55 protein-coding genes (1 of these 55 running past the window's edge) are annotated in these 57,671 nt (G+C 32.2%); 26 read left to right on the forward strand and 29 right to left on the reverse strand.

The window, feature by feature from the left end; translation table 11 throughout:
• Positions 1-1,608: hypothetical protein (locus ACWVCY_RS01065; RefSeq protein WP_455139599.1), on the forward strand; the 1,608-nt coding region annotated here is incomplete at its 5' end.
• A gap of 28 nt (positions 1,609-1,636) precedes the next feature.
• On the opposite strand, the gene ACWVCY_RS01070 is transcribed toward ACWVCY_RS01065, so the two are convergent.
• Positions 1,637-2,536 (reverse strand): M55 family metallopeptidase, encoded by a 900-nt coding sequence (locus tag ACWVCY_RS01070; RefSeq protein WP_455139601.1) that lies wholly within the window; start codon positions 2,534-2,536, stop codon positions 1,637-1,639.
• Entirely contained in the window at positions 2,529-3,497 is a 969-nt protein-coding gene (gene trxB / locus ACWVCY_RS01075; RefSeq protein WP_455139603.1) for a thioredoxin-disulfide reductase, read from the reverse strand. Before trxB ends, ACWVCY_RS01070 begins: the two co-directional genes overlap by 8 nt.
• Positions 3,498-3,627: 130 nt before the next feature.
• Here trxB and aspS point away from each other — a divergent pair, with 130 nt between their 5' ends.
• Entirely contained in the window at positions 3,628-4,953 is a 1,326-nt protein-coding gene (aspS, locus tag ACWVCY_RS01080) for an aspartate--tRNA(Asn) ligase (protein WP_455139605.1), read from the forward strand.
• Between the two features lie 2 nt (positions 4,954-4,955).
• Here aspS and ACWVCY_RS01085 read toward each other — a convergent pair whose 3' ends face one another.
• Complete coding sequence (locus ACWVCY_RS01085) at positions 4,956-5,762, reverse strand: hypothetical protein (protein WP_455139607.1); 807 nt, start codon at positions 5,760-5,762, stop codon at positions 4,956-4,958.
• Between the two features lie 358 nt (positions 5,763-6,120).
• Here ACWVCY_RS01085 and ACWVCY_RS01090 point away from each other — a divergent pair, with 358 nt between their 5' ends.
• From ACWVCY_RS01090 to ACWVCY_RS01100, 3 genes are all read left to right on the forward strand, one after another.
• Positions 6,121-7,320, forward strand: a complete 1,200-nt coding sequence (locus tag ACWVCY_RS01090) for an acyltransferase family protein (protein ID WP_455139609.1) — start codon at positions 6,121-6,123, stop codon at positions 7,318-7,320.
• Between the two features lie 341 nt (positions 7,321-7,661).
• Positions 7,662-8,318, forward strand: a complete 657-nt coding sequence (locus tag ACWVCY_RS01095) for an MBL fold metallo-hydrolase (RefSeq protein WP_455139611.1) — start codon at positions 7,662-7,664, stop codon at positions 8,316-8,318.
• A gap of 180 nt (positions 8,319-8,498) precedes the next feature.
• Positions 8,499-9,203, forward strand: a complete 705-nt coding sequence (locus tag ACWVCY_RS01100; RefSeq protein ID WP_455139613.1) for a DUF1405 domain-containing protein — start codon at positions 8,499-8,501, stop codon at positions 9,201-9,203.
• A gap of 21 nt (positions 9,204-9,224) precedes the next feature.
• Here ACWVCY_RS01100 and ACWVCY_RS01105 read toward each other — a convergent pair whose 3' ends face one another.
• From ACWVCY_RS01105 to ACWVCY_RS01125, 5 genes are all read right to left on the reverse strand, one after another.
• Complete coding sequence (locus ACWVCY_RS01105; RefSeq protein ID WP_455139615.1) at positions 9,225-10,667, reverse strand: RtcB family protein; 1,443 nt, start codon at positions 10,665-10,667, stop codon at positions 9,225-9,227.
• Positions 10,667-11,083, reverse strand: coding sequence for an archease (locus ACWVCY_RS01110; protein WP_455139617.1), 417 nt, complete (start codon positions 11,081-11,083; stop codon positions 10,667-10,669). The genes ACWVCY_RS01105 and ACWVCY_RS01110 overlap by 1 nt, the downstream gene beginning before the upstream one ends.
• Positions 11,084-11,241: 158 nt before the next feature.
• The gene (locus ACWVCY_RS01115; protein WP_455139619.1) at positions 11,242-13,101 is read right to left on the reverse strand and encodes a hypothetical protein; all 1,860 of its coding nucleotides are present in this window, start codon (positions 13,099-13,101) and stop codon (positions 11,242-11,244) included.
• A gap of 301 nt (positions 13,102-13,402) precedes the next feature.
• A complete protein-coding gene (locus tag ACWVCY_RS01120; RefSeq protein WP_455139621.1) occupies positions 13,403-14,281 on the reverse strand; it encodes a hypothetical protein in 879 nt (292 codons plus the stop codon).
• A gap of 23 nt (positions 14,282-14,304) precedes the next feature.
• On the reverse strand, positions 14,305-15,669 hold the full coding sequence (locus ACWVCY_RS01125) for a hypothetical protein (protein ID WP_455139623.1): 1,365 nt from the start codon (positions 15,667-15,669) through the stop codon (positions 14,305-14,307).
• A 136-nt stretch (positions 15,670-15,805) separates the two neighbouring features.
• On the opposite strand from ACWVCY_RS01125, the gene ACWVCY_RS01130 reads away from it, so the two are divergent.
• Positions 15,806-16,582, forward strand: coding sequence for an alpha/beta hydrolase (locus ACWVCY_RS01130; RefSeq protein ID WP_455139625.1), 777 nt, complete (start codon positions 15,806-15,808; stop codon positions 16,580-16,582).
• Positions 16,583-16,686: 104 nt separating this feature from the next.
• Here ACWVCY_RS01130 and ACWVCY_RS01135 read toward each other — a convergent pair whose 3' ends face one another.
• From ACWVCY_RS01135 to ACWVCY_RS01145, 3 genes are all read right to left on the reverse strand, one after another.
• Positions 16,687-16,917, reverse strand: a complete 231-nt coding sequence (locus ACWVCY_RS01135; RefSeq protein WP_455139627.1) for a NifU family protein — start codon at positions 16,915-16,917, stop codon at positions 16,687-16,689.
• 97 nt (positions 16,918-17,014) lie between these two features.
• On the reverse strand, positions 17,015-18,028 hold the full coding sequence (locus ACWVCY_RS01140) for a PhoU domain-containing protein (RefSeq protein WP_455139629.1): 1,014 nt from the start codon (positions 18,026-18,028) through the stop codon (positions 17,015-17,017).
• Between the two features lie 114 nt (positions 18,029-18,142).
• The gene (locus ACWVCY_RS01145; protein ID WP_455139631.1) at positions 18,143-19,228 is read right to left on the reverse strand and encodes a M24 family metallopeptidase; all 1,086 of its coding nucleotides are present in this window, start codon (positions 19,226-19,228) and stop codon (positions 18,143-18,145) included.
• Positions 19,229-19,319: 91 nt separating this feature from the next.
• Between ACWVCY_RS01145 and ACWVCY_RS01150 the strand changes: the two genes are divergently transcribed.
• On the forward strand, positions 19,320-21,215 hold the full coding sequence (locus ACWVCY_RS01150) for a tetratricopeptide repeat protein (protein ID WP_455139633.1): 1,896 nt from the start codon (positions 19,320-19,322) through the stop codon (positions 21,213-21,215).
• Between the two features lie 10 nt (positions 21,216-21,225).
• Here the strand turns inward: ACWVCY_RS01150 and ACWVCY_RS01155 are convergent, their stop codons facing one another.
• The 3 genes from ACWVCY_RS01155 to ACWVCY_RS01165 all read right to left on the reverse strand — a co-directional run bounded on the left by ACWVCY_RS01155 (position 21,226) and on the right by ACWVCY_RS01165 (position 24,718).
• Complete coding sequence (locus tag ACWVCY_RS01155) at positions 21,226-22,794, reverse strand: AAA family ATPase (RefSeq protein WP_455139635.1); 1,569 nt, start codon at positions 22,792-22,794, stop codon at positions 21,226-21,228.
• A gap of 11 nt (positions 22,795-22,805) precedes the next feature.
• On the reverse strand, positions 22,806-23,768 hold the full coding sequence (locus tag ACWVCY_RS01160) for a replication factor C small subunit (protein WP_455139731.1): 963 nt from the start codon (positions 23,766-23,768) through the stop codon (positions 22,806-22,808).
• Between the two features lie 62 nt (positions 23,769-23,830).
• A complete protein-coding gene (locus tag ACWVCY_RS01165; protein ID WP_455139637.1) occupies positions 23,831-24,718 on the reverse strand; it encodes a hypothetical protein in 888 nt (295 codons plus the stop codon).
• Positions 24,719-25,085: 367 nt separating this feature from the next.
• Between ACWVCY_RS01165 and ACWVCY_RS01170 the strand changes: the two genes are divergently transcribed.
• Complete coding sequence (locus ACWVCY_RS01170; RefSeq protein WP_455139639.1) at positions 25,086-26,156, forward strand: GHMP family kinase ATP-binding protein; 1,071 nt, start codon at positions 25,086-25,088, stop codon at positions 26,154-26,156.
• On the opposite strand, the gene ACWVCY_RS01175 is transcribed toward ACWVCY_RS01170, so the two are convergent.
• Positions 26,153-27,199, reverse strand: coding sequence for an AIR synthase-related protein (locus ACWVCY_RS01175; protein ID WP_455139641.1), 1,047 nt, complete (start codon positions 27,197-27,199; stop codon positions 26,153-26,155). The genes ACWVCY_RS01170 and ACWVCY_RS01175 overlap by 4 nt on opposite strands.
• Positions 27,200-27,333: 134 nt before the next feature.
• On the opposite strand from ACWVCY_RS01175, the gene ACWVCY_RS01180 reads away from it, so the two are divergent.
• From ACWVCY_RS01180 to ACWVCY_RS01195, 4 genes are all read left to right on the forward strand, one after another.
• Positions 27,334-27,873: a hypothetical protein gene (locus ACWVCY_RS01180; protein ID WP_455139643.1), complete on the forward strand. Its 540-nt coding sequence runs from the start codon at positions 27,334-27,336 to the stop codon at positions 27,871-27,873.
• Positions 27,874-28,100: 227 nt separating this feature from the next.
• The gene (locus ACWVCY_RS01185; RefSeq protein WP_455139645.1) at positions 28,101-28,700 is read left to right on the forward strand and encodes a CDP-2,3-bis-(O-geranylgeranyl)-sn-glycerol synthase; all 600 of its coding nucleotides are present in this window, start codon (positions 28,101-28,103) and stop codon (positions 28,698-28,700) included.
• Positions 28,701-28,890: 190 nt separating this feature from the next.
• Positions 28,891-29,172, forward strand: a complete 282-nt coding sequence (albA, locus tag ACWVCY_RS01190) for a DNA-binding protein Alba (RefSeq protein ID WP_455139647.1) — start codon at positions 28,891-28,893, stop codon at positions 29,170-29,172.
• Positions 29,173-29,338: 166 nt separating this feature from the next.
• A complete protein-coding gene (locus ACWVCY_RS01195) occupies positions 29,339-29,950 on the forward strand; it encodes a hypothetical protein (protein ID WP_455139649.1) in 612 nt (203 codons plus the stop codon).
• Positions 29,951-29,952: 2 nt separating this feature from the next.
• On the opposite strand, the gene ACWVCY_RS01200 is transcribed toward ACWVCY_RS01195, so the two are convergent.
• The 3 genes from ACWVCY_RS01200 to ACWVCY_RS01210 all read right to left on the reverse strand — a co-directional run bounded on the left by ACWVCY_RS01200 (position 29,953) and on the right by ACWVCY_RS01210 (position 33,426).
• On the reverse strand, positions 29,953-30,558 hold the full coding sequence (locus ACWVCY_RS01200; RefSeq protein ID WP_455139651.1) for an indolepyruvate oxidoreductase subunit beta: 606 nt from the start codon (positions 30,556-30,558) through the stop codon (positions 29,953-29,955).
• Positions 30,559-30,562: 4 nt separating this feature from the next.
• Positions 30,563-32,494: a thiamine pyrophosphate-dependent enzyme gene (locus ACWVCY_RS01205; RefSeq protein WP_455139653.1), complete on the reverse strand. Its 1,932-nt coding sequence runs from the start codon at positions 32,492-32,494 to the stop codon at positions 30,563-30,565.
• A gap of 143 nt (positions 32,495-32,637) precedes the next feature.
• Entirely contained in the window at positions 32,638-33,426 is a 789-nt protein-coding gene (locus tag ACWVCY_RS01210; protein ID WP_455139655.1) for an SDR family oxidoreductase, read from the reverse strand.
• A gap of 462 nt (positions 33,427-33,888) precedes the next feature.
• On the opposite strand from ACWVCY_RS01210, the gene ACWVCY_RS01215 reads away from it, so the two are divergent.
• The 3 genes from ACWVCY_RS01215 to ACWVCY_RS01225 all read left to right on the forward strand — a co-directional run bounded on the left by ACWVCY_RS01215 (position 33,889) and on the right by ACWVCY_RS01225 (position 37,418).
• Positions 33,889-35,352, forward strand: coding sequence for an acetate--CoA ligase family protein (locus tag ACWVCY_RS01215; RefSeq protein ID WP_455139657.1), 1,464 nt, complete (start codon positions 33,889-33,891; stop codon positions 35,350-35,352).
• Positions 35,353-35,936: 584 nt separating this feature from the next.
• Positions 35,937-36,713 carry an enoyl-CoA hydratase/isomerase family protein gene (locus ACWVCY_RS01220; RefSeq protein ID WP_455139659.1) on the forward strand — a complete coding sequence of 259 codons (777 nt, stop codon included), beginning with the start codon at positions 35,937-35,939 and terminating at the stop codon, positions 36,711-36,713.
• Between the two features lie 18 nt (positions 36,714-36,731).
• Entirely contained in the window at positions 36,732-37,418 is a 687-nt protein-coding gene (locus tag ACWVCY_RS01225) for a cytidylate kinase-like family protein (protein ID WP_455139661.1), read from the forward strand.
• A gap of 59 nt (positions 37,419-37,477) precedes the next feature.
• On the opposite strand, the gene ACWVCY_RS01230 is transcribed toward ACWVCY_RS01225, so the two are convergent.
• On the reverse strand, positions 37,478-37,813 hold the full coding sequence (locus ACWVCY_RS01230; protein ID WP_455139663.1) for a transcription factor S: 336 nt from the start codon (positions 37,811-37,813) through the stop codon (positions 37,478-37,480).
• A 284-nt stretch (positions 37,814-38,097) separates the two neighbouring features.
• Positions 38,098-39,141, reverse strand: coding sequence for a hypothetical protein (locus ACWVCY_RS01235; protein WP_455139665.1), 1,044 nt, complete (start codon positions 39,139-39,141; stop codon positions 38,098-38,100).
• A 189-nt stretch (positions 39,142-39,330) separates the two neighbouring features.
• Here ACWVCY_RS01235 and ACWVCY_RS01240 point away from each other — a divergent pair, with 189 nt between their 5' ends.
• Complete coding sequence (locus ACWVCY_RS01240; protein ID WP_455139667.1) at positions 39,331-39,693, forward strand: hypothetical protein; 363 nt, start codon at positions 39,331-39,333, stop codon at positions 39,691-39,693.
• A 23-nt stretch (positions 39,694-39,716) separates the two neighbouring features.
• Here ACWVCY_RS01240 and ACWVCY_RS01245 read toward each other — a convergent pair whose 3' ends face one another.
• Positions 39,717-40,289, reverse strand: coding sequence for a Rab family GTPase (locus ACWVCY_RS01245; RefSeq protein ID WP_455139669.1), 573 nt, complete (start codon positions 40,287-40,289; stop codon positions 39,717-39,719).
• Between the two features lie 414 nt (positions 40,290-40,703).
• Here ACWVCY_RS01245 and ACWVCY_RS01250 point away from each other — a divergent pair, with 414 nt between their 5' ends.
• Both ACWVCY_RS01250 and ACWVCY_RS01255 read left to right on the forward strand, forming a co-directional pair.
• Positions 40,704-40,964, forward strand: coding sequence for a hypothetical protein (locus ACWVCY_RS01250; RefSeq protein WP_455139671.1), 261 nt, complete (start codon positions 40,704-40,706; stop codon positions 40,962-40,964).
• Between the two features lie 6 nt (positions 40,965-40,970).
• Positions 40,971-42,116 (forward strand): M20 family metallopeptidase, encoded by a 1,146-nt coding sequence (locus ACWVCY_RS01255; RefSeq protein WP_455139673.1) that lies wholly within the window; start codon positions 40,971-40,973, stop codon positions 42,114-42,116.
• 12 nt (positions 42,117-42,128) lie between these two features.
• Here ACWVCY_RS01255 and ACWVCY_RS01260 read toward each other — a convergent pair whose 3' ends face one another.
• The gene (locus ACWVCY_RS01260) at positions 42,129-42,566 is read right to left on the reverse strand and encodes a phosphatase domain-containing protein (RefSeq protein WP_455139675.1); all 438 of its coding nucleotides are present in this window, start codon (positions 42,564-42,566) and stop codon (positions 42,129-42,131) included.
• Positions 42,567-42,850: 284 nt separating this feature from the next.
• Here ACWVCY_RS01260 and ACWVCY_RS01265 point away from each other — a divergent pair, with 284 nt between their 5' ends.
• From ACWVCY_RS01265 to ACWVCY_RS01285, 5 genes are all read left to right on the forward strand, one after another.
• Entirely contained in the window at positions 42,851-43,750 is a 900-nt protein-coding gene (locus ACWVCY_RS01265; RefSeq protein WP_455139677.1) for a DUF4129 domain-containing protein, read from the forward strand.
• Positions 43,747-44,244, forward strand: coding sequence for a hypothetical protein (locus ACWVCY_RS01270; protein WP_455139679.1), 498 nt, complete (start codon positions 43,747-43,749; stop codon positions 44,242-44,244). The genes ACWVCY_RS01265 and ACWVCY_RS01270 overlap by 4 nt, the downstream gene beginning before the upstream one ends.
• Before the next feature lie 6 nt (positions 44,245-44,250).
• Positions 44,251-45,210, forward strand: a complete 960-nt coding sequence (locus ACWVCY_RS01275) for an AAA family ATPase (RefSeq protein WP_455139681.1) — start codon at positions 44,251-44,253, stop codon at positions 45,208-45,210.
• Between the two features lie 239 nt (positions 45,211-45,449).
• Positions 45,450-46,496 (forward strand): DUF58 domain-containing protein, encoded by a 1,047-nt coding sequence (locus tag ACWVCY_RS01280; protein WP_455139683.1) that lies wholly within the window; start codon positions 45,450-45,452, stop codon positions 46,494-46,496.
• On the forward strand, positions 46,493-47,107 hold the full coding sequence (locus ACWVCY_RS01285) for a hypothetical protein (protein ID WP_455139685.1): 615 nt from the start codon (positions 46,493-46,495) through the stop codon (positions 47,105-47,107). The genes ACWVCY_RS01280 and ACWVCY_RS01285 overlap by 4 nt, the downstream gene beginning before the upstream one ends.
• 2 nt (positions 47,108-47,109) lie before the next feature.
• Here ACWVCY_RS01285 and pncA read toward each other — a convergent pair whose 3' ends face one another.
• On the reverse strand, positions 47,110-47,790 hold the full coding sequence (gene pncA / locus ACWVCY_RS01290) for a bifunctional nicotinamidase/pyrazinamidase (RefSeq protein ID WP_455139687.1): 681 nt from the start codon (positions 47,788-47,790) through the stop codon (positions 47,110-47,112).
• A 130-nt stretch (positions 47,791-47,920) separates the two neighbouring features.
• Here pncA and ACWVCY_RS01295 point away from each other — a divergent pair, with 130 nt between their 5' ends.
• Complete coding sequence (locus ACWVCY_RS01295) at positions 47,921-49,435, forward strand: nicotinate phosphoribosyltransferase (RefSeq protein WP_455139689.1); 1,515 nt, start codon at positions 47,921-47,923, stop codon at positions 49,433-49,435.
• Positions 49,436-49,652: 217 nt separating this feature from the next.
• Positions 49,653-50,207, forward strand: coding sequence for a Rab family GTPase (locus ACWVCY_RS01300; RefSeq protein WP_455139691.1), 555 nt, complete (start codon positions 49,653-49,655; stop codon positions 50,205-50,207).
• On the opposite strand, the gene ACWVCY_RS01305 is transcribed toward ACWVCY_RS01300, so the two are convergent.
• Both ACWVCY_RS01305 and ACWVCY_RS01310 read right to left on the reverse strand, forming a co-directional pair.
• Entirely contained in the window at positions 50,208-51,035 is an 828-nt protein-coding gene (locus ACWVCY_RS01305; protein WP_455139693.1) for a flavoprotein, read from the reverse strand. It lies immediately after the preceding gene.
• Between the two features lie 19 nt (positions 51,036-51,054).
• Complete coding sequence (locus ACWVCY_RS01310) at positions 51,055-51,900, reverse strand: hypothetical protein (protein WP_455139695.1); 846 nt, start codon at positions 51,898-51,900, stop codon at positions 51,055-51,057.
• A 242-nt stretch (positions 51,901-52,142) separates the two neighbouring features.
• On the opposite strand from ACWVCY_RS01310, the gene ACWVCY_RS01315 reads away from it, so the two are divergent.
• A complete protein-coding gene (locus ACWVCY_RS01315) occupies positions 52,143-52,652 on the forward strand; it encodes an ArsR/SmtB family transcription factor (protein WP_455139697.1) in 510 nt (169 codons plus the stop codon).
• On the opposite strand, the gene ACWVCY_RS01320 is transcribed toward ACWVCY_RS01315, so the two are convergent.
• The 4 genes from ACWVCY_RS01320 to ACWVCY_RS01335 all read right to left on the reverse strand — a co-directional run.
• Positions 52,635-53,546 (reverse strand): hypothetical protein, encoded by a 912-nt coding sequence (locus ACWVCY_RS01320; protein ID WP_455139699.1) that lies wholly within the window; start codon positions 53,544-53,546, stop codon positions 52,635-52,637. The two genes, ACWVCY_RS01315 and ACWVCY_RS01320, sit on opposite strands and share 18 nt — an antisense overlap.
• A 73-nt stretch (positions 53,547-53,619) precedes the next feature.
• A complete protein-coding gene (locus ACWVCY_RS01325; RefSeq protein WP_455139701.1) occupies positions 53,620-54,837 on the reverse strand; it encodes a hypothetical protein in 1,218 nt (405 codons plus the stop codon).
• 92 nt (positions 54,838-54,929) lie between these two features.
• Positions 54,930-56,552, reverse strand: a complete 1,623-nt coding sequence (gene ggt / locus ACWVCY_RS01330; protein ID WP_455139733.1) for a gamma-glutamyltransferase — start codon at positions 56,550-56,552, stop codon at positions 54,930-54,932.
• Between the two features lie 8 nt (positions 56,553-56,560).
• On the reverse strand, positions 56,561-57,671 hold the 3' portion of the coding sequence (locus ACWVCY_RS01335; RefSeq protein WP_455139703.1) for a S9 family peptidase. The gene runs 938 nt beyond the window's last position; the window shows 1,111 of its 2,049 coding nt (coding positions 939-2,049); the start codon falls outside the window, past its right edge — the gene reads right to left on this strand; the stop codon is at positions 56,561-56,563.

Here is a 57,671-nt window from a genome sequence, read left to right on the forward strand (position 1 = left end):
GGTTCAGGTGCTCAAACTGTAGATATAGATTTAAATGACCCAATGGTGTTAGCGAGTTTGACAGCTGCTGCTGAGAAAGCTCAAGAACTATTCAAAAGATCTGCTTTAGCTTTCGATCAAGTTCAAGGAAATTTCCTTGCTTCACTGCTTATTGATGCACTCTTCCCTGAAGGAACCACTTATGGTGGTTTAAACATGCAACAACTCCCTTTAATCCTAGATATTTCAGAAATTCTTGCTGATATTTCAAAGGAATTACCTTATCTGTTGCTAGGATTCAACGCTTTTGTTAATGGCTTTAATAAGACTTTTTCTATTTTAGGAGATTCTGATATTGGTGGGGGAACAGGTGGTTCTTTAACCTCTACTTATAATCCCGAATACCAACTAGGTTTAGGTAATCTTTCAACTGCTATCAATTATTTCAATCTCTCACAAGCTGGAGTATTAAGTGCATTAGATACTGCAAGAAGCATATTTAATCAGGTTGTTACTGAAGATGCCGGAACTCTCAGTATGATCGGAGAAATATTAGATGAATTAGGGGTTGGATATGGTGTCATTCTTGAAGTTGCAAATGGTGCTATTTATTTCTTGAATGCAACCTATAAAACTACCTTGGCCATAGGAGACCTTGGTGATAGTGATTTTAAAAGCGCTCATACATGGATGGATGGAGCAGCTGGAGATCTTGGCCTAGCAAACACAACAATGAATGCAATTGACACTTCTGGATTAAATCCTGATTCACCAATTCCTTTCTGGGGTATTGTAGAAATCATTAAAGATATGACTAAACTTCTTACTTGGTTTACATTAGCTGCTGCAAATAGTACACAAGCATATACATATATCAAAGATGTCTTAGTTGAGATTAATGAACTGAATTTCAGTTCAAGCGAAATTCTTACATATGATTTTGGTCCATTATCAACAAATGTATCGATAGCAGATTCAAGTTATCAAGCAGCTGGGGATAATATTGAACAGGCGACTTCTCTTAGTGCTACCTTATCAGAAAAGAATTATGGTGCCATGGCAGATGGTTCCCTTAGTTCTATGCTTGAAGATTTTACATCAATGTTAAGCCAGTTTAGTGGTAACATAACAGCGATAGGATACTTGATAACAGCTCTTGCTGAAACGGTATATTCAGTAGAATCTTTTACTACAGGATTTGCATTATTTAACCAATCATACACTGAAGCACGATTCAATGCAAATATAACAGCAGACAACGAAACTCACGAATATGACTTATTTTTTACTTATTTCGCTTCAGATATACGAGTTAATCAATCAGAAGAGATGATGACCTTTTCTAAAGCAAACGCGTCCAATGCTTGGTCAGCTGTAGGTTCAGCAGAATTTATTTCTAATACAGTGAAAACAAAATGGCAAAGAAACCTTTATTACCCTTCACCTCCAGCAGATCCAGAGCCAAATGCGAATCCAAAATCAATAGCTGGACTTGCACATGGTATCTATATTAGTATTGCAGCATTAAAGGCAGCTGCGAACCTTGTAGAAGCAGGTGGATATGCAAGTTTAATCCAAGATTTTTTTGAATATATGGATTCCATAGATTTAGTAGATATATTCAGTTGAGGATCTTAATTCCCTCTCTTTTTCTTTTTTATAAAGCTAAAAATCGGTATATCGGTCGTAATAAGGGAGTAAAAGGTAGTAAAAATTTCATTTTTGGTGTTAAAAACATTATTTCGATTACTTGATATATAAAAGCGTGTGTGTCTGGTACTACAAATACAAGAGTTTGATGATCATCTTTTAATGTCATCTTCCACCGTTTAGCTACCTTTTTTGCCAAATGACTATTATAATATGAAATTTCTATGTTTAAAGGATGGTCAAATTGAAAAAGCTGAAATTTTGTCCTGTTTTCAACTGTTAATCTAGCCTTTTTTGTGAGTAACTGGTTTTCAATATCTATAATTTTTGTAAAATCCTCATTTGGAATTTTTTTTTGGATCTGCACAGCAATTACCCATGGTAAGCTTTCCTTAACCTGCTTAATTGCTATATTTTCCCCAGAAACAAAACCGATCGGATAAGCGGGTGAAATTTTTTCTGTTATCAACGATGCTGTAAATTCAACCTCAGTAACAGGTTTTCCATTTATTATTACCTTGGAAAACTCAAGGCATTGTGTGTGAGGCTGAAAACCTTCTTCCCCAGAGCGTGCATGAATCCCGACCATAAATGCTAAATCAAAATTTCTTAAGTCTCCAAACCACATTATTGGTTTATGGTATGGACCCCCAATATAATGAACTGTTTTTGGAAGGTTTTTGCGATGAATATTATATCCTTGATTATGAAGATCTCTCACAACAATTTTAGCATTTTTATCAGCAGAATAAATTCCTTTGATCACTGCATTAACATTATTAGTTAAATTTATTTTAGCTTCATACCATTGCTTAGTCCCTGTGGAGCATTGTTGTTGATTATATATTCCAGATGCTCCCTCCAAATCAATCATAAGTAGATAGCGCATTTTTGTATTATTAGTCAACAGGATTTTGCAACCATTTTTCAGCATCTAAAGCTGCTTGACATCCTTGACCAGCTGCTGTAATTGCTTGACGATATCTAAAATCTACAACATCTCCGGCAGCAAAGATTCCGGGTATACTTGTCATAGTATGCTTAATATGCTTTATATAACCATTATTCAATTCGATTTTTCCTTCAAATAATTGTGTTTGAGGGATATGACCAATTGCTATTAATAAACCACCTAAGGGAATTTCATACTCCATATCATTAAAGTTATCTTTTACTAATATACCAGTTAACCGTTCTTCACCCAAAATTCTAGTTACAACTGTATTATAAATTATTTCTATTTTAGAATTTTCAAAAGCTCTTTTCTGAAGAAGTTTATTTGCACGTATTTTCTCTTTGGATCCACGGTATATTATCTTAACATTAGTCGCATATTTTGATAAAAATAAAGCTTCTTCAAATGCAGCATCTCCTGCTCCGATCACTGCAGCTTCTACATCTTTGAAAAAAGGCGCGTCGCAAGTAGCACAATAGGATAAACCTCTTCCACTTAATTTAGCCTCTGAATCTAATCCAAGTCTTTTGGGTTCAGCACCTGTAGCTATAATTACTGACTTGGAATGAAATTGTTGTGTTTCTGTCAATAGAATAAAAGGGTGTTGGTTAAAATTAACATCAAACACATTTTCCTCTATAAATATCGCCCCAAGTCTTTGTGCTTGCAACCTCATACCTGCAATTAAGTTGGGTCCTTGAATGCTATCGGGAAATCCTGGAAAGTTCTCGACTTCTGTGGTCGTCATAAGTTGACCACCTGCTTCCACTCCAGTAATAACGAGTGGATGAAGTTGCGCACGAGCAGCATAAATAGCAGCTGTTAGCCCTGCAGGTCCACTTCCAATTATAATTAACTCCTGATTGGGATTTATGTCTTCCGAAGATGACTTTTTATGTAAGAAAAGTTGCATTGGATTCTGTCTCCAGACTAGAAAATTTTTAGATTATTTTCAACTTTCAACATTTTAAATTCTTTGTCTTGAGGTTAAAGTATCTTAATAGGAGGTTACTTGTTGTGGTTCTACAGAGAGGTATCGAGATATGAGATACGCAGTTAACTCTAAATGGCGAACTCATTTATGCACTGATGTTAATAGCACAAATAATGGGCTAGAAGTTCTTATCGCAGGATGGGTTCAACAAATCCGAGATAAAGGTCGGTTACTCTTTCTTACAATAAGAGATCAATCAGGAATTTGTCAAGTAACTTTAAATCAAAGAAAAACAATGGATGAAATTTGGGATAGGGCTAAATCGCTAACAATCGAATCGGTTGTATCGATAAATGGTAGAATTAAAATAGATGAGCGGTCAATGCTTGGAGCAGAACTCATTCCTATAAATATAAAAATTCATACAATTGCTGAAAGTAAATTTCCAATTGATTTGACTAAGAAAAAAACACAAATGGAAATCGATACTGTATTTAAATTTCGTGAGCTTTCAATCCGCGATCCAGAAATTGTGGCAGTAATGGAAATTAAAAGCATCATAGCAAAAGCAATACGTGATTTCTATGTTAAAAAGGGATTTTTTGAGATATTCACCCCTTATATCCTCGCAGCCTCAACAGAGGGAGGAGCAGAACAATTTAAACTGGATTATTTTGGTCAATCAGCAGTTTTAGCCCAATCATGTCAATTCTATAAACAAGCAGCACTATGTTGTCATGAGAAAGTATTTGGTATCATTCCTTCATGGAGAGCAGAGAAATTTCATACACCAAAACACATCACTGAATTTCACCAAATCGAAACAGAAATTGCATTTGCTACAGAAATCGAATTGATGGAAGTTCAGGAAGATTTGATCATCTCTGTTCTTTCTGATGTAAAAGCACAAGCTTCTTCTCAATTGAAACTGTTAGAAAGAGAACTTCATATTCCAAAAAAACCATTTATTAAACTTTCTTTTTATAAAGCAAAAGAATTACTATCTACATTAGGTATTGAAGAGAATTTTGATGAAGATTTTGGGGCTCCAGCTGAATTTGCACTTTCTCTGCATTTTAAAGAACCATTCTTTATTACAGAGTTTCCCACCGAACTCAGAGGTATGTATTATTCTACAGATCCTGAAAAGCCTTCCATAACAAAATCATTAGATCTTAATGCTCCAGAGGGATTTGGAGAAATGTCCAGTGGTGGACAAAGAGTTGTTAACTACAATATATTGAACCAAAGAATTTTGGAAAAGGGATTTAATCCTGAGAACTTTGAATGGTATCTTCGTATGTTTCGATATGGTATGCCACCTCATGCGGGATTTGGATTAGGTTTTGAACGTCTCATTCGATGGATTACTAAATTAAATCACATCAGAGAGACTAGTATGTTCCCAAGAACTCCAGAAATTTACATTCCCTAGTTTTATCTAAATTTATGAATTCTGAGATGTATAAAAGGAATTAAAATTACCCCATATATAGCCAATGATCTTCTTTTTCTTTTTTTACTTCGATAAAGCAAAAATTCCTTTAATCCGTTTAACTCTATGGAAAATATATTTTCGGAGAAATAATTCTTCATTATCTCTTCAATAGTATTAGTCTTTAGATTTAGGAAATTTCTCCATGTAAAAAGACTCCATTTTATTGCTTCCATTGAAAATTTCAAAGCATTGCTATCAAAAATACATAATATAGCAGCTCCTATTGATAAAAACCAGTTCATGAATAGGGATCTGCTATAATCATATTGTGTTAAATTTGGTATAGAAATCCATTGTTTTATTAAGTCCTCACCAAATAAAATCTGATAATTATTTTTTAATGAGAACCATACGGAGTTTTGAGGAGCTAAAATTGAACTTATAAATCGATTGACACAAAATACTCTATGAAATCGTCTGTACAGGAAATCAGAATAATTACAAACAAATTGATTGGTAAACATACCTGTTGCTCTTTGAATTCCTGAAATTAACCCATCAGCACCATATGAAACCAATAATTGTTTTTCTATTGCTCGTATTTTTCTAATTATTTCATTCTTTATAGTTTTGGAACAAAGATCCTTTACAACGATTATTAAGTCAACATCTGTTGAGAATGATTTCATGGATTTGTTAGATGTCAATGATCCAAATAAAATAAGGGAAACCACGCTATCTTTATATTTTTCAGAAATTAAACTTTGAATTTTCTCTAAATAAGTATGTAGAAGGTCTCTTTTCATTACATTAAATCTTCACTATAGATTCCTTTATTCGTTTCGATTAAATATTATTTAAACAAAAAGACTTCTAATTATAATTTTAAGTACCTAATTTTCGTTTGGGCTTATTTATTTTACATTTACAATAAACATTTATAGGAAAGATAATTATAAATAAAAAGGATCTTTTTTGTTAACTTAGAGAGTACAAAAGGATGAAAATACTGTTCTACGGCATAATAAATAAATATGAGGAGTTCTTTACATCCTTAAATGTTAAAAAGTTTTTGAGAGAATCAAAGTGATTAAAAAAGTTAAAATTTATTCTTATCTAATATTAGTATTGATTTTATTTTATAAAACAGAAAGGTAGAGTGATTTGAAAGTTAAGGAAATTTCTCAACGTTCTGATTACCCTGTTAAAGAATCAATTAGATTGCATTATATTGATTGGTTACGTGTGTTAGCCATACTCGGTGTTTTTCTTTTTCACGCAGTCCACCCCTTTGATTTAGGCGTTTGGCATATTAAAAACAATGATTTAAGTTTGGAACTATCAATTATACTTACATTTTTTGATTTATGGGGAATGCCATTATTTTTCCTACTTTCAGGTGCAGGAAGTTTTTTCGCACTTCGCAAACGTACTGCACGACAATATGTCGAGGAACGGTTTAAACGTCTTATGATTCCCTATATTTTCGGATCCATCATGTTTATGCCAGCCATGCTTTATTTCGAGTGGTTACATAAAACTCAAAAAGGAATTCTTCAGAGTAATTTTCTGGAATTCGTTATTGATCGAAATTGTGGATTCAGTCCTATGTGGTTCGGAGCTTTGGGATATCATCTATGGTTTATAGGATTTTTATTTTCTTTCTCAGTTCTTGCTCTTCCTATTTTTTTTTGGTTGAAAGAAGAAACAGGAAAACGCATCATTTCATGGTTAGCAAAATTATCTGAAAAACATGGTGGAATTATGGTATTTTTTATCCCTCTTTTGTTTATTCAACTCGTTCTCCAACCTTTATTTCCGCTTGAGCATGACTGGGCCGATTTTTGCTTCCAATTTGCTTGTTTCATATTAGGGTATATTTTATTTGCTGATGAACGTTTTATAAAAAGCATTCAGAAGGATAGATTGCTTGTATTCACTATTGCAATTGCTTCTATGGCTACTCTTGTGATAACATCCTTCATTGGTGACCCTTTTACTTGGTCTGAAACACCGAATATTCCTGAGTTTTATTTTATTTGGACTATAGTCACAATTGATGCTTGGAGTTGGATTCTCTCTATTCTTTTCATTGGTATACGTTTCCTAAACTTCAGCAATTCATGGCTCCAATACTCTAAGAAAGCTATAATGCCTTTTTATATGATCCATCAACCAATAATAATTATTATAGCTTTTTTTGTAGTGCAATGGAATACTAATATCTTTATAAAGCTCCCAATAGTTGTATTAGGATCATTTATAACCACGATTACACTTTATGAACTGATTATTAAGCGAATTAGTTTTTTACAACCATTCTTTGGGATGAAAACTAAAAAATCTACTAAATTAAAGATCTAATGAGCTTTCAAGTCTAAAATCTATCGTATTAATAATAATCTACCAATTAAGATATCGATTTTATTAGAAGAGTTTGAGAGAAAAATAAAGAATTGATTCTAAATTTAATTACTCCTGTTCGTAAATTTAAGAAATGACATGAAAAGTAATCATAAAATTAATAATTTTAAAGTATAACCAATATCTTTGAATCAATTCCTGCAAGCAATACAAAAAATTGATAATCAAATACACTGCAGAACTTCAAAAGTAAATGAATTTAATTTATATATTCATAAAGTTTATTACCTCAATAATTAAACAATTAAAGAAAATTTTAACAAATTAAAGGTGTGAAGAGAATGATCAATTATGAAGGTATCACTTTTAAATGGTTAGGACATGATGGATTCTTAATTACAAGTAAAACTGGACAAACAATTTGTATTGACCCATATGAGGTAAAAGGAGATTTCAAACCAGTAAATATCTTAATTAGTACTCATGAACATGGAGATCATTGTTCTCCTGCTGATTTAGCACAATTTACTTCTTCCGATACTATAATATTTGGAATAGAAGCTGCAAAAGACAAACTAGCCCCTCTTAAAAAGAAATCATTAAGGATCGTTAAACCAAACATTAAAGAGAAAATTGACTCAATTGTTCTTGAATTTGTACCAGCATATAATGTAAATAAGTTTAGATCACCAGGAAAACCTTTTCATCCAAAAGAAGACAATAAAGTCGGTGTAATATTAACTATTGACGGAGTCCGTGTTTATCATGCAGGAGACACAGATAAAATTCCTGAGATGAAATATTTTAAGTCCGATGTCGCTTTACTACCAGTTAGCGGTACTTATGTAATGACAGCCAAAGAAGCCATTGAAGCCACTGCAGTTCTTCAACCAAAATTAGTAATTCCAATGCACTTTGGAGCAATTGTTGGAGATAAATCTATGGCAAAAGAATTTAAAGAAGGTGTCTCTTGTGAGGTGATTATACCTTCTCTTTAGCTTTTCTAAAAATCTAAGCCAGTAAAGCCGTTTTTATTAAATTGGAGGAGATTTAATTACATTCTATAATGATTAGAAGGTGATTAAATAAAATAGAATAATTGGTTTTGCTTCAATATGCAATAATTTATATAAATTGATATTAATTGGTTTAATCTACTCCCCTTCGATGCGATGCCAATGACCCAACCAGTGTTAACAGTAAAACATAGGTTGTTTATTAGACTTTTAACCAAAAGAGCTCTATTAATTTCTCTAATTTTCCTTAATCTTTTCTGGGGAGTCGTTGGTCTATTCCATTATCTTCCTCAAACTGAAGGTATCCTGTTTTTATTATGGTTATTTATCCCTGATTGCCCTTTGTATACCTTATTGTTCGCAGGACTCTTAATCAAACCCGAAAAGGTTAAAAATTCTATGCAACCACTAATTTGGGCTGTAGCATTTTCACTTATTAAAATTGGATTAGTAGCTCCTAGTCTCTTTATTGCTTTCCCTGAACATTATCACGCTCCTCCTATCTTAGGGATTAAATTGCCCAATATTTTTCCCCTAGATTATTTTCATCTCATATTATTTCTAGAAGGCCTCTTTCTAGTCATTTTTTTCCTTGAGAGATCTACTCTTAATTTTTCTATTGGTTTTAGCTGGTTAATCATAAATGATATTGCTGATTTTGTTTTCCTTACTTTTCCTAATTACTCTATCACATATACACACATTCAGTTTTTTTTATTAGTTTATATTATTGCAAATCTGTTTATTTTTATAATTGGAAGCATTTTTACCTTTGAGTACCCAAAACTACTGAAAAATTCCCTCAATTCCCGATTAAATTATTATAAAGTCCCCATTGTTTCATCATTTCTAGATGATGATGTATAATTAATAAAAAGAAAAAGATAATTAGCCCTTTATAACTCCAACTGGGCGAACTTGAGCTACTTTTTTTATGACACCAGAGTCATGCATGGCATTTACAACTCTATTAACATCTTTATACGCACCTGGCGCTTCTTCAGCCACCCCAGCAAAACTATGTGCTTTAATAGTTATTCCTTTTTCAGCCAAGCTTTGTACGACAGTCTTTCCCCAATATTTTTTCTTTGCTTGGGTACGTGACATGCTCCGTCCTGCTCCATGACATGAACTCCCAAAAGTTTCTTCCATACCTAATTTTGTACCTGTTAGGATATATGAAGAGGTACCCATTGTCCCACCAATCAATACTGGTTGCCCAACTGACTGATATCGCGGATGAAGTTCAGGGTGACCTGGACCAAAGGCACGTGTAGATCCTTTTCGATGAACTAATACTTTTTTCCCACCATGTTCTTCAAATTTACATGTATTATGCCCTATATCATAAAGCTGATGAATTTCAGCGTTGAACACCTTCTGAAAGGCCTCTCTTACAAGATGTGCAATAACTTGTCGATTTGCTAAAGCGGCATTAATACCAGCATTTACTGCTGATATATATTTCTGGCCTTCTTCACTTGTTATTGGTGCAGAACCTAACTCCTTATCTGGAAGAGGTAAATTATATTTCTTTGATGCTCTCACAAGAAGAGTGGAATAATCTGTTCCTATTTGATGTCCTAAACCCCGTGACCCACAATGCAGGGTCGTTAATACCTGATCTTTGGAGAGACCAAAAGATTTAGCAGCATCTTCATCAAAAATCCTATCTACAATTTGTAATTCTAGATAATGATTACCAGATCCCAAGGTACCAATTTGATCATATTGGCGTCTTTTTGCTTTATCACTAACATTTGCAGGATTTGCTCCTTTAACTACCCCTTTCTGTTCTGAAAACAAGAGATCTTCTTCATTCCCATAACCCAATTCCACCACATATGGAGCTCCACCTATTAATAATTCATCAACCTGTGCCATTGTTAATTTAACTTTTCCAGGTTTTCCCAATCCTGCAGGTACAGTCCTAAAAAGTTCATTGATTAATTCTTCCTTTTTAACATTTAGATCATTAATAGTGAGGTCTGTGACCATAGTTCTGACTCCACAGTTGATATCATATCCAACACCAGCCATACTAACAACACCCTCCTCTGCATCAAATGCAGCAACACCACCGATGGGAAATCCATATCCAGGATGGACATCACTCATTGCTAGCATACCTTTCTGAATCCCTGGTAGTGAAGCTACATTTATCATTTGTCGTGTCGCGCTCCTATCCCGTTGATAGTCTGCCCTTAATTCATCTATAATGACACTATCTCCATATATAAAAGCAGGTACTCTCATATTACCTCTTTGGGGTATTGTCCAGAGATTTTTTCTTCCTTTAACTTCTTTAATAAAATCTTCTTGTTTTTCCATTAAACATCCACCACACATTGTGCTATCCATTTATTATTTAATTCTTTAACTTCAAGCTGAGTCCATGTTGCAGCTTTTACTTCAAGTTTTAGTTTATGTTTCTTTAGATCGATTTTTTCACCTAAAATTTCAGCATTTAAATTTGTCTCTTCTATTTTAAAAATGCGAAATTTTGAATACATTTTATTCCCCACATCTTTGAGATAAAGCAACTCACTTAACCATGCCATAAGAAGTTCTTCATAATCTAATCCTTTTACAGTAACTCTTTCTATTTCTTTCTCTTCAACTTCTTGAATTTCGACCATAATTGCAAATAAAGCTATTGCAACCTGTTCAAAGGCTTCTTTAATATTTTCTCCTATCCCGCGTATTCCAATATCAGCACGATGTTCAAAATATTCATAAGACATCATTTATTGCCTCAATACATCTTAATTAACCTTTAATTAGGTTAGATATTCTAATGTTTTTTATAATCAAGGCATATATAGATAGTTAAATTTTTTTATCCATGAAATCTTAAAACTAGGGATTCCCAATCCCAATCATATAATCTAATAAAAAAAAGATATTACCGACGTTTTCGTCGGTAAATGTCAATGATAATAAATGTTGGGATCGCAAAGAAAATGGTAGTAAACTCAAATCCAGGTATGATTCCAGTACCATCACTAGTAGCACCTTCACCACCAGTTACAACATAAGCTGGATCATGTACAATTCGAAGGCCATCCCATTTAGGGTAAGAAACCGAATAAAGGAAAGTTTTTCGGTCTGTTGTTCCTCTGAATACACGAATCATATCTGCTTGACTTGAAATATGCCCATAGGTTAGCTCAATTAGGTTCATAGGAATTAATTGCCCAACTGCATTTACTTCAATTTGAGATACATCCCAAAAATAAGGGATGTCATCCAATCGAATTTCACCAAATAGTTCCTCTGAATCAACAAATCGAAAACGTGAAACTTTTGTAGCATTTGCATTTTCATCAGAGATTATACTGTCATTTTCAACTCTCCATTGAAAGAATCTCTCTTTTTTTGCATCGACAACAGTAGAGGCCATAAGCTGGTTGAGGCCTAATCCTTGCAGTTCAGAAGCTGAATCCCATTCACCTATAACATAGTCAAATTTAAGTGAAATGCTTCCTTCATCGTTATTTACACTGAAATGGAAGAGTGTGGAAACTTCATCAATTGTATGTAGCTCTGAACTCTGATTAAGAAGAGATAAATCCTGGTTTGCTGATAGTGGTTGCAAAATGCCTTTAACATCTGTATAATTTGACCCAAATTCCAAAATATTATTTGTAGTTACTGGGCGGGAATAAATTCTTTCCCCTATATCCTTCATATCAAATCTAAACTTAGCTTCGTCTCCAATCGTTGGATATGCAACATTATATGGTCCAATGGTAGCATTTTGAACTCCTATATCCATCATCCCATTGTTATTTGTATCATTATAGACTAATGTGCCTACTAAATGATGTTCGATATATTTGTAGTCGTATTCTTGGACTAAAAGATTAGATCCTACTTTCTGAAGTGTTAATTCATCAATTCGCAATTGGGAAATCTCAAAACTATTTCTTTCAATGACTCTTGGATTAACTAATGGATAATTAAACAGGGCATAATCAGGAGCGAGTAAAGATTGTAGTACATTAATTCCTCGAATATTAAATAAGAATTTTAATTCTTGGGTTAACCATTTATTACTGGTCAGGCGTTTAATAAATCCCTTAAGTAAAGAAGCATCTGATCCATCTTCGAATTGCCATTGATTAATCACTTCCAAGCTTCCAGAAACTTTATCACGAACCAAGGAAAGATAAATATTACTAAGAATTTCATCTCCTGTAAAAAGTTGTGTACTAATCGATTCATTATTCTTTATTTTTGCAATACCTTGGATTACACTTGTATCCTTATCGTAAAATATGGTTACTGCCTTTCGATCATGAACTGCTTCCACTAGGATGTTAGAGTCAATTTTGTCATAAATATTTATACTCTGATGAACCAATAATTCTGCTCTTAGAGTATTTAGGTAAGTTAATACGGTTGGATCCGTCTTAACATCGTTTTCCAATCGAGCGATTGTGGTATTTAAGCCATAAATCAAAGGTCTTAAATCTAACGTAATATTTCGTTCCCTTACTCCAATCACTGGATAAGAGTAGCTTCCTACGCTATTATAAACACCATAATATACATTATCAGGTGTAAAATTAGCACTTTGCATATTAGCAACTAGCCAGAGTAAAGCTTTATGCATCTGCATCATTTGAGTTCCTTGGGGGCGAGCTATTTGTATTGGAGTAATAGCTTCCATATCTGCGGTAGATTGAGTCCAAGTCATTCCTAGCAAGACACTTATTGTAAAAATAAATAAAAGTCCTTTTTTAATTGATTTTTTTATCATAAATTATACCTCTTTATTTTTCACTCATTTTAATTTATTAGGAATTAGATTGTGATAAATATTTACTAATTATACTTCAAAAAGGAAATCTTATATGAATGTTGAACTTCTTGAAAATGCCTTTTTTGACAGAATCACTAGTTTAAATGATTTGTTGTGTTATTTTAATTCTTTATATTACCGAGTTATATAAATAATTTTTGTTAAAGTATCCATAACCGTTTTTAATCTAAATTTAGGGCAGAAAGGAGATACAATTCAATAAAATTACTTTTCAATAATCCTTGAACCTTTTTACAATTTATAAACTAGTATAAAGGAAACTCAAAAAACTAAAGCTATAAAGGGTAATAAACACTGGTATCATTGCTTTTTCAAAATTAACTCTTTTGATGACTTGAAGGAGTTGAATTAAAAATATAGCACTTAGTAATTGTAAAAAAAACATTAGAGCGATTGATATAGAGCTATTTGAAATGAAATTTGTAAGAAATGAAATCCTTTCACTCAGAATTACTAAAGATGGATATATAAAGAGAGGAGACATTGCTAGAGGTAAACCAAGTAAAAGATCAATCGTAAAACCTTTTATAGGGGTAAATAATCTTATTAAAAATTCTAAGAATAACCAAACTATAACTAACGAAAGGGAGAACTCAATAAAACAGGCTATAATCCCAAAATGTAAATCTCCATCTAAATAAAAGGGAATAATTCCTAATTGAGCTGTATCTAGGAGAATGATTTGGATTAATACTGTTATAACCATTAATCCTACAAATTTTCGATTAAATGAAAGTCTTCTAATGAATTCTCCAAAAAAAGTCGTTTTGAATCGTATAGGGTAAGTTTCTTCTTTGGAAATGTCCACAGGTAAAGGTTTAGCATCTATTGATCCAGCAATTTGACTGGATTTTATCATTTCTAATGCAAAAGTCCCTAAAGGAGTTAAGTAAAATCTTTTTTCTTCATCTTGAGCAACTAATAGCGTTAGTTTCTTAATATGAAAATAAAAAGATCCAGGTTTTATCTGTAACCATTCAACTAGTTCTGTATAATGGATAGGACGATGAAAAGCTCCTAAATAATTTATTATATCATACCTGATCGCATGTCCAAGTGCAGCATAGATCTCAGGGAGATTCTTGCTTTCAGAATTGGTAGGTGCTTCTTCGGACATTGATCTCTCTCAATTTTTCCTGCTTATCGACGAAATACTTGACGAATTATTATCAAGATACCAAGCACAAAACCAGATGACAACATTAAAATACTGCTTGGCTGAAGCAAGGATCGATTGGGAGGGGCAAAAATTGTAATTAAAGGATTAATTTCTTCAACAGAAAGTTCAGGATCATAAAATATGTCCAAACCTTGAGGAAAAATGAATCCAGCTCTTATAAAAATTGCAGATACTGTATTATTTGACTGAGGTCTAATTCTAGCTTGAATTTCCCCAGTTTCTAATAGCTGAAATCTCATTTGTAAACTATTATTATCAACTACTGTATCTTGAACCCAAGAAAATTGTAGAAACTCCCTAAAGGTGCTTCTCAAAGAAAATTTGGATCCTGAGAATAAATAATCAGAATAGTCTACAGTTTGGTTCTTATTATGATCTAGGTTGATATCCTCAACTATTCCCGTACGAGTAGCATTAAATTGTAGCCTGCTAAGAAGATTTGTCTGTTTAAGTGCTTGCCTTGTAATTGTCATTCCAGCTAATGCTTTAAATGATGTCAGAATTTCCTCATTGGAAAAAGCTCTTAGTTCTAAAAATAATTTGGAGCGAGGAAAGAGAAAATCCCAACCATTTATATTACATGAAAACTTTAATCGAGGGGTTAATTTAATAGCATTAATAACTTTATTCTGGAAATCACAAGTTATTTGAACTTCTCTGTCCTTAGGTTGGATTTTAATGTTAGGAATCTCGTTAATTTTTACGTTTTCCAATATTACTTCCAAATTAAAAGAGAATGAAAGTTCCTCTAGTTTATCTGGATAGGGGATCTGAGAGATTCGTTCATAGTCAACATTTGATGCTTTCAATTCTAATTGATATACCAATTGGTTCTCTTCAGATACAGATTGGGAAGTTTGAACATTAAATATTACTTGGGATAGATCTATACGCCGTTGAAGAACTGTTTCATTAAATCTGTCAAAGATACCATTCTCATTTTTATCCTCAAATTCAACTAAATTTAAAATTTGAATTGCGAAAGTGTTACGTGTTTGCAAGATTGTTCGATCGTATAATGTTCCTTGTCTGGTAAAAATTTCTACACTTGCTAATTTTTGAGAAAAATCTGTCACAAGATACAATGGTGCTGGATTTTCATTGTTTCTATATAAGATACCTATCATACTAGACTCTGTGATAGCTTGAATTGAGTTCATACCACCATGCCATGGAACACTGGTTTGAACAATCCTAATAGGTTTCTCTGTTGTGTCTGTTTGACTAGAAATGTGATCAAGGGGATTTATAAGAATGGTAAAAGTGAATAGAATCAGAACTAACGCAAAAAAATCCTTTGAAAATAAAATAAGCCTTTTTTGCATTAGTTCATCTCTCGATTAAAGCTAGCATTAACTACTTTAATAGAAATTGTTACATGATTCTTGAAGTTTTCGGTAACTCATTAAAAACTGATATAAAGTTATAAAATTCTGCTAAATCCATTTAGGAGCTTTAATTATGAATCAAACAGATGATAAACTAGAAAAATTAAAATATTTGGCGAAACCATTTTTCTATGGAGGTTCAAATAATATCGGTGTTCTCTTGATTCATGGTTTAACAGCATCTCCATCAGAAATGCTTCCTCTCGGAAAATTTTTACATAAAAAAGGATTTACTACTCATGGAGTGTGTCTTGCAGGACACGGTACTAAATATACTGATTTACCTAAATATTCGTGGAGAGACTGGTTTCAGTCTGTAGAGGAGGGATTTGACACCGTTAAAGAACATTGCCCACAAGTTGTACCTATTGGGATATCCACAGGAGCTCTTCTTGCACTAGAATTAACTACCAAGAAATCTAATGAAATAATTCCTAAATTAGTTTTACTCGCTCCCGCTTTCGATCTAAAATCAAAATTAACCAAACTTACACGATTTCTAAAATATATTAGGAAATATCACTATAAAGGTAATCGTGTCTTACAATATTATAAAGATCATAATCTATATGCCTATTATTATTATCCAACGCTTAGCGTTTTCGAATTTCAAAAATTATCCCAGTATATTAAGAAAAAACCAATGAACATTTCTATTCCAACTCTAATAGCTTATGGAGCATTGGATAATACAATATCAATTCCAGCTCTTAATCAAGCAATAGAACAGAAATTTATTGAAAGAAACTTAATAATTAAAGAAATTTTCAGAAATTCAGCACACAATTTTACAACAGAGCCAGATGCACCTCAACTATTCAATAGAATTTATGAATTTCTAATTGGTTAGTTAAAGCATTACGTAAAATGACAGAAATTATAATACTCAAACCTCCCCTTATTTTATTAATAGTTATGACCAAAATTATATTAAAAGGAATTTTATAAAATTTCTTATACACTTAGTACTTCCTGCAATTGGGGAAATTGTTTTTTTAATTCATTTTTAATCCCAGATGAGAGAGTCATTTGCGAATAAGGACACCCTGCGCAACTCCCCATTAATTTCACTTTCAAAATTCCATGATCTACATCGTAATCCACAAATTCAACATCTCCTCCATCTCTCTGTAGATAGGGGCGAAGTTTTTCTAATGATTGGGCAATATCTTCTTTAATTGACATTTAATAGTAATCTCCTTAATTAAAAATACTAATTTGTTTGTTTAAAGAAAGTTAACAATGATTTATTAGCATTTCGTTATCCTTTCCGTTATGTGTTTTAATCACTATTTAATGTAAGAGAAGTGTCATTTGCTATAATAAGATCACCAATATCAATAGTAGTTGCCCGAAGAATATTAAATAAGTTCAATAATGAAGATAATTGCCATACAGCTTCTTTATTTAATTTTGCAATGTCATTTTGTATCTCCAAGTGTGTATTCTTCAATTTTGTTGATATATGCTCTTTAATTTCTTCTGCACAAACAACATTTTGTTCAAAAAAGCATTCTAATGTTCTTTCAATAACTTCGGTTATTAAATTACTTAAATTTTTAATTTTATTTGCTGTAGCATTTGGGAGTAAATCTTTCATATTTGGATTGTTTTTAAGAATTTCAGCAAACTCTGCTGCTGCATCTCCTAAATCCTCTCCATATGTGGCAACCATTCTCCAATCTAAGCATTCAGTTGATTTTAAATTCGATATTTCTCTTTTATCATCAACCATAATTTTAAGCATTCTAACTATTAAAAAATATAACCGATTAACTTCAATATCTCTTTCTATTACTTCTTCAGCTAATGCAACATCCCCATGAAGAAACGCTGTAATGACATCAGTCTGCATTTGATTTGCTATTGAAAAACATCTTCTTACATATTCAAGAGGGTTAGGTAATGAACTTGAATCTATTAAAAAATGAAGTTCTATGCTTTCCTTGGTTTCTCCTAAGATTTCTAATCCTATCAATTGTCTTGACAAGCCCCTGATCTCACTTTTTCTTGTTAATGGCAAACCTTTCTTCGAATAAACTATTATAATATCACTACCAAGCAAATAAGCAGTTAAAACATCTCTACTAGCGTGAGGAGATTCATAAATTCGTGTAACTCTCTTTTGATATTCATCAGGAGTTTTTTGTGGGTAAAGGATGAGCTCTCCAGTTGAGAGTTCACGGATAATAACTATCGCACCCCTATCTAAGTTATACCGCTCAGCCCAATCTTTAGGTAAAGAGATAATCCTAGTATCCCCTGCACCTGTAACTTGTATTTTTCTTATTTCCATTTTGGAGATTCTCCAAGAGATCTTCTTATTATATGACTAGGGGTGAAAAATACTTCAATTTTTGTTTTTAAGTACTTGTAAAAAACTTTTAGTTTGTATACTATATGAATTTACTTAAATTTCTAGGATTTCATATCGAGGGATCTCAGTTGAATTATATCCATTCTTTGTTTTTATTAGATTATCTTCAATCCTAATTCCGAATTCACCAGGTATATAGACCCCTGGTTCAATAGTGAATGCATTCCCTTCTACAAGAGCTTCAGAATTGTTCCCGAAGATGTATGGATGTTCATGAATCTCCAAGCCAATTCCATGTCCTGTGCGATGTGTAAAATATTTACCAAAATTTGCTTGTGTAATGTATCCTCGGACTTGTCTATCGATTTCAGAAGGAATGGTATTTTTAATTACCGCTTCCTTTCCTATTTTATTTGCATTATATACTATATCGTAAATACGCTTAAATTTTCGGGGAGCTGATCCAAAAAAAGTCGTAATTGTTATATCTCCCCAATAATCATTCAAAGTCCCTCCAGCATCTATTAAAACAACACTATCTTTCTCTAATCTTTTTTCTCCGCCATGATAATGAGGAAATGAAGAATTATTCCCAAATTGTACTAATGAGGAAGCTTTACCTGCCGATTCCCATATTAGCCTCTCTTTCAAAATATTTTGAACTTCCATCTCTGAAATTCCTATTTCAAGTTCTTGTAATGTTTGAATAATGACATCTCCCGACTTTTTAGACGCTTTCAATAACAATTTTTGCTCATTTTCATCTTTAATCGCACGAAGATGATTAAAAATATTTCCAGCATCAGTATAATTGCAAGACGGAAGTTCTTTAGCAATTGTATTGAAAATTGAGTACCACATTTTAGGTTCTAGTGCAATATTAACCCCATTTTGATTAGGAATCAATGTTTTAAGCATAGAATATGGATTATCCGTCTCTTCCCATCCTATACAATTCTTTATATTAGTTAATCGTTTGAATCTTGCTACTTCAAAACTAGGAGCTATTAGAACGGGTTCGGTCTCCGAATGAACATATGCTATAATTAATCTTTCACTTGGATCCTCTAAAATTCCAAATAACCATCTAAAATTGATTCCTAATGGAATAATTATTGAATCAATGTTAATTTGACACATTCGCTCTTGAACTTTAACAATTCGGGTTTGATTTACCATGAGACTACCACCATTTTATAAGTTTCAGGTTTTTCAGTCTAATTAGTCAGTCTTAAATTATTATTTCGATTATTATAATGTTGAATTAGATATGAATAAGACAAACGATTCATCGGAATTCTCATTTAATATTGTTAATAAGCGATATTTAGGTGATTTAGATCAATTAAATCCTATCTATAGCAATTTAAAGCCTAATAATATTATTTCCGAGATAAAATCCCTCAAGATTTTTAACCAAGATTATCTACTTAGTCATAAACTTTTTTCGGAGGTTATCACAGAGGAATTATCCGCTAAAAACGAAGAATATAAAGCTGCATATAAGTTTCAACAAACTTTCTTAAAGATATTCAAAGATTTTTTTTCTAAATTTTTAAAAGAGGGAAAAAATAAAGGTGAATCCGAAAAAAAAACCGCTAAAATAATCTGGAATTATATTCAAAAGCATGAACTCAAAAATATCTTTAATGTTCTGATAGAACCTGAATTCAAGCCTTTCTTAAACGAAAAATTTTATTATTTTCTTGAAAAATTTAATGTAGCTTCAAATCTTGTTGATCTAGTCAAATATTATACTCTGACTGAAGAACAACCCCTTTTTATCCAAATCATTGACATTCTCAATGAGGCTGAAAACGCTTATTCTTTAGGAAATTTTCAAGATTCTCTTCGATTATTAAAACAAATCATCACAATCCTTGAGAAAGTTGATTCATCAAATTTTCTGGCTGATTTTTTAGTTTTAATTGGAAAACTATTTCAATGCAACCAAACTACTTCAATAGAGGCTATAAAAATTTTCAAAAAGGCTCTTGATTTATACGAAACTAGTAAAAATTTTCCAGAGATCAGCAAAATCCATTCTCTGCTTGCTGAAACCTATTGGCAAAATGGAAATTATAAAAAAACCTTAGATCATCTTTCTTCTGAAATAGATCTTTATTATCAATCAAATGAACATTTTTATATAATGAATGCGGAAGAACAACTCAGCAATTTTTTCTATAATCTAAGTCGATTTTCAGAATCTCAGGAATGGTCTCTTAAATATTTAAATTCAGCCATTAGAGCCACTGAAGGGAAATTGAAGGGATTTCATTTCTTAGAAGCAAATCTTAATTATGCACGAACTTTAACTGGTCTAAATGCATGGAATAAAGCAGAGGAACATCTCTCTTTTGCTGAAAGATCATTAATTCACTTAAAAATTCCGGAGCTCCAGCAAAATTTGTTAAAGCTTGAGATTTTTCAGCTAAAAGGACATATTGCTGTTTATCGAGGAAGATTGAATGAAGCACGATATCTGTTTGACAGGAAAAATGAATTAAATCTAAATTCGCTAGAGGTTACTCCTTCATATAGTAGATTCTTAAGGGAAGAGGCTACACTCTATAGAAACTTAAATGAGTTTTCCCATGCTATCCATGTTCTACAACCATTGTTTAGAACGAAAGACTCCATAAATCCTATAAATGTAGCTTTACTTGCTGAAATTCTTGCACTTCATTCACACGAGTCTCAAGCATTAAAACTCGTTCAAAGAGCCGAGCAGGTGTTAATGGAATGGAATTCGATACATGGACTTTCACATATTTATCTAAGTAAAGGATACATTTTTCTTCTAATGCAGGACTTTGATAATGCTTCAAAAAGTTATTACAATGCTCTAGAAATAGTAAAATCCGATCTAGCTGATTTAAAAATAAAAGTAGAAGCAAATTTACATCTTTCTCAGATTGCTATTCAAAAAGGGAATTTAAAACTTGCAGATCATCATTGTAAAATTGCAGAAGAATCAGCATTAATGTCAGGATCCCTAGCATTTCAATACAACACTTTATTAATGAAAATCCAATTGACGATTGAACAAGGAAATCATTTTGAGGGATTAAACGAACTTCGGAACATACTAATAGAACTAAAAAACCATGAAATTTGGTTCTTAATAAATAAGGCCGAATTTCTTCTAAAAGAATATTCATAGTAATTAATGGTCAAAAAAAATCACTTAAGGATTTGGTTTTTATTTTCTTTTGTGAAAATTGCTTTTTTTCAAGACTTGGATCCTTTAGAGGTTTTTCTTTTGTTTTTTCTTTACCAGTACGCCTTTTTTTGTTATTTTCTGCATTTCTTTTTTCTTCACGAATTTTTTGTTTAGCTTGATTATGTTGTTCTTGTATCTCTTTTAATAACTCTCTTTCCACCTCAAGTGATGTAATTCGTTCAATCTGAGGATATAACTCACGTATTTTTTTCTTAATTTCTCTATTTATTGTTTTATCTGTAGAAAAATAATCGATTTCTCCATTCCAGATAATTTTTTCTTTCTTTTTGCCAGGTTCAGTATCAAAAAGTTTGAAATCAATAGCAAGATGTGCTGCTAAATTTGAGTCTTTATTAAAAATAATTCGAAGATATGGAAAATAAAAGCTTATTGCTTCTTGTGTTGATACATGACAAATTAAACCTACTTTTGATCCGATTTTAGCAGGTTTTTTTTGCCTCGATAAAGTAATCCAATAAGAAGGGATTTGTAATTGCCATTCCTGCAAGGTTGGGAAGTTAGAACCAGAAGGAACAAGAGTAGCAAGTTCTTTTGTCAGGAAGGTATAAAAATAACTTAATTGAGACCAGATTTGTTCACTTTGAGCTCTTGTCAAAGCCAAATCAGCTCGTGCTAGAACCTCGTATATACTAGCATTTTGTTGGTAATCGGAAGGATTAATAAATTTAGGGAGAAGATCTCTAATTAAAAATAATAGTTTTGAATAATCCATATTGCTCAACATTTTAGTTTGTTTATGAGCTAGATCTCCATCACGATCGATAAATAAAATGTTTAAGAACTCAGTGAATAGAATACTTCTGTCTCGTTTGGAAAGAACTTCTAAATCCTCTTCAGCGATATTTTTGGTTCCAGTTGCAATGGTTTGTAATGAATTTATGGATCCACGAATATCATTCTCACTCAATTCTATTAATTTATATAAAGTTAAATCGGTAACTTCAATGGACTCTTTTTCTGAAATACGTCTCATTATATCAAGAATTTCTTTTGAAGAGGGAGGGAAAAACTCTCGAAGCTCACAATATTTCTTTAATGTATTAAACTTTTGATCTGAAATATCGTTTGCTGTTAAAATAATTGGTGCACGTGTATCATGAATTATTTCGATAATTTCTCTAATCCCTCCACGATCTGCAGTTCCACTTAATCCATCAATTTCATCAATTAATAATATTTTACCTATAATTTGCTTATTTAAGCTCTCTTTTAACGAATTAAACATAGATGCTTGTTTTACACTTTGCAATGATAATTTATTCCGTTGATCACTTGCATTAACAGTAAAAACATCAAACTTTAAACTTTTGGCAATAGCTATTACTGAACTTGTCTTTCCAATTCCAGGGGGACCATATAATAATAAAGCACGTTTTTTTAACTCAAGATCAGGATTACGGAAACGATTTAAATATCCAACAATCGAATTAACTGATTCTATGTTTCCTACTATTTCAGACCGACGCTTAGGTGCATATTTTTGCGTCCATGAAACCAAGATTCTTTCCTCTATTTCTGTGCAGATGCAATAAGATTGGCAAGGAACGCATCGAATTGAATTTGAGGATTACAACCTATAGCAATCCTATAATCAAGTTCTGAAAGCATAGATAATGCTGCAAACTTCACAGGATCAGGAATATCATCTGAAGACATTGCACTCAATTCAGAGTTTAAATGCTTAACTAGATCTTGACCAGAAAGTCCATATGTCTCCATGAGTACTCTTAGATTATTTTTCGCTGTATTAAAATTTGGTTTGGGTTTTATGCATTCAACAATTATTCCCCGAATTTCAGAAGGTTTAACGTAACCCTGTATTTGGTATACTACTTCTGCAGTAACATTTGAGGCAATGGAAGATGCTGCTTGGAGGGTATTAATTGCCTGTCTCATATCACCTGATGAAGAATCAAAAAGAGCATTTAATGCATCTTTATCTACAGTTAAATTCTTTTCACTAGCGATTTTTTTAAGTCTCGAAATAACATCTTCCTTCTTTAAACTTTTAAAACGAAATATAGCACATCTGGATTGAATAGGGGTGATAATACGAGAACTATAATTACAAATCAGAATGAAACGAGTTATTTCATTGTAAGTTTCCATTGTACGTCGAAGTGCATGTTGTGCGTCGCTTGTCATCTGGTCTGCTTCGTCCAAAATGATTATCTTGAAACTTGTTTTTCCTGAAGGAAGAACGCGAGCAAAATTTTTAATATCTTGACGAACTACATTAATACCCCTATCATCAGAAGCATTCAAACGTTTAACATTCGCTGAGCGTTCGGAGGGAATAAAAATTTCATTAACAATTGCTTCTGCACATGTAGTTTTACCTACACCAGGCGGACCAGAAAACAACATATGTGGAAAATCAGTTTTTTGAACAAGCTGAACCAATCTTTCAATAATCTCTTGCTGTCCGACAACCTCAGCTAAGGTTCTAGGGCGAAAAGATTCAGTCCACATTCGCTCAATAGTTACCACTTGACATACCTTGGGTTAAATTTAAGGAAAAAAATTAGGAAGACTTAATCATCATCCCATTCTTCATCATCGTCCTCCTCATCTTCCCAATCATCCTCATCATCATATTCCTCATCTTTATCTGTTGTATCGCTACTATAGTCTTCTTCATCCTCTCCTCGCATTGGAGCTAAGAGGTAACCAAGATTAATTCCACTTTCACTGTAAGATAATCTTAATGGTTTTTCCGTGCTAAAAGATAATCCTACTGTTGAAAATGCTTGGTCTACTAATAGAAGGTTTTTAAAAGTTTCAATGGAGTAGAGAGATTCATTTAAACTATCAGTAGAAATCTCTAAGGCTTCTGATTCGCCCTCAGTGTCTGTGGAAATCTCGATGCTGACTTCTTTTCGCTCCTCCACGCAGCTAAACCTCAATTTACCTTCTTCAGCTGATATTTTAACACTTCCACCAATTATTGAGGCATCTTTAATAAAATCTGTTAAAGCTCCTCCTTTCAGTTTTGAATTCACATTGAACTCAAGGGATTGACTATCAGGTGGGAGTTCTTCTTCCTCTTTTTTCTGTAAAGGGAGTACAAAATTCCTTTTTCCAAGACCTGTGTATAAGAAATTTAAGGTTTCATTCTTTTCATCCAATGTTATGGTTAATTTGTCACCTTTTTTTGCTCGTTGAAGGATTTTCTTCAAGTGTTGAATATCCAAGGTAAGCATATACTCTTTATCACATATAAATTCTGAAGTTTCTTCATTAAAGTGCTCAGGACGTATTCGTAAATCAACCATGGCTGAATGAGATCTATCCATGCTTCGAAGGGTGATTCCATCCTTTGGGGTTATAAGAAAGGTACCATCTACATCCAAAACAGCAGCAGCAGCATTTAAAACTTTTATAAACAGGTCTAAATCTTCTTTAATAATTTTAAGAGTCATTCTAATTGCTCCTTGTTATTTAAATCCATATTACAATCTCTTTTTTAATATTTTATTTGCATAGTGGTAGAATATATCCTTATGCACTTTTACCACAATTTCATATTATACCTTTAATTCGTTATTAATTTCAATACAATTCATCCGAAGAATTATCATGTATTTGAGGATTTAAATTCATAATATTATTCTTTCTAAGAAAATGATTTTTAAAAATCTTGCCTGACAGTTATAATAATCTATTATTATGTTTATTAGAATATTATGAAAAAGAACTTGTCCCAATGTTTTCTAATAGTAATTATATTCTAAGAGAGATAAAAGTTTGGAAAAAGATCACATAAAGCTTTAGTTAAGGGATATTTAAATGGATAAAATCATTAAAATTAGTTCACCAGGTCGAATTTGTCTTTTCGGAGAACATCAAGATTATATCGGACTTCCAGTTATTCCACTAGCAATTAACATGCGATTAAAATTATCTGGATCCTTCAAATCAAATGAGAACAAAATTTTGAATATAAGCAGTAATCAAATAGCATTTATGGAATTATTGAATCGAAATTCGATGATGAAACTAACAGGTTCCCCTTATGATTATATAAAAGCGGTTTTATTATTTTTTAAGGAAAAATTGACAGAACCTTTACCTTCTCATATCAATATTGATAGTGATATTCCCATTAGTTCAGGATTGTCATCATCAGCTGCATTACTCGTCTCTACTGTATATTTAGTTGGGAATATTATCTCAAAATGTAATTTAACAAATTTGGAGATTGCTGAAACCGCTTATAATTGTGAACATGATATACTAGGAATAAGCTGTGGACGAATGGATCAATATGCCTCTGCGATTGGAGGAGCTTTTCATATGACATCAGAATCTAATCCAAAGATAATAAAACTAAATTTCCCAAAAGAGGTTTATTTTGTAATTGGGAATTCAGGAATAAACCGTCAAGCTGATATTCCCTTAAAAATGACACAAAAATTGGTTTTCAGAGGTTTAAAGCAATTTAAAAATGTTAATCCTATTAATCTACAATTTGATGATCTTAGGAAGGTACAATTACCGAATAAAATTGAAAAAGTTTTAAAAGGAGTTATTAAAGTAAAAGAAAATACAATTAATGCATTAGAAGAATTGACTACGACAAATACTGACTTGGAAAAAATCGGTCTATTAATTAATGAACAACACAAATTTCTTTCAGAATATTATAAAGTCTCACATCCTAAGATAGATAAAATGTGTAACGCATCAATTTCTGTTGGTGCTTTAGGAGCAAAAATGACTGGAGCAGGTTTTGGAGGTTCTATGTTTGCACTTACAGATTCAAAAGATAAGGCAATAAATATACAAGAAAAACTTTCACAATTTGGCAATACTTTTATTGTTAAGCAAGATATGGGAGTAAGAGAAGAAGTACATTAGGTAAAATTTTTCAAATTGTCCAATGCAACAATTATTTGGTCAGAGCTAGGGGAAGAAATATTAATTTTGTCAACTCTTATCATGTCTAATTCCTTTCTAGCATACCCAATAATTGTTGCTGGTGTATCTTCCTTTGATAATTCTTCAACTATCTCTGAAGCATATTTTTGATCACAAAAAAGCAAAAAAGCACCGGAAGATATTAATTCATAAGGATTAAATTCAAGTACCTCACCTAATACTTTTGTAACAGGAGCTAATGGAATTTCAGATAGTTCAATATCACATCCTAATCTTTTATTAACTAAACATTCAAACAATGCTCCTAATATCCCACCTTCTGTAGCATCATGAACCATATGAATTGCTTTGTGCCATTTCTTATTACATGAATGGACACGGCTACTAATATCTATATTTTCCCCTAAATTCATTCCAGAGAGGACTAGATTCTTTCCTAACTTTTTTTTAAATTTATTCGAACTCTCAGATAAAATTATTGAAGTTCCTTCTGCACCGACCCATCCTGAGCAAATAATTGCATCTCCAGTTTGAGGTAGGCGTGGGATATAGTATTCTGGTGGAACAAATCCTAACATACTTGCAGATAATATTGGCTTACTACAAGCATCAGAGACTTCAGTATGTCCTCCTAAAATAGTTATCCTTCTTTCCATACATGTTTCTGATAGTTGTTTTTGAAGATCCAATAGTTCATTTTTTGTTGTGCCTTGAGGAACGATAATTGACACTGTTACACCAAAAGGAATTGCACCAGAAGTGGAAAGATCATTATGATTGATAATAATTAAATATCTCCCAGGATTAGGTGTAGGAAACGTAATTGGATCAGCTTTGTATACTAAATAAGGAGTACTGTTTGTATTATAAAAAGAATTAATCTCATCTTTTATCATCTGCAGATCTAATACAGCAACATCAACTCCAAGTTCTGCTGGTTGTACGATTCCTGAAATGCGTTCATAACCACGATTATTTAAGAGTTCACTTAAAATCTCTAAAGAAATTTTTCCAAAAACCAATTGATTATTCATCTTAATCAAAAATTCCATGTACACAATTATTTAGTATAAGATTAATCCTATTCAGAAACCTCGAGATTTTTATATTTAAACTTCTTATTCAAAATAAAATATAATTTGAATCTGGTGATTTTTTGGATGAAATAATTTTGAAGGAAATTCCTTTATTTGCAGAAACATACTTTATGGTTACTAGTAATAATATTTCCCAGCATCTCTTTTTTTATTATCATGATCCTTATGAAATATATCAAAAATTTAATGAAACTGGAGCTTTAAAAGGCGAATTGGAGACAATTCAGTCAAAGCTACAAGATTGGATTGATAAAGATGACCTTTTTGTGAATCAAAACAAGATAAAAATGATAGTAGAATCTGTAAATTTGGATTTTATTAAAAGAAACCATAAATTTCCATTTTTATTTTTTCAAATTATATCTAAAGAGTTTAAACAAGAACACGCTTATGAAATAATTATAGACCTTTATGCTCAACCTGAATCTCTCCCATATTCTGCAATTTCTGTTTGGTCGTGTCTAAGCGGAATAATTATTGAAGTAGATTCAAAAACACATCATCAAATAAGCGAAGATAAAATGCAAGTCATTTTCTATATGGATCAATCTGAAATCATTGGTGGAAGAGAGAAAATTCACATTATCCTAAATAAATAATTTCAAAAAAAAATTCATATAAATATTTATTTTGTTAGTTTTTGTTGAATGATTAAAGAATTAAAAAACATTCTTTGCTTTTCTTCCCAATGGATTTGCAATTGAATCATCCGTTAGACAAATAAAGTTACAATAGTATACAAATTCCTGCAGAATCCCAGTCCAAACATTGATAAATGAAGCTAATGCGTATTATATCTTTGTGAAATCCTAGGACATGATATTCAATGGAAGTTTTCCAAGTTTTTTTTGATAGTATTATTTTTATTCTCCCTCTTTGGTTTGGTAACGCTTCCCCCACAATACTTGGTGGAGGAGCCCCAATAGATGGAGGTAAATATTGGCGAGACGGTAGACGAATCTTGGGAGATGGTAAAACAATACGTGGATTTTGGGCTGGGACTTTGGTGGGAGGAATTGTAGGAATGTTAATAGCTATAATCCTACCTATTTTTTCTATTGATTTAGAATATATTACCCTATTAGATAAAGGTTTGTTTTATAGTATTGCCTCAAACTTGAATTTATCTTTTCTCTATACCAATCAAACAGTCTTTGGGTTCTTATTAGGTGCAATACAGACTTTTGGCGGGTTAATAGGTGATGTAATTGGCTCTTTCATTAAAAGACGGAGTGGGGTAGAGAGAGGCCAGACTTTCATTTTTTTGGATCAATTAGGATTTTTAATTCTTGGGATGGGATTCATATATATCTTAATCCCATGGCCAATAACATGGTTTCTTGTATTAGTCCCAATTACATTTTTAATGCACATCATTGCTAATCTTATTGGTTACTTTACGGGAATACAAGATGTACCTTTATAAGATAACCATAGACAAAAAGAACTACAAATCTCATTTTTAGAATTTTTGTTGGTTGATATTTATGGAATTTTCTAAAATATACAGTAGAGTACTTATAGAAAGATTTTTCAAGTCATAATTGCAAAAAAGGGTCAGTAACACATAATGCAGTGATACATAGAACATAGAAAAAATCAAGGAGTGATCAGTCATGACAGAGGAAAATACGGTTTTTATCGGCAACAAGCCTGTGACAGCTTATGTTATGGCCTGTGTAACACAATTTAATAGAGATGCAGACTGTATCGTTTTAAAAGCACGAGGACGTGCAATAAGTAGGGCGGTAGATGTGGCAGAAGTTCTCAGACGTCGTTTTATGAAGGGTCACGTTGATGTGACAAACATACAAATCGATACAGAACAAATTGAAACACGAGAAGGTAACTTATCAAACGTTAGTGCAATTGAGATAACAATAACCAAAATTAGTTGAAAAAATTTTATATTAACTATTAACTCCCTAAAATCCATCTGGAATATAAGAAAATTCTCTACTTAAACCAATTCTTTTCACTCATTTCCAAATAGAAAACTATTGTCCAGATGTTATTACTTTTTATATTTTTAATTTGTCATTTATATCTACGAAGGAATTTTCAATGATAGTGGATCAAATTTGTGAGAAAATAAAACCTTTTATCACTATTGAATTCCAATCAGGAAGATTTAAAGTAACAGATTTTAGAGAACTCTTAAAACGTATTGATTTAACCCCCCATGAGAGGAAGTATCTTAGTGCAAATTTCCGTTTAGTGGTTACAAAACTTGGTCTTTTCCATTATTTACCTGAAATTCAAAAAAATGAGGATATTGCTCTTTTTCAGCTTATAGAGGTTGTTACAGAAGATTGGATATCTCATGGGATTGTAAAATCTAGAACTGAGGCAGTCAATCGATTAATTGAACAAATTAAAACACGCTTGAAAGATCGATCTACAACCGTTTTAACAATTTCTGAAGGAGGCGATATTCGGATATTAATCCAAAGTTTAAGGGAAAATATAACTAATTTTTGGGATAAAAATCCAGAACGTGTTCCAGATCTTATAGATGAATTTCGAGATGCATTATCAGAGACAAGTCAATCTTCTAGATTATTATATGATGTAATGTCTTACAGTCGTGACATCCGGTCAAAAAAAATTAAATATCTGGAGGATGTTCTTGAGGAGATTGATGCTTGGGAAAAACGATTGTTTCTTGATAAATAATATTACTTCTCAAAATAAATTTTTACTTGATTTTGACCCAATGTGAAAGCTTTCTCATTTATCTCGTGGAATTTTTCTTTTAATTGTTTCTTCATAGCTCTAATTAAAGAATCTTTGGGTAAAGGAAAACCAGGTATGGCATACAATCCTCCTAGAAGTATAATATTTTGTACAATTGAATTCCCTAATTCCAGAGCAAGTTTTGTAGCATTTATTGCTATAATTTTATCTTTATCCGTAAATTTCGATAGAGCCAACATTATTTTTTCTAATTCTGGATAAGAGATTTTTGATACAATAGAATATGGGGAGGGTATTGGTTCTATATTCATTAAGATATGACCACCAGCTTTGAGATATTTGGCATAACGAATTGTTTCAACAGGTTCCATCCCGATTAGAACATCAGCTGATCGCTCAGCAATCAGAGTTGAATAAATATCACCAATACGAACTGTAGCGAAAACTGTTCCAAATCTTTGTGACATTCCATGAGTCTCACTTCCACGAACTTTTAAGCCAATTTCTACCGCAGACATCGATATAATATCAGTTATAGCCAAAATTCCTTGACCTCCCACTCCGCAGGCAAATATGTCATAATACATTTTATTATTCCCCATTAATTGTACGAATAACCCCGTATGGACAAACTTCAACACATAAACCACAACGGGTACAAATTTCCTGATTAATAGTAGGAATAATCCTTTCCGTTTTACCTTTTATTTTTGTTTTTTCTGACCACATGATAGCAGGGCATGCTATAAGATTAATACAGGAATGGCAGACACGACATTCATCAGCATAGACTTGATATTTAATTTGAGGCAATCCCTCCCTATGTTGGAATTGTATACGACATTCACCTTTTGATATAACAACAGAAACTCCATTAGAATCAGTAGCTTTTTTTAGTGTCTCAATTGAAGATTTAGGATGAAATGGATCTATGAAATAAATTGGAATCTCCATTGCACTTACCACTTTTTCAATGGAAAGCTGATTATTAGGTAATGGATTAGGGTTCGAGCTGGGATGGGGTTGAAACCCAGTCATAGCAGTACAACTATTATCTACTATAATTACTAAGATTTTCTTTTTATTATAGGTTGCATTTGCCAATCCAGGTAAACCCGAAGCCCAAAATGTGCTATCTCCGATAATTGCGATTATTTGTTCTTCTAATCCTGGTATTGAAGCCAACCCGTGTCCAATTCCTAATGATGATCCCATATCAATCACAACGTGACCTACTTCTAGAGGAGGAGCTGCACCTAATGTATAACAACCAATGTCTGTTGAAATGACTCGTGATTTCTTCCTAACAGCTCTGTTGAGAATATAAAATGTACCCCGATGTGGACATCCTGGACATAAAATAGGTGGTCTTGGTAACACTAGATTCAATTCATCCTCAAATTTAGAATCTAATACAGCTTCATTTTTAATATAAGGTTTTAATCCTTTTATAAGTGCATCAATGGTTATTTCTCCTTGCTTTGGAGTTATTCCTTCCTTTCTACCTAAAATTGGGTTCTTATATCCCATTTCCTGAGCGATTTTCTTTATAAAAGTTTCGAGAACATCATCACCTTCTTCTACAACAATCCATTTAGTATTCGGATGACTCTCAAATAATTTAATTACAAATGATTCAGGAAATGGATGTGAAATCCCAATTTTGGCTATTGAAAATGTTCCAAATTTATGTGAAAATTGTAAACAGACATCCTTAAGATAGGTATAGGCAGACCCACTTGTGAAGAATGCAAAATCAAAATTTTCGCCTTTTTCAAATATATTCCAAGCCGTATTTTTTAAATATTGAGCAAAATTGGTTATAATATTTAGAATCCTTGTTTTATTCACCCTAGCATTTTCTGGGACACAGACAAATCTTATAGGGTCAATTTCAATAGAAATTTTTGGCGGAAATTTAGGAGGAGAAATCTTTTCTAGTTGTATGTCAATTTTAGAATGGCTAATCCGTGTTACGCTACGAATAATGACTGGAGTCTCAAATCGTTCACTTAAAGAAAATGCATCTTTCAACATTTCTTTTGCTTCTGAAGCATCACTTGGTTCAAAAATAGGTATATTGGCTAGTTTAGAGTACCATCGATTATCCTGTTCATTTTGGGAGGAATACATATTCGGATCCTCGGCTTCGAATATCACCAAACCACCTTTCACACCTGCGTTTATTAGTGTCAATAAAGCATCTGCAGCAACATTTAGACCGACATGTTTACAAATAAAAATAGTTCTTCTCCCAGAAAATGAAAAGCCATAAGCACTCTCGAGAGCTACTTTTTCATTAATACTCCATTCAAGATAAAATTCATATTCTAATTCTTTAAGAATACCAGCTTGCTGTGCAGCATATAATGTATTAGGAATTTCTGAGGATGGTGTACCTGGATAAGTAAATAACGCTGAAACTCCAGCTTCAAGTATTCCACGTGAAATAGCTTCATTTCCTAATAGTGCAATCTTTTTACCTGGTTTGGAATTGTCAAAAATTTCCTCTAACCTAGCCACATTTAATTCATCCTATAAGGACGTACTAACAGATTATGATATATGATAAAATTGATATATTTCTTTCATATATCTAATCAAGATAGAACAGTAATGTGTTAAATATTTTGAGCTCAAAACCAAATTCTTTACAATTGATAATTTCAAAGAAGTGATTTAACATACCCACCATCAATCTGAAGTGCTATACCAGTTATATGGGAGGCTTGTTCTGAAGCTAAAAAGACAATAACATTTGCGATTTCCTCTGGTTTAGCAATTCGACCTAAAGCATTTAAATTACTCCAATTCTGCATAATTTCTTCTTTAGAAATCCTTTGTTTAATAGATAAAAAATCAGCTAACTCTTCTACACGTTGAGTATGTGTATAAGAAGGGCAAACAATGTTAATCAAAATATTATCTTTGCCTAATTCCTCACTTAGACTTTTTGATAATCCAGCTACACCTGCTCGGGTAACATTTGATAAAATTAATCCTTTAATTGGTTGTTTGACAGATACACTTGTTATAATGATGATCCTTCCATTTTGGTTTTGTTTCATCACTGGAATTGTTTCTTTACACAGATAGATTGAGCTCATCAAAACTTGATTTATCGCATTTTTCCAATCCTCAATTTCAAAATCTGAAAATGAGCCAGCTGGAGGACCTCCACAGTTAGCGACTAATACATCGATAGTACCAAATGTCTCAAGAGTTTCTTTGATTAAATTCTGCACCTCGTCATATTTAGTTAAATCACATTGAATAGCTAGGCATTTTACTCCATATTTGTCAATTGTTCTAGCAGTTTGCATCAAATCATCTTTTTCTCGGGCACATATTACTAAATATGCTCCTTCCTTTGCCATAGCGATTGCAACAGCTTTACCTAACCCCCTACTCGACGCAGTAACTAAAACTACCTTTTTTTTAAGTCTAAGATCCAAAATCATCAACTCAATGACTATTTAGAACAAAAAATAAAAAGTTCTTTGTTGTCTATAAACATCTAGGGAGAATCATAACTAAAAATAAAAATTCATTCTTCCCAAATTGTTTAGAATCTATACATTTCATTTGGAATAAATGGTTTTACAAGATGGTTTAATGGGACATCATATTATTTCTACTTGGCACCTTCCATTTTTTAAGAAACTAGTTAAGATAACTCATATAACCTAAAATTCAAAAGTGGAAAGATTTCATTTCTCTTGATATAGTGAAACGGTATTTTTTTTCGAAATCTTAGAAATATCAATTAAACAAAGAATTATTTTGTATTATTAGAGTAAGTACCTTTTAATTAAAGAATATTTATTAGGATATCACAAAAATTAGTCTTTTAAGTATTTATTCTAAGAATAGACACATCTAAACCCAATTTTGACGTTAAAAATGGATGAAATCGAATGAATAAAGACTTAACCCCATTTTTCGATCCAAAAGCTATGGCTCTCATTGGAGCGAGTGATCAACTCCCTTCTTGGGGTTTCAGAGTAGCTCATAATATCATTATTAATAATTATACTGGAGAATTTTTCCCCATTAGCTTAAAAAAGTCAGAAATCTTAGGCTTTAAAGCATATCCTACAATTCTAGATATTCCTAATGAGAAAAAAATAGATTTAGCTATAATAATAATTCCTGCAATTCATATTTTAGGAATTCTAGAACAGTGTAAAATTAGAGGAGTAAATCATGTAGTAATTATTTCTGGTGGTTTTAAAGAATCTGGAAAAACAGGACTTGAACTAGAAAAAAAAATCCTTGCTTTTTCAAGAGCTAATAACATTAGAATTATCGGACCAAATGGAATGGGTATAGTTTCAACACGAGTCCATCTATATGCTGTAATGTGGCCAACTGAAGGACTAAAACATGGAGGATTGACCTTTGTTTCACAATCGGGAAATATAGGAACAATTGGAATAAGTGTGGCCTCAAAACGAGGGATTGGCTTAAACGTGTATGTTTCAGCTGGAAACATGGCTGATTTATCAATGTCTGATTTCTTAGAATATTTTGGTAAGTACGATTCTAAAACTAAGGTCATTGGTTTTTATATGGAAGGTATTGAGGATGCACGCCACTTTGTTAAACTCGCAAGGGAAATTTCTAAAACTAAACCAATTATTATTCTAAAAGCAGGAGGATCAAAAGCGGGACGACTCGCTGCTAATTCACATACAGGAGCTATAACAGGAGATGATCTGGTTTTTAAGCAGATTATGGAGAGTGCAGGAGCTATACTAGTAGAATCTTTAGAAGAGATGTTTGATTTATTCTTAGGCTTTTCAAGATGGATTGATTGGAATTTTCCGAGAGGTAAAGTTGTTGTATTAACACTTGGCGGAGGTTGGGGTGTTATGACTGCAGATTCGTGCTCAAAGCATGGAATTACACTTGAACCACTTAGTGATGCACTCTTCGATAGAATTAACGCAATACTACCTCCATTTTGGTCTAAAGGAAATCCTATTGATACTGTAGCTAGTGTAGATCTTAATTCCCTAAAGGAAATTATTGTAGCCATATTAGAAGAAATGGTGAATATAGAGGCTATTTTTCTTTTAGGAATAGGAGGGTTTTCGTTTGTAGCGAACCTAGCAAAAAAATCACCTATTATACCTGATGATCAGAAGGGAAATTTTGATATGGTAATAGCAGGAGAAATCTCATTATTTCAAGAAATAATTTCCATTTCACAGAAATTCAAAAAGCCGATTTTAATTACTACATTATTGACATCTGAAGATTCACCAGCAGTTCAATACCTTAATTCACGAAATTATCCAATTTTCACTAGTCCAGAAAAAATGGTGAGAGTATTTCGTTATATGGTTAATTATTATAAATGGTGTAATAGGTTATAAACCTCTCTCTAGTTTGGTAAACCTTCAAAATAATGGAATAATAAAACATTAGTGACATTCTGGACTAGATTTTACAATAATCCCCTTAGAATTAGCTCATCATACAATCGATCAATTCTAATAAGGATTCCAATTGGATAACTTAAAGAGAGTCCCTATCTGACTTACTTATTATCTATTGTTAAAATCTTCTGAAGCAATAAGGAAAGAAAAACTTCTGTATTCTTTATTATAAGTTTTGCATTAATAATTAGTATAATGGTTTATGTCCAAAGATCATTCAGATTAAAAGATTCTTTAATTATATTTCCTAGAAAATCTGTTTTCGTGATCAAACTAAAAGTAAAAGTTGACGATGAAATAAGAAACCTATCAGAATATCCAGAAGGTTTTTAATATAAAAATTTCCTTAGAATTTAAATATATGATCAGAACTTCAGATATATGATAATTAATCATTTTAATGTACTATTGTCTGTAGTAAGCTTTCCCTCAATTATTTTTATCATTTAATATTTTCAAAAAATATATGAGTAATTTGATGAGAGTATTCTTTTGTTAAAATAATATAAAGAGGAACATTTATGGAATATAAAAATTTACTAATTGAAACTTTTGATAATATAACTAAATTAAAAATAAACAGAGAAAAAGCCCTTAATGCTTTAAACCCCGAAACGATCCAGGAACTTGAAATGTTTCTAGATCAACTTCAAGAATCTAAAGAAACAAAAGTATTAATTATAACAGGAGTAGGGGAGAAATCTTTCATTGCAGGTGCAGATATCACAACATTTCTAAATAAGAATCCTATAACTATACGTCCTTTTGTTTTTAAGCTCCAATCAATGCTTAATAAATTAGAAGACCTTCCTATCCCTGTCATTGCCCAGATTAACGGATATTGTTTGGGTGGGGGATTAGAACTTGCCTTAGCTTGTGATTTAAGGATTGCCTGTGATAAAGCCCTACTTGGTCAACCTGAAATTAAACTTGGAATTATTCCAGGTGCAGGAGGAACTCAAAGACTATCTAGAATTGTAGGAAAGGGAATTGCGAAAGAAATTATATTTCTTGGAGAAAATATTTCAGCTCAACGAGCTTATGAATTAGGTATAGTAAATAAAGTAGTCTCAGCTGAAGAATTAGACCAATCAGTATTAAAAATCGCAGAAAAAATTGTTAAAGGTCCTTCATTTGCCTTACATATGGCAAAAGAAGCAATTAATAGAGGACCTGAGATGTCTTTACTCGATGGTATAAGATTAGAGCTTGATCTTTTTACACTCTGTTTTTCTCATGAAGATATGAATGAAGGTGTTGATGCCTTTTTAAATAAAAGAAGAGCCAATTTTAAGTAAATTAGAGGATTAATCCCTATGGGAACCTTTATTCCTTGTCTTTTAGAGTATGAAAACCAATTATTTGAAAATTATAAAGAAAAAATACGAAATCGAAAACTTCCCATCATTGCCATTGGAGGATTCTCTGGTACAGGAAAAGATACGGTTGCTAAATTTGTACAAGAATATTTTCAAAGAGAAATGGGCATATTATTGACTATTTCTGGTGCTGGAGATTTTGTACGAAAAATTGCCAAAGAGTCAGGATACGAAGAAAAAAGAATTGATGAATTTATGAAATTTATCAAAGAAACCCAAAACCAAGAATTTGCACAAAAAGTCGATATAGAAATCGAAAAAAAAGCATTAAAGCAGGCTTTATTAACAGGAGGTATTTTTGTTGGAAGAATGGCTCCATTTGCTATAGGAACTCATGGAATTACTATTTGGTTAGAAGTATCAGCTCGCATCATTGCTCAACGTTTATCACAAGACAAACTCCGTTCCGAATATGGAATGAATCAAAAAGAATTAGTACAACGAATTAAGTCCAGGGATGAAACTGATGGAGCGAGATTAGAGGAAATCTATGGAATTTCGTTTAGAGATAAGAAGAATTTTGATCTGGTGTTGAGGAATGAAGGTGTTTCTATTAATGAACTCAAATCTATAGTCGAAAAATTATTAATTTCTAAAAAAGAAGAAAGTATTAAAAGTTCATAACTGAAATTATCTACTAATATTCAAAGAAGAAAGATACATTTTCCTATTGTTTATAGTCCTTATTCGTTCCAAACCCAACCACATTTTGTACACTTATAGAATGTAGTTGTTTCCCATTCCTCCTTTCTTCGATCTTCTCCTTCCCAATAAAGAGCTTCGTAATGTTGGCAACGTGGGCATCCTATTCGAATTGTAGGACGAATATCAAAATCCTCTTCTATAACAGTAAGTTTATCTTTCTCAGTATGCTTAATTTTCGATCGAATTTGATAAGAGGAATTTTTGAACTTTTCTTTTGACTGTGCTTTACAAACCTTGCAAAACAGGGAAATCTTTCCACTTTTTTCACGAGTTGGAACGAGTAGAGAACCACATGTTTCGCAGAAACTAACCATATTGAAGTTTCACCAATTTTGATATTTTTTAAAATTTTTTTGGGACTTTAACAGTCGTAGGCTGGAATATAAACTTTGTTTTTCTTCTTATCTTTTCTGGAATATTCTAATCCTATATTTAAAATCTACCATTAATGATTAGTAAAGCTTGAATCTTAATCAAATGATTATTTCTAAAATTTGATACAAATGGAAAATTGATAGTATTAGATTAAAAGAGAACCATATTTATTACAATAGGTTGATTTCTACTTTTAAAATTTTTCTTTTCTTTAAATTTAATTTTATTTCACTTCTTCAAAAGTAAAAATACAATTTGATCCTTTACCAGCACACAGAGGATCTTCAATCATCCGAAATTGTTTTTCAAGAACTTCAGACGAAAATCCAGCCCAAATATGCCCGAGAAATTTGCAAAATTCAAATTTTTTTCCATAATTTTCCGCTCCACATATATCTGATGGTGCGTAAAAGAGTAATTCATCAATCTCCTCTGGTGGTAAGAGTCCTATTCCTTTTAAAATTTGGTGGTTTTTCAGATCAGGCAGTGCTGTACGGAGCTCTTTGACCATATAAGAACCGATCTCTCGTGCAAACAGCTCGGCAGAGGGGTCTTCTTGTACTTCTAGGAAAAAAACCTCTAGTAATTTCAAAGGATAGACTTCAATCCCAGTTCGCTCTAATAGTTCGGGACGATTTTTTTCCACAACACTGTGGGTTCCTTCAATCAAAAATTGAATTGCACTTTGAACACGAACCCCAGTTCCCAAGATTGGTTCTAACAAAGTATTTGCCGGAAGTATAACTTCTGCTTGTTCTTCTTTCTTTATCTGAAAAGATTCTGCAAATACGTCTTCAGCAGCTCGAAACTGAATTTCATAAGAGAATCTTGGAGGAAGTAATTCGCCTTCAATAAAGGAAACTTCAACATTAGCATCAATAAATGAATAGCCTATCCCTTTTACTATTGATGTTAACAAAAGCTTAATTAAATTAGCTTCAAAATCATTGGAGGCTTTCCACAATCTACTCTTACCTAAGAAAATTTTTCCTAATCTCACATCTTCTAACCATTCAATTTCACAAGGAGAAAAACCTAAAGATGCTAGAAATAGTTTTGCTTGGGCTGTAGGGTTATCAGAAGCAGAAAGAACAAAACTAGATTTCACCAAGTCAATTATATTATGTTCTAAACTTTTAACAGTCTCCTCGCTTTTAGAACGCTTTAAAAGTTCCTCTGATAACTTCAGAACAGTTAGAGTTAAAAAGCGTTTGACTCTCACACCTGCTATAGCTTCAGAATGACTTGATTGGGAACGTTCTGTCAATATTTCTTCATCCTATTTAAATTAGTTGAATTTATGTCAAATGAAAAGAAAGCCATATAAATCTTCACAGCCACGTTGCAAATAATCGAGAATGCTTTTTAAAGCATTTGATCAAATAGAATCTAAAGAAGATATAATGCCTTATTCTGTAATTCAAGTGTTGCATTTATCAATTGAAGGTAAAAACTCATGAGCCGATTTGTTCGTTTTTTCAAACGTTTATTTATTCCAGAACTTAGTCATGAGGTGGCTCAGGAGGCTGAAATTCGTGATAAAATCTCGAAAACTATTACAGATGACCAAATATATGTTCAAACCGTTAGGAACGCGCTCAAGGTAGCTGATGCGTCAATAGAGGATAAATTAACATTTGCTTTCTCTTCACTACCAGACGCAGTTACCAATTTTGAATTAGCAAAAACTCTATTCGTTGATATTATGGATTTTCTGGTATCAAATCAAGAAGTTACTCCTGCTGAACAAATGCTTTATTTAGCTAAATTAAAAAAGGTTAATTCTTTCGAAGAGTTAATGACGCTTGCTGCTTCTTGAATTCTGCCTTAACTCTTAGAATCTTAAATTTGAACCTCTTGTTTAACTAGCTTCTCCTTGTTACTATCTACAAGATGTTGGGCCATATGTTCAAATGTCTTTTGAATATGATCTCCAGTCTTAGCACTTGTCTCAAAAAAGTTCTCCATTCCTAAATCTTGCTTAGCTTTTTCTCCTTCATCAAATGTGACTTCTCGTTCATCCTCTAAGTCACATTTATTACCAACAAGGTACATTCTTGTTTCTGGGGAATATTTAATAAGCTGTTCAATCCAAAGAGGAAGTTTAATGAGGGTATCTTTACGGGTTAAATCATATACTAGCAATGCCCCTGAAACACCTTGAAAAAAAACCCTACCAACTTGTGAAGATCTTGCATGTCCTCCAATATCCCAGATTTGCAGACCAACTTTTACCCTTTTTCCATCTATAGTATCAAGATTCACAGATTTGACTAAAAAATTAGCCCCAATAGTGGCCATATAATCTCCTGGAAAACGATCCTCAACATATCTTAAGACCATACTTGATTTTCCTACACGATATTCACCTAGAATAAGTACTTTTGCCAGATAATTATATTGGATTGAAGACACAGTATTTCACGTCATCTGGTATAATAGTCTTAATTATGTTAAATACAGAAGATTGTAAATAATTCAAATATAACTAAATATCTTATAGATTTATACCGTAGATTTTCCTAATAAAACTTATCTTTAGTTACAGTTAATTCGAATATTTTCCCAAACATTTTAATGAATTATAAATTAATACTGACCATTCTAATATTTTGATTCGCTCCTAATATAACAGTCTCTTCATTCAGAACCTTTTTTATTTTCTTTAGGCTAGTAATTGGATTAATGAATAAGGATCAAGGTATATTTTTGATGCTTATTTGAATTATAATCCAAATTCTCACTTTTATTATTCTTCATTATAAATTAAGACTAAAATGAGGTTTTTAGAGCGAAAAATACTAAAATTCAAAAATAAAATTAATAATAATGTGCTTTCGAAAATATTTCCACTTTTCAGAAGTTAAGAAAATAACACGACGTAAATCAACGACACGCAATCCTGTAAAAGTTTGCCCAATTTGCTTAAGCTTATCAATCAAGAGAATCCCTAATCCTTTTCTTGGATTAATTTCTCCCCCAACATTTTATTGCCAAGAATGCCAATATCAGGGTCCAATATATGCAGAAATTGAGAATTCGGATTACCAACATTATTTAGACACGAAAGAAGCTTCTTCTAGGTTTTAAAAGGTAATGTCGGAGACCATCCATATTTTAAAAAATCTAATACAGATTAATACTGAAAATCCTCCTGGATTCACAAAAGAAGCATTATTATGGATAGAAAACTGGGCAAATGAGAAAAAAATAACATCCGAAATTCAATGGTTTAATGAGTCAAAGGGAAACATTATCCTTACTCTTGGAAAGGGAAATAGAACCATTTTATTGACGGGACATCTTGATACAGTTCCTATAGGAGATAAAACCGCTTGGAACGTCGATCCTTTTGAAGCTAAGGAAATTAATGGAAATATTTATGGAAGAGGATCTGCTGATATGAAAGGAGGGATTGCAGCGTGCCTCTCAACGATGGATAACCTTAATAGAAAATTAAATCTTGATGATTTTAATTATAAATTAGTTTTTTTAGGTACTTCTGATGAAGAAGTAGGATTAGAAGGATCAAAAGAAGCTCTAAAGAAAAATTTAGTGGAAAACGTTGATTTTATAATTGTAACTGAACCTACTTCTTTGAAAATAGGAATAGCTGAAAAGGGGATGCTATGGGTTACAATAAAAGCAAAAGGGAAAGCTGCTCATGGTTCTACTCCAGATAAAGGGATAAATGCAATTGAAAGACTAATTGAGCTAATCCCAATGATAAAAAACTCTGTTCCAGCTGATATTGATCCAATTTTAGGATTAAATACATTGAATATTGGTACTATTTCAGGAGGTAAAAGTGCAAACATTGTACCAGAATATGCTGAAATAAATTGCGATTTTCGTTTTATTCCTTCATTTAATCCTATCGAATTTATTCAAGATATTCAAAATATTATTTCACATGTAAATTCTCAAGATAAAGGCCATTTTACTTTAAAAATCAATCAAATTATGCCTACTATTTCAACTCCTAAAAAAAATAAATACCTGGAGCTTTTCCTTAATCATAGCAATCTTAAAGATATTATTGGACTCAATTACGCAACTGACCTTGCAGTACTTTGTAGTGTCAAGGGGATGAACACTATACCATTTCTGATATATGGACCAGGAGATCCTAATGCCATTCATATTACAAATGAAAAGGTTCCCATTTTAGAAGTACTTGAAGTGAGGAATACCTTAACAAAGTTCCTTTTTGATTTAAATACGAAAATAAGAAGAATTTGAATATAATTACTCTTATTTTCTTGATTTTAGACTATTAACAAATAATTCTTGATCCTTAGTTTCTATAGCAAGAGGATTAACCTTTCTAATTCTCATCATAGCTTCCTCAGGTGTCAGATTTTCTAGAATTACTAGTAAAGAAGCTAATACAGTTCCTGTTCGTCCGTGACCAGCAGTACAATGAATTAATAAGGGGAGACCAGTTTTTTCACAGTATTCTGTATAAAACTCTATAATTTGTTCAATATTCGAAGAGGAAGGAATGGAAAAATCCAGTATAGGAATATTAAGATATGGTATATTTAGCATGAGAGCTAAATCTTTTGTATTAGGAGTTTCCTGTAATGATACTAGGCCTCCCCAAGGTATCTCTTTTAGATAGGGAATATCTGTAATATGTGGTTCGCTAGATCCAGCTAATTTTCCTTTAATAATCCAGTATAGGAACAATTTTACTCATCTTTTAAGAAAAATAGAAATACTTTGTAAATCTTCTTCTTTAAAAAAAATTGGATGATAAAGGTTTATTAAAATTAAAAAAAATAGTTAATCTAAATCTGCATGAAATTAGGAAAAAATCTGTTAATAAGATTTTACAGATAGAATGAGATTAGAATAAAAATTAAATTAATTAATGGGAATTTAGATTTTAATTATAATTGCAGATACAGAAAAAAGTAATAAATTAGATATTATGAATTCCTTAATTAATTTAGAATACATTGGTTATCAGATTGAATACAAAAGACTTGATTTTTTTTCGAAGGAAAGAATTGTTTGTTCTCCTCTTCTTCCTTCTTTTAATTGCATTTTCACAAATTGCACTAGATAACCAAAATCTTAGATCATCACGAATGATAAATATCAATCCTTTACTTGTTATTGAAACTACTTTTGTTGAAAATCTAGGCCTTTTACTTCCGATATTCACATCTATTTTTTTATTCTTCCATAATCGTCGAAAAGATGATTATTCATGGGTACCCCCTATAAGCTGGATAATTATCTTTATGCTCATTTTCATCGCACTTAGTTTACTCCCTACACCTCAAAATCTGGAAAAAATAATTCCTGATAACACAACTACTACAACGATTATTCCAAAGACAACTTCTACATCAGATAATGTCATTCCTCCATCTACTTTCCCTACCTATACAGTTCCTTCATCAATGGACAATAAATCTCCATTTAACAAATTTTTACAAGATTTTCGAAACATATTTGTCATTTTAATACTATTTCTTCCTTTAATTGTAATTCTAATTCTTCAGAGAAGAGTTGATCAAATATCTTCAGATGATAAACCGAATGATGAAGAAATCCAAAAGGATAAATTACATCAATTTAAGGCAAAATCCATTTTAGAATGCTACTATCAATCTTCTGATTCATTAGAGGATAGAGGTGCCGATAATTCTCCAGATTTAACACCTACAGAATTTAAAATAGATGTAAATCGAAAAAATTTGACAACTGAAGATTCTATTGAGGGAATCACAGGTTTATTTGAAGAAGCGAAATTTTCTCACCATGAAATCACTGAAGAAAAAGTAGAGAAAGCTAAGCAATTTTCCTACAAAATACTTTCAGCAGGATGGAAAAATCAAGAAATAGAGGATGAAGAATCTTGAACTTGATAGATATTGCTGTTCCTGTTTTAATGACCACTTTTCCATTTGTACTGATATCTCTACTGTTCTTTGGATTAAGAGCCATTTATTCTCATTGGCTAAAGGACATTGAATACCCTGATGTTCATAATTATCGGAAAGGGAACACAGAATATAAGGAACCTCCACGACCTCACTCTAAAAGCTTTAGTGATTTAGTAGAGTTAGCTATAATGTCAACACCACATCGTCAAAGACAACTTGCTAGAACATTTTCGCAATTGCTTAATGAAACATTAAACCACGATTTATTTACAGAAAATTTGATGAGTGAGAGTTTGAAATCATTAATAGATAATCCTGATAGATGGTTAGATCAAATGTATGATGAAATCTCACGATCATCAGAATTAAAAAAGAAATTTACCTCAGAAATTTTACATAATCATTTTATTCAATTACTCAAAGAAATAAAAGAATTAATTCAAATTCCTCTACTTCCAGAATCGGATTGATGAACAATGAATATTGAAACAGCCTCAGAATTAAGTTTAAATATTCTTAAAGAAGTTAATAAACATATTATTGGAAAGGAGAACACTTTAAAACAAGTAATGCTTTCATTCCTTGCAGATGGGCATTTATTATTTGAAGATTATCCTGGTTTAGCTAAAACCATGATATGCAGAACCTTTGCTTCAACTTTAGGATGTAAATTCAAACGTATCCAATTTACTCCCGATTTATTACCTCAAGATGTAACAGGGTCAGAAATTTATAATCAAAAAAATAACGAATTTGAATTCAAAGAGGGTCCAATATTTGCTGATATTATATTGTCAGATGAAATAAATAGAGCAACACCAAAAACACAAAGTGCTTTACTTGAAGCGATGGCTGAATATCAAGTAACAATTGGAGGTACCACCTATAAATTAACTGGTGAAGGAAAACCTTTTTTGGTTGTAGCAACTCAAAATCCTCTAGAATTAGAGGGGACTTTTGCACTCCCTGAAGCTCAAATAGATAGATTCTTAGCTAAGATTAGCATTGGATATCCTTCAAAAGAAGCAGAAAAAACCATTCTTACAAATAGAATCGGTAGAAAGCAGAAATCTTTTGAAGTTACTCGAATCATTGATCGAAATATTTTCTATAACATGCAACGAACGGTTGAAGAAGTTTATGTTTCTGATGAAATAAAAGAATACATTGTTGATATAGTACAATATACAAGAGAAATGCCTCAAGTAAAGGTTGGAGCTTCGCCACGAGGTTCTTTAGATTTGATGGCATTAGCTAGAGCAAACGCTGTACTCGAAAAACGTGATTATGTTATACCCCAAGATATTAAGGAACTAGCTGTAATAGCATTAGGTCACAGATTAGTTCTGGAAATTGGTTCATGGTTATCTGGTACTTCTGCAAATATGTTAGTTGAGAAGGTATTGAAAGAAATAAAATCCCCGAGAAGAGAATAGAGAAGCCAGGAGGATTTTAACTGGTAAAATATTTTCGATTAGACTCTTTCTTGATAATATCATTTTTTTTGTTAATTTTGGGTGTTATTCTTCGCTTATGGCTTTTAGCAGGACTAGTTTTCCCTCTCATTATCATTTTTTACTATTCCCTAAGTACTGAAGAAATTTCAATAGATAAAGTCATCATTAAAAGGTGGATTTCAAGAGATAGAACTGAAGAAAAAGGAGAACTCATAAATGTGAGATTGGATATATTAAACAATGGCCCCCGTATACCTGTTTTTGAGATTGTTGATAAAGTTCCAGAGGAATGCACAATTCATGAAGGATCGAACCATTGGTTATTTGAAATTAAACAGAATGAAACTATAAGCCTTAATTATGGAATAAAATGCCATAAACGGGGAAGATATATTTTAGGTCCAGTGATAACGCGAGGTTTTGATATTCTCCACTTTCATAAAAAAATTAAGGAACATGAAGTGTATACTTCCTTCGCAGTAGTTCCATCATTAATCAAACTTAGGGAACTTCCTATTGATCGTCAAAGATTATTACCAGAAGTAGGATACATCCCAAGTATAACTTATAAAGGAAGGGATTTTGATTTTCAAGGTGTGAGGGATTACAAAGAAGGAGATGAACTTCGAGCGATTAATTGGAGAGTAACTGCAAAATATAATAAACTGTCAACAAATGAATATGCATTAGATCAAGCAGCACGTATTTTCATCATTTTTGACCATACTATATCCACACAAAGAGTACTAGAAGAAGGAGTCATGGCTGCTTTAAGTACCGTAGAATATCTTATTTCGCAAAGAAATAAGGTAGGATTTTTCACCATTGGGGAATTTGTTGAGGAAATCCCTCCAGCTTCAGGTAAAAGACAATTATTACGAATAAATGAAGTACTTATAGATGTTAAACCTTCATTTCCAGCACATGAAGGAGTATTAACTCTACGTTTACAACGTAGATTACTTTCATCATTGCCTCCTATATCACAGATATTTTTTATAAGTCCATTATACAATAGAATTATATTAAATTTCCTTAATGAATTAGCTGAAAAAGGACATGAAATTATCCTTATCATGCCCCGTTTAGAATCAATCTATGAAGAGAGTAGAGTTGTCCCTAATGCCTCTTTTTTAGCAAATGGACTTCTAGCTTTGGATAGGAATTATGTAACAAATCAATTATCAAAGTTAGGAATTACACAGATTTTTTGGTATCCTTATGGGCCAAAATATGAAACGATTAAAGTGAGAAGGACAAAATGAAATTACAACCGTTTATCTGGATAATCCAATTAGCAATGATTTTTACCTTTCTATTTTTTTCCTTTATTCCAGTAATATACTCTTGGCTTACAGTATTATCTCCCATTCTTTCAGCAAGCGTTCATCTTTATTTTTTAATTGGGATTTTTTTTCTTTTAATAGGATTTATCACTCTTTTTGGAATTGTAACCTTAAAACCACAGTTAAGAATCTTTAGTTCAGGATTTTTTTCTTTTGGGGTCATTTTTGGGCTTTCAGATGCATATTTATTAGCTTTAGGGGTTGTTATATCTTGGGTATTTTATGAAATTTGGGATATCGGGTGGAGATACTCAATCCTTGATGAAGAATATGACCCATATGAATTACAGACATTAGAGAAAAAACTGTTGAATCGATTGTTTTTTAATCAATTATCAGCTTTAGGAGTATTTGCATGGATTACTCTTTCACTTTCATGGGCAATGTTATTCATTACGACTCATTCATACATTCAGCTTGGAAAAGAGCATTTTGGGACCCTAGGACTTTCTCTTTCTGCTAGTATGTTACTTTTACTTTATTTAATACCACGTTTTACAGAGAAATCCAATCAGAAAGAACAAAACTAGAATTAATAGTCTAAAATTTGATCAGATCTTATAAAAAATACTCTTTTCTCTTTCATTTTTGAGATTGCAGTAGCAACACTGTTTTCAGGGGAATTTACAGGCTTTGTGAGGTCAATAATATAATATACTTCAAATTCAAAATTTCTAGCATCAATAGCACTATAAAAAACACAGTAATCCAACGCTAAACCACACAAATAGACACGTTTAACCCCTATTGATTTTAAAAATGATTGAAGCCCCGTTTCAGTCTCTTTATCGTTTTCAAGGAACGCGGAATAAGAATCAATTGTCTGATGATGCCCTTTTCTTAGAATCATTGTTGCATACACAGTATTCAATCTTGGAGCGAAGTTTGCACCTTCTGTACCTTGTACACAATGATCTGGCCAGAGAATTGGACCTATACCATGCCCCGTAATAGGATCATATGGAGACTTACCTTCATGCATCGAAGCGAAAGATAAATGATCTTTTGAATGCCAATCTTGGGTAAATATTATCGGTATGTCTTTAGTGCGAAATTTTTCAAGTAATAAATTGATACCTGGGATAATTGTATCCCCCTCGGCAACTGGTAACCTACCACCAGGTAAAAAATCATTTTGCATATCAATTACAATTAAAGCATCATTTGGACCAATTCTAACTAAACCTTCAAGCCTTATATCTTGAATCTCCATTAAATCACATCAATTTTTCCAGTTAATCTCCCTCACAATTATAGGATACAAAAACGTTTCTCTCTGTAAAAAACAAGTTAAAAGAAAAAGAAATAATTAATTTTGATGAAATAGTATTACTTGAAGATATATGTTCTACAAGGAAAACAGAGCTCTTTTCACTGATTTATACGAGTTGACAATGAGCCAAGGATATTTCAATTACGAGATGAATGATAAAGCCACTTTTGATTTGTTTTTTAGAGAAAATCCCTTTAATGGTGGATATTCTGTTGCATGTGGCATTTCATTAGCTTTAGAATATTTAAAACATTTTAGATTTACCGATAGTGATATTAATTATTTAAAAAGAAAAAATTTATTCAAGGATGAATTTCTAGAATTTCTTTCAACAATAAGGTTTACTGGTACTGTTGAAGGTGTTCTGGAAGGAACGATTATGTTTCCTTACACACCGATTATTAAAATTACAAGTTCTCTCATTGAAGCTCAGCTAGTTGAAACCGCCCTACTAAATATAATAAACTATTCAACTTTAATTGCTACTAAAGCGGCTAGAATTACTCATTCAGCTAAAGGAGGGAAAATAGTTGAATTTGGATTGAGAAGAGCGCAAGGTGATAGCGCTTACATTGGTGTAAGAGCTGCTTTAGTTGGTGGATGTGTAGGTACTTCCTTTGTTAAAGCAGGCGAAATTTGGGATTGTCAAATTGCAGGAACACAAGCCCACTCTTGGGTTCAAGCATTCCCATCAGAATATGATTCATTTAAAGCATATGCTAATTCTTTTCCAAAGAATTGTATTTTACTATTAGATACTTATAATGTACTAAAATCAGGTTTACCCAATGCTATTCAAATTGCTAAATATCTGAGAGCGCAAGGAAAGGAATTACAAGGAGTACGAATTGATTCTGGTGATCTTGCTTATCTAGCACTTGAAGTATATAGAACATTCTCAAAAGAGGGTTTTCCTAATATTTCTATAATTCTCTCGAACGAGCTGGATGAGTATACTATCAACTCGATTGTTCAACACATTAAAGAGCAAGGAAATAACAATGAATATGATAAGAATATATGTAATGAAACAATAAACCATCTTATTTATGGTGTAGGCACGCGATTAATCACTGGAGGAGAACAAGGAGCGTTGGGAGGAGTCTATAAATTGGTTGCTTTTAATGGAATACCCCGTATCAAAGTTAGTGAGAACCCACAAAAAACTATAAATCCTGGAGACAAAACTGTTTGGCGAGTAAGCGATTCCAAAGGAAAATTTTTAGCTGATGTGATAGGATTATCTCATGAAAATCCTATTGAAGCTGGAGATACGATTTTTCATCCAATAGATCCTTTAAAAAAGTTTGTTATTCCCCCTAATGTAACAATTGAACCTTTATATCAGAAAATTATGGAGAATGGAAGAATAACCTTAAAGGAAACAATCTTTAGCTGGAAAAACGGCCAAAAAAATTTTATTAATCAATTCAGAAAACTAGATCCAACATTTAAAAGACTACTAAACCCACATATTTATAAGGTTAGTTTAAGCAAAAAATTGTTTCAATTAAAGATGAATCTAATAAAAAAATACTCTCCAGATGATATTAAAGAAAATCATCAGAATTTAATCAGCAATTGATTTACATTCTAATAAATCCTAGAGAATTTGATAGGATTTTCAAATTAAAAACTATAATATTTATAGTAGCTCAGTTTAAATCAATATCAGATTCTATTGTTATGAGCTAGGAAAATTATATCTAAAGTAGGTCTTAACTCTACTTTCCACTATCCCCAATGGGAAATGGATTTGAATGAAGTCGATTATTAATTTAATTATTATTAGAGGGTCTTGATTGCCATTATATAAAATTTGTTTATTGGGTGACGGTGGTGTTGGAAAAACATCCCTTCGTGAAAGATTCCTTGGTAAAGGATTTCAATCTGGGTATATTTTGACTATTGGTGCAGATTTTGCGGTCCAGAATCTCGAGATTGATAATAGACAATATAAGTTTCAAATCTGGGATTTAGCTGGACAGCAACGTTTTTCTGCGGTGAGGACTCTCTATTATAAAGGATCCCATGGCGCTATCCTCGTTTTTGATCGTACACGACCAGATTCACTTTATAATTTAGAAAATTGGAAAAAAGAACTTTTTAACAATGTAGGAAGACAAGTTCCTTATGTAATTCTTGGAAATAAGAGTGATTTACCAAATACAATTGACGAGGAAGAATTGAACAACTTTATTGAAAAATCACAACAAGAAATCCAAAATATTCCATTTAGGATCAAATACCTAAATACATCAGCAAAATCAGGTGAAAATGTCACAGAGGCCTTTTCTGTTCTAGGTAGATCTATAAAAGACTTCATTGAAAAATATAAACAATTTCAAACTAATTAATCACTTCTTAATTAATTTAGGAATATCCGAAGGAATAGAAATAATAGTAAATTCTTTAGCTAACTTACTTATGTTACTAGCATCAACCTTTCTAACATTTATTGATATTACATCTCCATAAGTGAAAATATTAGGTAGTTTATGCACACAAACTTTACAACCAACACAAAACTCAGGAAGAAATGTTATAGTTTCTCTTATGTATTTAATAGCCTCGTATTTACACAAAAAATTCCCAAATTCCTGATCACCTAATCCTCCAGTAAAACGAATAGGTAATTTAGTTTTAACACTTCCTTCTTCCATATCAGTAGGTACTAGTACAATTTCTTTGCCCATTTTGACAGAATTAATAATTAGGTTTGTAATCAATGTATCATTCACCCCTGTACATATTTTCGCTGCTGTATTCGAAGTTAATGGGCTAACAATGATGTGGTGAAAAGAGTATTGGCTTAAAGATTGCGCGACAGAAAAACTTGGGTCATAACGATTGATAAGATAATGAAAACCTCCTTTAACAAGAATTTTCTCTATATTATAGTTCACAATCTCTTGATTTTCAAAAATAAAAAAAATTTTTTCTTTAAAATGTGTATATTTTTGTATCTCATAAAAAAAACCATAACGGTTTGCTACTAATGCTCCTGAATTTGAGAATACCATCAAAACCTTAATGGAATAATCTAGAATTGAAATTAATGCCCTAAAATTTTCTTCAAAATGATGGCCACCCCCAGTATAACACCATAATATTAGAGGATCATTTGAATGGATAAAAGAGATCATAGGAGTGAATGAAAGATCGTAATTAGATGATTGATTCATATCTTTAGTGAATTAAGAATTAATTTTCAGTCTTTTCCTCAAAGTGTTTTATCTCACAATTTGGCCCTAGTTTAACAGATGTCCCTACCACATAATCAGCTTTAACTCCTTCAAGGTAGACCTTGCCTTCGGAAATGATCTGATTCACTGTCAAGGTTCCCTTTCGCTTTTCTTGTTCTATATAAATGTCACCTAGGCAAATTAAATTCCCTTCAATAGATGATTTATCCTCTAAACTACATGTAAATTTGCTACAGTTTACATCTCCATTTATTTTAAAAGCACCATTGATCTCTGCATCAAAACATGCTAGATCCCCATTAATTTTCAGTGCTCCACTACAATTGAGTTTAGCATTCTCAGCAACAACAGGACCTTCTATTTTACCTGCTCCAGATAGATTAAGTGTTTCATGAACAGTTAAAGGCCCATCTATTTTATAAGATCCAGATGCTGTAAAAGAATTCGTCTCAAGAGCCCCATTTGCTTTGAAAGACCCAGAAACTATAAGCTTTTCCGTCTTCATATCACCAGGTAACGTACCAGACCCACTAATTCTTATTTCTTCATCTGAAATACTCCCTGATCCTGAAATTGAAATAGATCCACCACGCCATCCTTCAACATGACCAGATCCAGAAATATTAATTTGAGAATCAGTTACTTTTCCTGATCCTGAAATGCTAATGTAACTCAACCCACGAAATAAACTCTTTTCTTTAATAAGATGAATTTGTTCTTCAAGTTTTTGCTCATATTTCTGCTTTAATTCCTTATATTCCTCTGAGGAAATCTCATCGTTTTTTAATCGAATATCTAATGATTTAATTAAGGTTTTTAAATCATCTATTTCTTTATTTGACAATGAATTCACTTCTTCCTTCTTATTTCCTATATAACCTTTAATAATTTTCAATATTCTTAACAAGAATCTCTGATTTTATTATTGATTCAGATTATGTTTATAATATTCTAAAATAGTGAGTTAATCCAATAAACCATTGAGTTTATTAGATGACATAAATAGTATGTCTTAGAGACAAGCTGTAAGTTCTTTGATCAAACCTCTAAGTTTATATATTATTTTAATTGCTTTGAGGATTTTTAATGGATAAAATTTTTGAACAGCGAGTTGAGAGTATTCTAAAGATCCTTGCTGATTCTACACGTAGAGAAATTGTTAAATTAATAAGTGAGACTCCGATGAATCCCAAGGATCTAGCGGAGAAATTAAAAATATCCAGACCAGCGGTTGAAAAACATTTAAAGCTTTTAAAATTAAATTATCTCTGTGAATTAACAGTAGAACCTTTTCCAACGCCTCATTATGTTTATTTTATCACTGATATTGGACTTATGTTACTAGATTCTATTACTACTGCATGCTTACAGTATTTTCAATCTTTAGAAGGAATTATTGAGTCAGAATTAGATCAAATTGAACGGAATTTTGTATTAGGATTAATTACGAGAAATGAATATGATTCAAAACGAAACCAATTACTTATCAAACGTAATGAGCTAGAATCACTCCAATTGACCCGAATATGGGTTGAAGAAGCTAAAAAAGTTGTTGAAGAACATACTATTAAGAGAACCTCAGAGGAGATGCAATAAATCAATAAGTATTTTCAAATTACGAGAATGTTTAGTTCTATAAATTCGAAAATTAAGGAGCTGTAAATCAGGATTGTGAGGTTGAGATGGGGAACGGATTTCAAGCACATCTATATAGTTATTAAAAAGTTTAATACAAGCTACATTAGCTTCTTTAGGGTATTCCATCGATACCCGATCCTCATGAAGTCGTACATTAACTGTTCCAAGATACATCTTCGCAGAAGAAGAGATTGCATCAGAGATCATTAAAACTAATTCTCCAATATCTAAAGACCGTTTCAAGGGATCTCTTAGAATTTTTCCAGGATCCTTTTTTCCGATAACGGGTGTGTAATTAGAATCAAGAGGACCCATAGCACTGTCTTGTGTGATCCCACCTTCAGTTCTGTGACCTGTAATTTCAAGAGATATGTCCTCATGAATCACTTCAATATCATTTGGATCGTAAAGATTACATAGAGCTAAAGTACGCTCATTTGGAGCTGGAAAGATAGAACCAGCTTCTTTGAGTAAAATTTCAGTTATCCAAAGGCGTTCTTTCGTAACTACACTTAAATTTAAGGTAGCAGGATCAAGAATCAATAGTAATTCTGGTGTTTTCATCCCACAAATAGCTGCTAAGCTTGTAGTCTTCTGACTACCAGTTTTATCCATTAAAGTATGTAGAATAGAGGGAATAATGACTGTATCTTGATACTGAAGAGTATTATCGCTGTCAATGGTGAGAGGATCATCCATTGGAACATTATAAGCATGATGTATCCATACATCACCTTTAATTGATAATTGATTTTGGATATTCTCTAATAAAGATTTTTTACCGGGAAATGCAAGATCATTTCGATCTTGAAAGGTTTGTACTTTGCGTGGTTTTAACCTTTTTTTTCCCATGTTTATATTTTAAATGATAGATGATTAAAAAAGTAGCTAATACATTTTTAGAATATTCTTTAGAAATTTCTAGTTAAAGTTTGATTACAATCTCAGGAGTGAAGCGTGCAATTCTTTTTCCTAATTCTAATCTTTCGATCATGGGAAGGATTTCGTTAGAGCCACGATAACCATATTCTAAAGCCTCTATGTCCTGAATGATCAAACAACTCTTCATGGGAGCATTACTTAATCTGAAAAAAATTTTATTATTAAAAATTATTTTTTCTACATCGGAATAAGGATAGAGTAATTTATAACCTCCACCATGAGGAAGAATGTTTGCATTTTGTATAAATTCTTCATGACCATAGCTTTGAGCTCTTTCTAATTGTTTAACTGTCCAATGATTCTTCTTAATATTTCTTAATCCCTCATACAAATAAATAAAAGAATATCCATTAAATCCTAAAGGGAAAAGTCTTAAATTTTTATCTCCTGATTGATGCAATGAATTTGAGAGCCCTAACCGCATAACTTGAAATCCATTTTCCTTAAAATAACCTTGATGGGTAGGATTTGAAATTATTTCAATGTTTTCTTCCCCAAATAATTCTTTTGCAATGGAAGTACGTTTATTCTTGCTAAAAGTTTCCATTTTTTGAAAAAAATTAAAATATTCTGCTATTTTTTCTTTTGGTAACCCTTTAACACTTCCAAAGGGAGATTCGAAAGAAATGAAATCATTTTGAGACCACATACTCAAGCGATCTTTCTGAGTTTGTTGAGAGGAATGGATTAATACATAATTTCCAGGAGTAAGCCAACTTCTTATAGCTTGGTCATTAGAATATAGATCATCTAGAAAAAGAAAATCAATAAAATGATTGGATTTCCAAACATCCCATTTTCCTTTCTCACTTCCAATCGGGATTCCATTTTTCTTAATTTTGTCAATTTTTATCATAATATCTTTTAATGATGGAAGATTATGGATTTTGTAAAAACCATAACCACAACCATTAGGATGAAGTAAACTAGGAAATATATAATCTTTAGTGGCTACCAAACAACCATATCCGACCCCTTCATTGAATCGCTCTTTATTTCGAGTAATACCACCATCAGGTCCAAATATCGTGATTACATTGAATGGATCCTCACCTAATGACCTATAAAAATATTTTATTTTAGCTAATCCAATACTCATTACTTCTTTGGCTAATAAACATGTTAAATCGTTTGTTGCCCAAGTATAAATTTCATTTTTTGCTTCTAGAAGGAGTGTTTCATTGTTTGAAAGATTGTTCATTAATTCAACCTTATTTCATATTTATTCAAATTTTCTAGGATTACAACTTAAAATTTATTCTATATCAAAAATCTAATTTTAAATTATAACTCTTAATATCCTTGGGCTTGCCCATCCTTACGTGGATCTGACCCTGCAACATAGATGGTAGTTCCAAGATCCTTTTTGATAATTTGACCACCACCAAAGTTCATGCCAACACAATCTACCACATGATGACCCTTTTCTCTTAATTTCATTCTAATAGAGATTGGGATAGGATCCTCAAACCCAACAACATTAGAAAGTTGATCATGATTAAACCTAGGAGCCTCAATTGCTGATTGAGGATCCATGTCAAATAGAACCATGTTTAAAAATACCTGAGCTTGACCCTGAGGTTGATGATGACCACCCATGACTCCAAATGAATAAATAAAATCATTTGCTGAGTTAGTTACCAAGGCAGGAATAATAGTGTGATAAGGACGTTTTCTAGGCGCGTATTGATTTGGATGATTTTTCTTTAAGGAAAATCCAGCTCCTCTGTTCTGAAAAGCTATACCAGTTTCAGAATCTACAATACCAGAACCAAATCCATAAAATAGAGAGTTTATAAATGATATTGACATTCCTTCATTATCAGCAGCGGTTAGATAAATAGTATCTTCTCCCATGTTCAATGCACTCGGAAGATCGCGCATAGCTTGGAGTGGATTAATTTGACTCGATCTTGTTTGAGCATACTTTTCAGTCAAAAAGTCTTCAGTTGAAATCTTCATCCACCCTGGGTCAGCAATATTAGCAAAAGCGTCAGCAAAAGCTAATTTTTTTGCTTCAATCAAACAATGTAAATAATCTATCGAATTATGTGAATATTGGCCAATATCATATTCTTCAGCAATCGATAAAATTAGGAGAGTAACTAATCCTTGTCCATTGGGCCCATGTTCCCACAAAGTATGATCATAAAATTCTTTTGAAATTGGTTTTGTCCATTCAGCTTTAAAATCAGTAAGATCAGATAAAGAAATAAAGCCTCCTTTATCTTCAAAGAATTGTACAATATTTATAGCTAATTCCCCATCATAAAATACCCGAGAGCCCTCTTTAGCAATTTTTTCTAATGTTTCAGCTAATTTTTGTTGTTTAAAAATTTCTCCTGTAACAGGAGCTCGCTCTTGGTTAATTAAATAAGTATTAGTGGCTCCTTCATTAAGAAAAAGCTTGGGTTCTAATTCTTTCCATACTTGTGCAATAACAGGACTTATTGGGAAACCATTTTTAGCGTAATATATAGCAGGGGCAAGAATAATCTCCCAAGATAATTTTCCTAATTTTTCATGAGTTGTCTCCCACAAACTTAAAGCCCCTGGAACAGTGATAGGAAGAAATCCAGTTAAAGGTATTGATGTCAACCCTAATTCTTCAGTTAAATATTTATAAGAAAGAGACTTTGGGGCAAAGCCTGATCCATTAATTGCTAAAGGTCTTTTCTCACCTGGAATATAGATTAGAGCAAAAGCATCACCTCCGATACCTGTTGAAAAAGGTTCAACTACATTCAACATCGCAGCCATCGCAATTGAAGCATCAATAGCATTTCCTCCTTTTTTTAGAATTTCTAAGCCCACAGATGAAGCTAAAGGTTGAGAAGAAGCTACAATTCCATTTTTAGCATGAATAGCTGATCTTCCAGAGAAAGGGCGTCTCCAGAAATTTACTGCCAGGTTAATTACTCTCCTTAGTGATTATATTTAGCAAACCAATTAAGTATTCGATTTATTCGATCAATAACATGACGGGGTTCCCCACTCCGTGAAAGTTCATGTCCATCTCGAGGATAACGAACAAATTCTACTTCTTTATTATATCTCTTACATAGCCAAAAAAGTTGTTCTGCACTTACAATTGGAACACGAAAATCATTTTCAGAATGAATTATAAGTAATGGAGTAGAAATCGATCGAACATGAGCTATTGGTTGATCAGTCCATATCTCTTTGAACCGATCAATAATTTCACCATCATATTGTCTTTCAAACCATTGAGGAATATCAGTCGTCGTACTAAACGCCAAATAGTCATAAACTCCTCTTTGAGTTACTGCAGCTTTAAATTTGTTCGTTTGTGTAATCAACCATGTAGTCATATAGCCTCCATAAGAGCCACCAGTTAAGAAGAGCTGGTTAAGATTGAGGAAAGAGTATTTCCCAAAAATAGTATCAATACATGCAAAAATATCTGAAGCGGGCAAATACCCCCAATTCTTAAAGCATGAAGCTCTAAACTCAATTCCATACCCATCAGAACCACGAGGATTACAGAAAATAACAGCATAACCATTAGAAACAAATGTATTCCATTCATGCCACATTGTTCGTTCATGAGGGGACCACATAACTGCAGGACCACCATGAACTTCAAAAATTACAGGTAAATCATCATGTCCATTATGAGCGTAGGGGAGGAAGAGCCAAGCCTGTTCTTGGAATCCACCGTTCTCAAATTGAATTTCGATCAATTGAGGTGGTTTATATTCACTCAAATATTCTTGATTTACGTTAGTAACACGATTTTCTATTGAATTTTCTAAATTTATGAAATAAAGGTCACTAGGGCTAGAAAAATGAGAAACTTCAAACGCAACACAATTATTTAATGAGGCTGAAAAAGAATTAATATTTCGATCACCTGAAACTACTAAATCTACTTTCTCATCTTCTATATCTATTTTATTAATATTAATTCTACCCTCACTTGGACTCAGGAAGAGGAGTGAATCATTACTTATCCATTGAGATTGACTCGCTGATCTAGGAAAATTTTTGGTTAAACATCGAATATTAGTCGAA

Source organism: Candidatus Hodarchaeum mangrovi, assembly GCF_975850365.1.

Bases quoted from the DNA above. Each gene is read 5' to 3' on its own strand.
- trxB (WP_455139603.1), bottom strand. From the start codon at position 3,497: ATGCAACTTTTCTTACATAAAAAGTCATCTTCGGAAGACATAAATCCC.
- aspS (WP_455139605.1), top strand. From the start codon at position 3,628: ATGAGATACGCAGTTAACTCTAAATGGCGAACTCATTTATGCACTGAT.
- ACWVCY_RS01085 (WP_455139607.1), bottom strand. From the start codon at position 5,762: ATGAAAAGAGACCTTCTACATACTTATTTAGAGAAAATTCAAAGTTTA.
- ACWVCY_RS01095 (WP_455139611.1), top strand. From the start codon at position 7,662: ATGATCAATTATGAAGGTATCACTTTTAAATGGTTAGGACATGATGGA.
- ACWVCY_RS01100 (WP_455139613.1), top strand. From the start codon at position 8,499: ATGACCCAACCAGTGTTAACAGTAAAACATAGGTTGTTTATTAGACTT.
- ACWVCY_RS01105 (WP_455139615.1), bottom strand. From the start codon at position 10,667: ATGGAAAAACAAGAAGATTTTATTAAAGAAGTTAAAGGAAGAAAAAAT.
- ACWVCY_RS01110 (WP_455139617.1), bottom strand. From the start codon at position 11,083: ATGATGTCTTATGAATATTTTGAACATCGTGCTGATATTGGAATACGC.
- ACWVCY_RS01115 (WP_455139619.1), bottom strand. From the start codon at position 13,101: ATGATAAAAAAATCAATTAAAAAAGGACTTTTATTTATTTTTACAATA.
- ACWVCY_RS01120 (WP_455139621.1), bottom strand. From the start codon at position 14,281: ATGTCCGAAGAAGCACCTACCAATTCTGAAAGCAAGAATCTCCCTGAG.
- ACWVCY_RS01125 (WP_455139623.1), bottom strand. From the start codon at position 15,669: ATGCAAAAAAGGCTTATTTTATTTTCAAAGGATTTTTTTGCGTTAGTT.
- ACWVCY_RS01130 (WP_455139625.1), top strand. From the start codon at position 15,806: ATGAATCAAACAGATGATAAACTAGAAAAATTAAAATATTTGGCGAAA.
- ACWVCY_RS01135 (WP_455139627.1), bottom strand. From the start codon at position 16,917: ATGTCAATTAAAGAAGATATTGCCCAATCATTAGAAAAACTTCGCCCC.
- ACWVCY_RS01140 (WP_455139629.1), bottom strand. From the start codon at position 18,028: ATGGAAATAAGAAAAATACAAGTTACAGGTGCAGGGGATACTAGGATT.
- ACWVCY_RS01145 (WP_455139631.1), bottom strand. From the start codon at position 19,228: ATGGTAAATCAAACCCGAATTGTTAAAGTTCAAGAGCGAATGTGTCAA.
- ACWVCY_RS01150 (WP_455139633.1), top strand. From the start codon at position 19,320: ATGAATAAGACAAACGATTCATCGGAATTCTCATTTAATATTGTTAAT.
- ACWVCY_RS01160 (WP_455139731.1), bottom strand. From the start codon at position 23,768: ATGTGGACTGAATCTTTTCGCCCTAGAACCTTAGCTGAGGTTGTCGGA.
- ACWVCY_RS01165 (WP_455139637.1), bottom strand. From the start codon at position 24,718: ATGACTCTTAAAATTATTAAAGAAGATTTAGACCTGTTTATAAAAGTT.
- ACWVCY_RS01170 (WP_455139639.1), top strand. From the start codon at position 25,086: ATGGATAAAATCATTAAAATTAGTTCACCAGGTCGAATTTGTCTTTTC.
- ACWVCY_RS01185 (WP_455139645.1), top strand. From the start codon at position 28,101: ATGGAAGTTTTCCAAGTTTTTTTTGATAGTATTATTTTTATTCTCCCT.
- albA (WP_455139647.1), top strand. From the start codon at position 28,891: ATGACAGAGGAAAATACGGTTTTTATCGGCAACAAGCCTGTGACAGCT.
- ACWVCY_RS01195 (WP_455139649.1), top strand. From the start codon at position 29,339: ATGATAGTGGATCAAATTTGTGAGAAAATAAAACCTTTTATCACTATT.
- ACWVCY_RS01200 (WP_455139651.1), bottom strand. From the start codon at position 30,558: ATGTATTATGACATATTTGCCTGCGGAGTGGGAGGTCAAGGAATTTTG.
- ACWVCY_RS01215 (WP_455139657.1), top strand. From the start codon at position 33,889: ATGAATAAAGACTTAACCCCATTTTTCGATCCAAAAGCTATGGCTCTC.
- ACWVCY_RS01220 (WP_455139659.1), top strand. From the start codon at position 35,937: ATGGAATATAAAAATTTACTAATTGAAACTTTTGATAATATAACTAAA.
- ACWVCY_RS01225 (WP_455139661.1), top strand. From the start codon at position 36,732: ATGGGAACCTTTATTCCTTGTCTTTTAGAGTATGAAAACCAATTATTT.
- ACWVCY_RS01230 (WP_455139663.1), bottom strand. From the start codon at position 37,813: ATGGTTAGTTTCTGCGAAACATGTGGTTCTCTACTCGTTCCAACTCGT.
- ACWVCY_RS01240 (WP_455139667.1), top strand. From the start codon at position 39,331: ATGAGCCGATTTGTTCGTTTTTTCAAACGTTTATTTATTCCAGAACTT.
- ACWVCY_RS01250 (WP_455139671.1), top strand. From the start codon at position 40,704: ATGTGCTTTCGAAAATATTTCCACTTTTCAGAAGTTAAGAAAATAACA.
- ACWVCY_RS01255 (WP_455139673.1), top strand. From the start codon at position 40,971: ATGTCGGAGACCATCCATATTTTAAAAAATCTAATACAGATTAATACT.
- ACWVCY_RS01275 (WP_455139681.1), top strand. From the start codon at position 44,251: ATGAATATTGAAACAGCCTCAGAATTAAGTTTAAATATTCTTAAAGAA.
- ACWVCY_RS01285 (WP_455139685.1), top strand. From the start codon at position 46,493: ATGAAATTACAACCGTTTATCTGGATAATCCAATTAGCAATGATTTTT.
- pncA (WP_455139687.1), bottom strand. From the start codon at position 47,790: ATGGAGATTCAAGATATAAGGCTTGAAGGTTTAGTTAGAATTGGTCCA.
- ACWVCY_RS01295 (WP_455139689.1), top strand. From the start codon at position 47,921: ATGTTCTACAAGGAAAACAGAGCTCTTTTCACTGATTTATACGAGTTG.
- ACWVCY_RS01305 (WP_455139693.1), bottom strand. From the start codon at position 51,035: ATGAATCAATCATCTAATTACGATCTTTCATTCACTCCTATGATCTCT.
- ACWVCY_RS01315 (WP_455139697.1), top strand. From the start codon at position 52,143: ATGGATAAAATTTTTGAACAGCGAGTTGAGAGTATTCTAAAGATCCTT.
- ACWVCY_RS01320 (WP_455139699.1), bottom strand. From the start codon at position 53,546: ATGGGAAAAAAAAGGTTAAAACCACGCAAAGTACAAACCTTTCAAGAT.
- ACWVCY_RS01325 (WP_455139701.1), bottom strand. From the start codon at position 54,837: ATGAACAATCTTTCAAACAATGAAACACTCCTTCTAGAAGCAAAAAAT.